Here is a 57,427-nt window from a genome sequence, read left to right as displayed (position 1 = left end):
GGCCGTGCGGACGAGGAAGTCCGCCCGGGCGCTGCGCAGCAGGGCGCGGCGGCGTTCCACGGGGTCGTCGGGGCGCAGCGCGATGATCCAGCCGCCGAGCCGCCAGACCGCCAGGGCCAGCGCCGGGTAGTCGGCGCCCGCCGGTACGTCCAGGGCCACCGCCGAGCCGGGGCCGACCCCGGCCAGGGCGAGGTGGGCCGCCGCGCGCTCGGTACGCTCGTGCAGCGCCCGGTAGGTGAGGTGACCGCCGGCGGTGTCCCAGACGGCGAAGGCCTCGGGGGTGCGCCGCGCCCAGTCCGCGAAGGCGTCGTAGGGCAGGCGGGCCCCGGCCGCGGGCGGCGCCGTGGAGGCGGCCGCGATGGTCTCGCGCTCGGCCGGGTCGCGTGCGTCGAGCGCGGCCAGCGGCGCGTCGGGGGCGGCGAGCACGGAGGCGAGGCAGCGTCCGTAGGCCCGCCCGAGCCGGGCGAGGGCCGCGTCGGTGTAGTGCTGCGGGGAGCCGGTCAGCCGGACGGCGGCGGTGTCGGCGTGTTCCGTGAGCTGCACGGTCAGCGCGCCCTGGTCGCCCTGGACGCGCACCGGCAGGGGGGTGACCGTGAGGGGGCCGGCCGGGCGCGGCCGGTTGTCCTCGTGGGTCAGGACGAAGGCGGCGGCGGGTACGGGCACGGCGGTGTCGTCGGAGGTCAGGGGGAGGGTCGGGTGTCGGGAACCGGTCAGGAGCTGCTCGCCGGTCCGCCGGGCCAGCGCGGCGAAGCCCAGCGCGGGGGGCAGGGGCAAGGCGAGGGGCATCGCGGAGACGAAGGCGCCCACGGTGAGGTCGTAGCGCTCCGCCGCCCGGTTGGCGGTGGGAACGCTCACGGAGGCCGTCCGGGCGCCGGTGACCGCGCTCCAGGTGGCCGCGAACGCGGCGAGCCACACCGCGTGCGCCGTGCAGGCGTACCGCCGGGCGAACGCGTGGACCTGCCGGGTGAGGTCCGGGGGCAGCGCCAGCTCGGCGTGCGGCATCCGGGCGGCCTGCTGCGAGGCGGTCTGCTGTGTGGCGGCCTGTTCCGCGGTGGCCTGCTGCGGGGCGGCCTGTTCCGCGGTGGCCTGCTCCGTGGCGGCCTGCTGCGTGGCGGTCGGGTCGACGGCGAAGGGGAGTTCGGCCCCGTCGTCGGCGCTGCCGCTGGAGCGGGCCCAGTGGGCGGCGTGGGCGGCCAGCGCGGCCCGCCCGTCCGGCGACTGCTCCCAGTGGACGTAGTCGAGGTGCTGGGCGGCCGGCGCGGGACGGGCGGAACCGGGGCCGCCCCCGGCGGCGTACGCGTCCAGCAGGTCGTCGATCAGCACCCCCAACGACCATCCGTCGCAGACGGCGTGGTGGAAGGTCAGGAGGAGGGTGTGCTGCTGCGGCCCCTGGGCCAGCAGGACGGCACGGACGTACGGGGGCCGGTCCAGGCGGAACGGGCGCGCCGCCTCGGCGTCGAGGGCCCGGTCCCGCTCCGGCGCTCCCGGGGGCACCGGCCGCACCTCCAGCGGGATGCGGGCGGGCAGGTCGAAGCGCTGCCGGGGCACCCCGTTCTCCTGGCCGAAACGGGTGCGCAGGGCCAGATGGCGCCCGGCGAGGGCGTCCAGGCACGCGCGGAGCCGGTCGATGTCGAGCGGGCCCGCGAGCTGGAGGGCCAGGGGCACGGTGTAGGCCGCCGACGCGGCGGGGGACGCCTGCTCGGCGAGCCACATCCGGTACTGGGTGACGGAGAGGGGGTGGCTGCCAGCCGCGGCCTCCGGGCGGGGCGCGAGCGCCGGTTCCGAATCCGCCGATGACGGTGCGGCAGCCGCCGGAGACGCGGCCGCGGGGCTGCGCCCCTGGAGCCGGGCGGCCAGTTCGGCGCGCTGCCCGGGGGTGAGCCGGTCGAGGGGTGAGGCGGTCATCCGAGCTCCTCCCCGGCCTCGTCGAGGATCTGCTGGGCGATCAACCGCTCGACCAGCGCGTACTGGAGCCCGATGGACCGGGCCCGCAGCAGCTCGCCGACGGGGACGTCGACGCCGAATCGGCGGCTCATCCCGCGCGCCAGCCGGGCCACGGTGAGCGAGTCACCGCCCAGCTGGAAGAAGTCGGCCGTGTCGGGCACGTCGGTCACCCCCAGCTGTTCGGCCCACAGGGCGCGGAGGATCGCGACGGGGGTGTCCGCGACGGGCTCGGCCGCGTCGGTGACGGGTGGTCCGGGCGGTGGTCCTGGCGGTGCTCCGGGCGCCGGGGCGGCCGACACCGGGTGGCGCGGGCCGTGGAACGGATAGGTCGGCAGGGGGACGGAGCGCCCCGGGGCCTGGAGCGGGGAGAGGTCCAGGGGGAGGCCGGAGCACCACAGCCGGCCGATCGCCGCCAGCACCGGGCGGGCGGTGGCAGCGGCCGGGGCGTGCGACGGCGCGGCGGGGGCCGGCGGCGAGGAGCCCAGCAGCGGGATCGCGGGCAGCCCGGCGGCTTCCGCGAAGCCGCTCAGCACCCGGCCGGGCCCGACCTCGACCGCGACGGCGTCGGGGAACTTCGCCCGGGCCGTCGCCAGCGCGTCCGCGAAGCGCACCGGCCGGCGGGCGGCCCGGGCGAAGTGGCCGGGGTCGGTGAGCGAGCCCTCGGGCAGCAGTTGCCCCTCCGTGTTCTCGATCCACGCCAGGGCGGCGGGGCGCACCTCATCGGCCGCCGGTGTGCCCCGCAGCGCGTCGGCCGCCGGTTCGATCAGCGGGGAGTGGAAGGCACGGGACGACCGCAGCACCTTGGCCGCGTACCGGCCGCCGATCCGCTCCCGGAAGGCCGCCACCGCCCCGGGGGACCCGGCGAGCACGGTGCTCGTGGCGGCGTTGACCGCCGCGACGCTCAGCTCGGCGCCGGTCTCGGCCAGCAGGGCCCGGGCCTCGGCCTCGCCGCAGGCCAGCGAGACCATCGCGCCCGGGGCGCAGTCCTGCATCAGCAGGGCCCGGCGTGCCACGAGACGGGCCGCGGCGTCGAGGGCGAGCGCGCCGGCCAGGGTCGCCGCCGTGATCTCCCCCAGGCTGTGCCCGAGCAGCGCGCAGGGGACCAGGCCCAGGGCGAGCAGCGCCGTCCCGGCGGCGTACTCGACGGCGAAGAGCGCGGGCTGGGCGAGCGCCGTCCGGGCGAGGCGTTCGGCGGGGAAGGCGGCGTCGTGCAGCGCCTCGTCCACCTCGCGGGCGAGCCCGGGGGAGAAGGCGGCCAGGCAGGCGTCCAGCGCGTCGGCGAACGGGGGCAGGGCGGCGGCGAAGGGCGCCGCCATGCCGGGGAACTGCGTCCCCTGCCCCGGGAAGAGCAGCAGCGCCGGGGCGGGGTGCGCCGCGGGCTCCGGTGTCGCCTCGGCCGGGGCCCGCAGCGCCGCCACGACCTCGGCCACGTTCGCGCCCACTGCCGAGGAGCGGTAGGGGAGTTCCGCCCGCCGGGTGAGGGTCCGGCCGACGTCCTCCAGCGAGGGGGCGGCTTCGGCGTCCTCCAGGTGCGCGGCGAGCCGCTCCCGCATGCGGGTGAGGGCCCGCGGGTCCTTCGCGGAGAGCACCACCAGCCGTTCCCGCCCGGACGGCGGGGCGGGCGGCGCGGCGGCCGGCTCCGGAGGCTGCTCCACCACCATGTGCACGTTGGTCCCGCCCACGCCGAACGAGCTCACCGCGGCCCGGCGCGGCTGCGGGCCCCGCCACGGCCCGGCCTCGGTGGGCAGGGACAGCGGCGAGTCCTCCAGCTCCAGCAGCGGATTGGCCCGGCTCAGCCCGGGAATCGCGGGCACGTACCCGTGCCGGAGCACCAGCAGCGCCTTCACCAGCCCGGCGAGCCCGGCGGCGGCGTCGAGGTGGCCGATGGTCGCCTTGAGCGCGCCGACCGGGATGCTGCCGGGAGCGGCACCCAGCGATCGGTACACCGAGGAGGCGGCGGACCACTCGATGGGGTCGCCGACGCGGGTGCCGGTGCCGTGGCTCTCCAGGTAGCCGACGGACGCGGCGTCGACGTCGGCGGCGGCGAGCGCGGCGCGGATCGCCTGCTCCTGGCCCGCCGCCGACGGCGCGAGGAAGCCCGCCTTGGCGGTGCCGTCGTTGTTGACGGCGGAGCCCAGCAGCACTCCGTGCAGGGGGAGCGGGCCGTCCGCCACGTCCTCGTAGCGGCGCAGCACGACGCCCAGCGCCCCCGAGCCGCCGAGGGTGCCGTCCGCCGAGGCGTCGAAGGGGCGGCAGTGCCCGCTGAGCGACATCACTCCGCCGGCCATGGGCAGGTGCCCCGCCTGGGGGGCGTTGGCCGACGCGGCGAGCACCAGGGCCTGGTCGCACTCCCCGTTGTTCAGCGCCTGGACGGCCAGGTGGGCCGCGACGAGCGAGGAGGAGCAGGCCGTGAGGACGGTGAGCGCGGGCCCGGTCAGCCCCAGTTTGTAGGCGATGCGCGTCGCGAGGAAATCGCGTTCGTTGACGAGGAGCGCCTCCTCGAACTCCGGGGGCGCCAGCGAGCCGGAGGCCAGGAGCGCCCGCAGGTGACCGCTGCCGCTGGCGGCCGCGTACACCGCCGTCCGCAGACCGTCGCCGGCCGTGACGCTGTGGCCGGCGTCCTCCAGGGCGGCCCAGGCGCACTCCAGCAGCAGGCGGTGCTGCGGGTCCGTCAGCCCGGCCTCGCGGGGGCTGACGCCGAAGAACGCGTGGTCGAAGCGGTCGGGATCGTCGAGCGACCCGTGGACGGGGACGTAGGCCGGATCGTCGGCGAGGGACGCGGGGACGCCGCGGGCCGACAGCTCCTCCCGGCTCAGGCGCCGGGTCAGCACCCGCCCGTCGCGCAGGGCCTGCCACAGCTGTGCCACATCGGCCGCTCCGGGGAAGCGCCCCGTCATGCCGGTGACGGCGATGTCGAGGGAACGGTCGCGGTTCATCGGTCGGCCTCCTGGGCACGGCGGTCGCGGAGCGTACGGGCCGCGTCGCCGCGTCGGCGACGGGACGACCCGGCTGAGGGCGGTGGTTCCGTCCCGGGGGCGGGCGGCGGGTCCGTTTTCGCGCGGGCCAGCCGGGCCGCGAGGTCGGCGACGGTGCTGTGGCGGAAGAGGTCGAGGATCGGCAGCCGGACGCCGGTGTGCCGGTGCAAGGCCTCCTGGAGCGCCGGCACCAGCAGCGAATGCCCCCCGAGGTCGAAGAAGTTGACGTCGCCGGGAACCTCGACGACGCCCAGGACCTCCCGCCACGCCGCGGTGACCGCCGCGTGCCCGGGCGACACGTCCCCGGCGGGCCGGGCGAGCGCCGAGGCCCGGCGCCGGGCCGCCTCCTGCTCCAGGGCCCCCCGGTCGACCTTGCCGTTGGGGGTGAGGGGCAGCCGCTCCAGCGCGTGGACCACGGCGGGGACCATGAACTCCGGCAGCAGCTCGGCGACTTCGCGCCGGATGGCCTCCGGCCGCCCGCCGCCGGTGACGAAGCCGACGAGGCGCGCGCCGCCGTCGGCGACCACGGCCGCCTCCCGGACGCCCTCGGCGCCGCGCAGCGCCGCCTCCACCTCGGCGGGCTGCACCCGGTGGCCACGGACCTTGATCTGGTGGTCCAGCCGGCCGACGAAGGCGAGCGCCTCCGGCCCCTGCCACCGCACCCGGTCGCCCGTGCGGTACATCCGGGCCCCCGGCTCGCCGCTGAACGGGTCGGGCAGGAAGGCGCCGGCCGTCTCGGCGGGCCGGCCGACGTACCCCCGGCCCACCCCCGCGCCGCCGACGTACAGTTCGCCGTCGACCCCCGGGGGGACGGGCCGCAGGGCGTGGTCCAGGACGTAGAGGCGGTACCCCGGCACCGGGCCGCCGATGTCGACGGCCTCCGGCCCGTGGTAACGGCGGTAGCTCGCCCAGACGGTGGCCTCGGTGGGCCCGTACTCGTTGACCAGCGCCACCCCGGGCAGGACGGCGAAGTGGCGCCGCAGCAGCTCGTCCGGGAGCGGCTCCCCGGCCGTGACGACCTCGCGCAGGCTCCGCACCGCGTCGGGGCCGGCCCGGTCGGCGGCGGTGAGCAGCAGGGCGTGGAGCGAGGGCACGCACAGCAGCCGGGTGACCTGGTGCCGGGCGATCAGGGCGACCAGGGCCTCGGGGTCGCGGACCTCGTCGTCGCTCGCGACGACCAGGTGGCCACCGGCCGACAGCGTTCCCCAGATCCCGGCCGCGGCCGAGTCGAACGCCGCGGGCGAGAGCAGCAGGAAGACCGGCCGCCCCGGATAGACGGTGCGGCGGGCGGCCGTGGAGGCGGCCAGCGTGCCGTGCTCGATCACCACGCCCTTGGGCCGCCCGGTCGTCCCGGAGGTGTAGATGACGTACGCGGGATCGTGCGGTCCGGGCGGGAGGGGGACGGCGGGCTCGGCGCTCCGGTCGGCCGCCGGCCCGGGTGTCGGCTCGGCACTCCGGTCGGCCGCCGGCCCGGCCGTCGGCGCGGCACTCCGGTCGGCCGCCGGCCCGGCCGTCGGGCGCAGGGGGACCACGGGGACCAGCGGGACCAGCGGCAGCCCGAAGGACGCCGCCCGCCCGGCCATGGCCGCGTCGGCGACGACGGCGCAGGCCCCGCAGTCGGTCAGGCACGCCGTCATGCGGGAGTCGGGGTGCCGGGGATCGAGCGGGACGTACGCGGCACCGGCGAAGTGCACACCGAGCAGCGCGGTCATCTGGCCCGCGGACCGCTCGGTCAGCACCGCCACCCGGGCGCCCCGGCCCGCGCCCCGGGCCGTCAGCCGGGCGGCGAGGTCCAGGGCGTCGGCCCGCAGCCGCCCGTACGTGAGCTGCTCGCCCCCGGCGACCACGGCGGTCCGCTCCGGTGCCTCCCGGGCGATCCGGGCGATGAGCTCGCTCACCGGGACCACCGGCGCGAACGGCTCCGGGCCCCGCCCCCACTCCAGGGGGAGGCGCCCCGGGTCCAGCGCCACGGGGAGCGCGGCCGGTGCGGAGGGCTCGGCCGCCAGCGCGAGCAGCGCCCCGCGGATCCGCTCGGCCAGCTGCCAGGCCTGGTCCGTGGTCCACCGGTCGGTGCGGTGGAGCACGTCCAGCCGGGCGCCGTCAGGGGTCTCCCGGAGCAGGATCTCGACGTCGTACTTCGCGATGGCCGCCGGGATCTCCACCGGGCGGGCGCGGACGCCGGGCGGCGCGGCCGTCGCCGGGGCCGGCTGCTCATGGTCGACCAGCACCTGGAACAGGGGGGCCTGCCCCGGACCGGCCCGCAGACCGAGCTCCCGGACGAGTTCGTCGAAGGGGTGCGCGCGGTGTGCGTGCGCCCGCAGGAGGGCCGCGTGCGCCTGGGCGACCGCCTCGCCGGCGGTGCCGCCGGGGCGGGGGCGCAGCCGTACCGGGACGGGGTTGACGAAGAGGCCGACGGCCTCGTTGAAGCCGGGCGGTCGGACGTCCATGGTGGTACCGACGAGGACGTCGCCCGCCGCGCCGTACCGGTCGGCCGTCACCGCGAACGCCGACAGGACGAGGACGAGGGCAGTGGTGCGATGCGTACGCGCCGCCTCGGCCACGCGCTGCCACTGCGCCGCATCCAGCGGGACGCCGACCGTCGCCGCGGTGCGCCGGTGCGGGCCCGGCCGGGGCCCGCCGAGGGCGACCGGCGAGTGGGCGGAGACGCCGGCGAGCTCCTCGGCCCAGAAGCGGCGCAGCCGTTCGGCCTCGGCGGGCGACGGTCCGGGGACGGCGCCCGCCGGGGCGGGCGGGAGCGCCGGGCCGCCGGCCAGCCGGCTCAGCAGCTGCTCGGTGATCAGCTCCGTGGAGCGGCGGTCGAGCACGAGGTGGTGGCCGACGAAGACCAGCACGTGGTCCCCGGGGCCGGTCCTGAGCACCCGCAGCTCGACCAAGGGCTCCTCGAACAGGTCGAAGGGCCGGTGGGCCACGCGCCGCAGGTGCTCCGCCAGGGCGTGCCCGGGCACGTCCCGCACGCTCACGGTGAACGCCGTCAGGGGCCACTGCCCGCGCCCGGGGGCCACGTCGTCGTCGATGACCCGCAGCCGAGTCTCGGGGTGGGCGGTGAGCACGTCGTGCCAGGCCGCCTCCAGGCGCCCGGGATCCAGCGGACCGCTCAGCCGCAGCGCCCAGTACACGGTGAACTCATGGCTGTCCGGCTCCGCCCGGTGCAGCAGCCACAGCCGCCGCTGGGCGGCCGACAGACCGGCGGGCGCAGCCGTGGACGGGCCCTCCTCGCCGCCGGCGGGCGCGGCCCGCGCGATCAGGTGCCGCAACCCTTCCGGTGTCGGGTCGCCGAAGAACGAGGCGAGGTCGACGCGCACCCCGCACTCCTGGTTGACCTCGGCGACGAGCCGGGCCGCGTCCAGTGAACTCCCGCCGCAGGAGAAGAAGTTGTCCCCGTTCGAGGCGGGCGGGCGGCCGAGCGTCAGCGCCCAGAGCCGGACGACGGGGTCCGCGCCGCCATCCGGCGGCTGCACGGGCACGGGCACGGGCAGGGCACGCTCGTCGACCTTTCCGCTGAGCGTGAGCGGGAACGCGTCGACCACCTCGATGTGCGCGGGCACCGCGGCGGGCGCCAGCCGCCGGGCCGCGAGGCTGCGCAGTTCCCCCGGCACCGGAACCGGCCCGGGGCGGCGGGGGGTGACCCAGGCGAGGAGCCCCGCCGTCCCGATCGGACCCCGGCGTGCCACGTGGGCGTCCTGGACGCCCGGCGTGCCGCGCAGCACCTCCTCCACCTCGTACGGGTCGACCCGCTGGCCGCGCACCTTCAGCTGGTGGTCGGTCCGGCCGTGGTAGATCAGGTGTCCGTCGGAACCGAGGGTGACGCGGTCCCCCGTGCGGTACATCCGGGCGCCGGGTGCCGGGGCGAAGGGGTCCGGGAGGTAGCGCTCGGCCGTGAGCGCGGGGGCGTTGAGGTAGCCGCGGGTGACCAGCGGCCCCGCGAGGTACAGCTCGCCGCGGGAACCGACCGGCACGGGGCGGAGGTCGGCGCCCAGGACGTAGGCCGAGGTGCCGTCGAGGGGCCGGCCGATGCTGGGGGTCCCGTACTCGTCGAAACCGCACCACGTGGTCTGGATCGTGACCTCGGTCGGACCGTAGCCGTTGGATCCCCTGACACCCAGCTCGCGCAGCCTGCGCCAGGTCGTGGCGTCGACCGCCTCGCCCCCGAAGTCCAGCTCCAGGCCCGTGCGTTGGAACATCTCCTCCACGCCGAAGGGGCGCATGGCGGCGAACATCGACGGCGAGGTGCTGAGCAGGCGCACGTCGTTGCGCTCGACCCACTGCACCAGCGCCTGCGGATCGCGGTACGTGGCCTGGTCGGCCACCACCAGGCAGCTGCCCCGGAAGAGGTAGAGGAGCTGCTGGAAGAAGACGTCGAAGGAGACGGCGGCGGTGACGCCGACCCGGGCGGCCCCGGCTCCCGCCGGCTGCGCGTCGACGAGGACGGCGAGACCCCGGTGCTCGACCATGACGCCCTTGGGGCGGCCGGTGGTGCCCGAGGTGTGCAGGACGTACGCCAGATCGTGGGGGCGGGCGCCTTCGGCGTGCGCGTTCTCGGCGTCCGGGGCCTCGGTGTGCGCGTTCTCGGCGTCCGGGGCCTCGGTGTGCGCGTTCTCGTCGACGATCGTGAGCGAGGCGTCGAGCCGGTGGCGCGACGCGGGGTCGCACAGCACGAGACGGGTACCGGTGTCCGCCACGACGTAGGCGAGACGGGAGTCGGGCTGGGAGGGGTCGAGGGCGACGACGTGGGCCCGCACCCGCCACGCCGCCAGCACGGACGCGACCAGGGCGACGCCCCGCTCGCGCAGGACGCCCACCGCGGTGCCCGGGCCCGCGCCGTGGCGGCGCAGGGCGGCGGCGAGCCGGGCGACCTCGCGGTCCAGGCCGGCGAAGGTGAGGAGGTCGTCGCCGCACCGCACCGCCGGCCGCCGGGGCTGTGCGCGCACCCAGGCGTCGAACCGGTCCATGAGGGGCTGTGCGTGCTCCGACGGATCGGCCGGTGCGACGATCAGGGACGGCGTCGCCGCGCTCGTCGAGCGGGGCAGCGGTGCCCCCGGGTCGCGGGCGAGGGCGAGCAGGACCCGGCGGTAGACGGCGAGCAGTTCGGCGGCGGCCGCGTGGGTCGTGCCGCCGCGCACCCGGCGCGTCACCGTCACCGAGGCGTCGTCCGCCCGTAAGCAGAGGTCGAATTCGAGGTCGAAACGAGTGAGGCCGTTCGTCTCGCCGGGGTGCCCGGCCGGGGGAGCGGCTTCGGGAGCTTCAGGGGCTCCGGGGGTTTCAGTCGCTTCAGTCGCTCCGGGCGCTTCCGGTGCGCCTGCGACGGGTGTCGCCGCCGGCTCTCGCACCGCTTCCATCGCACGGACGGTGAGCCCGCCGAGTGCCGGCCCCGGGAGGGGGTCCCGCAGCTGGAAACTGACGGTGAGTCCGGGCGCCGCGGCGTCGAAGAGGTCCGCGCTCTCGTGGATCGGCTCGCGGGCGTGGGACAGCGCCTCGGCGACGGTCCGCCGCACACCCTCGCAGAGCTCGGTGCCGGAGGCTCCCGAGGGCCACCGCTGGCGCAGCGGGACCATCCGCGCGAAGCAGCCGACCAGCGACACGGTGGCCGGTGTCCGGGAGGCGAACGGTGTGGCGACCATGACGTCGGGGGCGTCGCCCTGCGTGGCGAACGCCGCGTAGAGGGCGGCGAGTCCCATGAGGTACGGGGTGACGCGCAGGCGGCGGGCCGCCGCGCGCACCGCGTCGGCCTCGGCCGGGGGCAGCGGGAGCACCAGGACGTCGGCTTCGGCCGTCCGGGGGCCCGGGGTGCGCGGCAGGGCCTCCGGCCACTGGGCGTCCGCCAGTTCGAGGGGCCAGAAGCGGGAGGGCTCCGCCGGCGCGGGCGGGTCGGATACCGCGGGCGGTGCCGGTGGCGGTGTGAAGGGGGGCCCGCCGCCGGTGCGTGCGTTGTACGCGGCACCGATGTCCGCCAGCACGTTCTCCAGCGACGCCCCGTCGCACGCGATGTGGTGCACCAGGAGGGAGAGCACATGGTGGTCCGGTCGGTGCCGGAACAGGTCGACGCGGACGGGGCAGTCTCGTCTCAGGTCGAACCGGTGGCGCCCGACGGGCGCCCAGGGCGTGGCGTCGACCGCCGCGGCCGTGTCCACCGCGGTCCATCGCGGCTGCGGCGCGCCGGGAACCCAGGAGGGCACGCCGTCCTCGTCGACGAGCCGGCGGGCGAACACGGGGTGCCGGGCGACGGTCTCCTCGACGGCGCCCTTCAGGGCCTGCTCGTCGAGCTGCCCGCGCAGTTCCCAGACGCGGTGGATGTTGAAGGACTCCGGCTGGTCCCGACAGGTGAGCCAGATACCGAACTCCGGGGCCGAGAGCGGGAATGCGAATTCGGCATCCGACGCCGGACCCGAATCCGAAACCAGGTCGCTCCTGTTCACTTCGGTTGCCCCTTCCGTACGTGCTGGCGGCACTCGGCCGGTGGTCCGAGCGCGGGGTGTCGAGAGGAAGAATGAAGCTGTGCGGCCATCCGGGCATGGGGCTCTGCAAACTCGAAGAGTTCGCCCGTGAGCGGGCGGATGCCGGCGACGGCGAATCGATAGGGGAACCGGGGGCGCGTACGTGAAGGTGCGGTCGGCGCCCTCGGGGATCGGTGCCCCGGGTCGGACCTCCGGCATGCCGGGGTCCGTTCACGAAACGAGTCTGTATGTACCCTGGGAATTTTTCAAGAACGAGCAAACGGAATGTCTCATTCTCGAAGGTGCGGGGAAGGCGACTTTCTGGACATAGGGCTGCGCCCGCCTCTCCCGACACCGGATCCAGTGTTTCCGCCGACGCTCCTGCCGTCCTGGGACCCGCGCAAGAGCGCACTTTGGGGCGAATCACACCGTTGGTTTGAGTGAAACCTGTGGACCTTGCGAAGGTTGGTTAAAGGATGTTATATGGCTCGGTAAATGAGCTCCGGGCCTGGATTGGCGCACTTCTCGAAGTCTTGACCCCTGTGGTACGTTCCAGGCGAAGGTGTATCTGATCCGCTTCGTCGGCTGCGCGCGGTGAGCGGAGACCCCTTATTTCGACAGGGTTCGAAAGGGTTCGACAGGAGCGGAAAATCCTGTGGATCGCGGACCTGAAGTCGGTATTCATCTGGCTCCCGCCAATTCATCGACCGCCCGCCTGGCAGGCGGCCGTGCCCCGCAGGCAATATCTCGACAGGGAGGTCTCATGGGTCTGCAATTCGGCTTCTGTTTCGGTACCTCGTTGCGTCATGACGTGACGCGGGACCACTTGTGGAAATTGCTCGACGCGGTGGAGCAGCACGGATTCGATTCGTTCTGGTTCTACAACAACAACGGGGACGACATGCCCCCGCCGCTTGAGCTGGCACGGGAAGTGGCCCACCGGACATCTGCCTTGGTATTCGGTCCGCACGTCCTGGTCGCCGCCGGCCTGGAACCCTCCGCCGTGGTCCGCGAACTGACCGACCTGTACCGGCGGTCCAACGGCCGGTTCGTCGCCCAGCTCGGCATCGGCGGCCCCCGCGAGGCCCTCATCCTGGACCCCGCCGAAGCGGCCGCCGCCCTGGAGGACATCCTGCGCCGCCTGCGCCGCCTCGTCGGGGAGTCCGCCGGGGAATCCAGCGGCAGCGGCCCGACCGGGGTGCCGCCCGTGTGGCTGGGCGGAGGCAGGGAGAGGACCGTACGGCGCGTCGCCGCCCTCGCGGACGGCTGGGTCCCCGCGTTCATCACCCCCGCCGAGTACCGCCGGCGCCTGAAGGTCCTCGACGAGGAGCGCCAGCACCTCGGCCGTACCGAGCACATCACCCGCGCGGTGCAGCTCGTCTACGTGCCGCCCGCCATCGACACCCCCGAGCTCCGGCGCGAGCTGGACGCCGAGGTCTCGGCCCACAAGCAGGGCTGCACCAGCCGCGACGTCTATGCCGTCGGCGGCGACCGGGCGTTGCGCGAGCGCCTGGCCGAGTTCGCGGCCGTCGGCGTCGAACACGTCATCCTGGTCCCCGCCCGCGCGGTCCCCGACTGGGAGGACGAGATCGCCCGGGTCCACCGCACCGTCACCACGTCGTTGGGGTAGCACTTCCGTGGCTGCGTGGCTGCGTGGTTCTCCCTCGCCGGAGCGGTGCTTCACCGGTGGCGGGCCCTGCCACGGGTCCGCCATCACGTCCGCAGTCGGAGTCGTCGGCCGGTTCGACGTCCTTCTTGGTCTATCGGGAAGTGCCCTGCAATGAAAGATAGTTGAGCAACCTGGCGGCAGTAGTGGCTCGCGCTGGGGCCGAGGCAACCGACGATGTAACCCACGGCTGAACGCCGAGAAGGTCAGCGGCTGGGTGATCGCGGCCGCTGTCGCTTGAATCCGGTTGCGGGGCACCTCATCGCTTCGGGAGTGCGCCCTTGCCCTTTGTCGCCACCAGCGACACAGGGGCGCGTCTTTCTCGCGGATTGTCTGGGTTGATCACGTGATGCCCAGGGTGGTGAGCGGTCGATTGGCGTCGCGCGCGTGGTGGCGGAGTCCAGCGGCGATGTTGTCGCAGCCCGTCAGCCGGAGGGCACCGATGGCCAGGTTCCGCAGTGCGGCCATCGCGCGGGGAGCGTTGCCGGTGCGAACACGGGAGGCGTCCTCGGTAAAGGTGACGTCCCTGACATAGTGGACCTTGTTCTCGATGCCCCAGTGTTCCCGCACGCGACGGGCGACTCGGGCACCGTGGCCTGCTGCATGGTCAGGCTGGTGACCGCGTAGAGGCGTTCAATGGTGACCTTTCCGGTGCGCACGAGCCGTCGACGGCGGACGATCTGCACCGCCTGCTCGGCGTGGGGGAAGGGGAGCCGGGTGACGGTGGCCGCCTTCATTCCGGATCTCGTCTCGGCCGTGTGAGGTGGCGCGGGTCTTGTCCATCAGCGGCACGTTCTTCCAGGGCAGGCTCTTGAGCTGGGCGTGCAGGGTGGGGTGGTTGCCCTTGACCAGGGCGATGTAGTGGGCGCGCTTGTCCTCGACGAGGAAGCGGGCGTGCTCGACCTGGGTGTGCATCGCATCGAACGTGACCACCGCGTCGAGCGGGGCGAGCAGGGGCCGGAAGGCGGTGATCTCGTTGCTCTTTACATCCACCTCACGCTGGGCGAGGACCAGGCCCTGGCTGTTCATCGCGGCCAGGATGTGGACCTGGGTGCCATCGGCGCGTTGGGCTCCGCGCACGGTCTTGCCGTCCACGGCCACGGCCGCTCGCCGGCTGGAGGCGTCGGTCCGGTCGGCTGTGCGGCCAGGCTCGGCGAGCCAGGCGCCGATGGCCGCGTCCAGCGCGTCGCCGTCGACGCGCTGGAGCACCCGGCGCGTTGTGGCCTCGGTCGGAGCGATCGGCCCGGTGTCCGGGTTCCGGCAGGTGCCGCCGAGCCGGAACAGTACCGTGGGCGGGGCATCGGCGGCCCACTCCGCGATCGCCGCCAGCGACTTGGCCCCGGCGAGGACCGCGCAGGTGGCCAGGGCCAGGACGAAGACCAGTGGGTGGCGCCGGCCCCGGGGACCGCGCGGATCGGGAACGGCAGCCAGGCGGGCCAGCAGCCCGGGGCGCTCGTCCGGCGTGGGCGGTGCGGCATCGGCGAGTTGACTCAAGCTGGCGGGGATGGGCGATGATGAGCAGGCAGGCACGGTCTTCCGTCGTGGTGATCAGGGATTCGACACCTCATGATCACTGGAAACCGTGCCCGCCTGCGTCCCGGACCCGGGTAACCACCGCTGCTACCTGATCACTCATCAACCTGGGTGCTTGACGAGAACGACGCCACCCTGCTCTCGCGGCGCCAGCTGACACCCCACAAGGTGTCATCGCCTGGCGTGTCGGGCGACGTTCACGGGTAAGCCGTGAGTGTCAGCCCCGGCAGCTATAAGTGGGCCATGGCATTGCACTGGAAGCTGGTCATCGACGCCCATGACGCACCGGCACTCGCGGACTTCTGGGCCGCAGCCCTGGAATATGAGGTAGAGGACCCCAGCAAGCTCATCGAGCGTCTACTGGCCGCCGGACAGATCGGCGAGGACGCGGTGGCCGAGCACCGCGGCCGCCGGATCTTCCGTGGCTACGCCGCCGTCCGGCACCCGGAGGACCCGTTTGACGAGCTCAGCGGCACCGGACACGGCCGAAGGCTGTTGTTCCAGGACGTGCCCGAGGGCAAGGACGCCAAGAACCGCCTGCACCTCGACGTCCACAGCGAGCCCGGCGGGCTCGAAGACCTGGTGGCGCGACTGGAGTCCCTGGGAGCCGCCAGGGTTCGCGAGGTCGACATGGGCCCGGCGGGACGCTGGTGGGTCATGCTGGACCCGAACACTCCGGATTCATGGTTCTGGAGTGAGCCCCGGTGTCGACCGTCACCCTGACCCGCGACCAGCAGGGATCGCCCCACTCCCAAGGGAGTATGACCACTGCCGACCCTGCCCGGGACCGAGGGCACCGTGTTCTCCGGGCGCCTGCGGGGCGTCTCGGCTATCCGACTGTCCGTCCTAACGGACGAGACCACCAGCCCCGAACGGCAGCGCGAGGCCAACGACCGCGCCGCCGAGATGAACAACATTGACTTCGGCGAGGATGACCAGCGCCGGGAAGCTGTCGACCTTGACGTGTCGGCGAGCAAGCGCTCCGTGGGAACGTCCGGAGCTTGGCAAGTGGCTCGCGGACCCCGACAGCTTCGACGTGATCGTGTGGTGGCGCTTTGACCGCGCCGTCCGATCGCAGCAGGACATGCACAACCTTGCTGAGTGGGCGAGCAAGCACCGAAAGATGATCATCTTCGCCGAGGGCGTCGGCGGAGGGATGCAGCAATTCGACTTCCGTAACCCGCTCGACCCGATCACGCGCATGATGCTCAATCAGTTTGCTTTCGCTGCCGAGATGGAAGCGTGGTCCATCAAAGAGCGCGTCATGGGTGCGCAGGCTGCCATGCGCAAGATGCCGTTCCGGTTCAAGGGCGGTCGCCCGTCCTACGGGTACAAGATCGTTCCCATGCCCGCGGAACACGGCGGGGTCGGCAAGACGCTCGCGCAGGACGAGAGCGCCGTCAAGATCATCATTCGCATCATCCGGGACATGCTGAACGGCAAGACCATCACGCGGATTTGCCAGGAACTGGGGCGCGACAAGGTTCCGACCCCGCGGGACCACTGGTCGGTGAGCCAGGGCCGGAAGACCGGAGGCAGGACCGGCGGCGCGAAGGGCGAGAGCAACACCCGGGACGTGTTCAAGTGGGTGCCCACGGTCCTTAAGGAGATCCTCACGAACCCTGCGCTACTGGGCTGGAAGATGCACAACGGCGACCCGATCCGGGATGCCGACGGTGCCCCGATCCTGTCGACCGAGGACCCGATCCTGACGCGCGAAGAGTTCGACGTGATCGGGAAGCTGTTCGACGACCGGAAGCGGACCGAGCCCCGAGCCATCCCCTTGGACGCTTCCAAGTTGCTCCGGGTCATCCACTGTGGGACGTGCGGGTCACGCATGTACCACCAGACCAACAAGAAGCAGCAGCGCGCGTACACGTGCGGCGGGCACCTCACGCGGGTCAAGTGCACCGCCCCAATGACGATCCGGGCTGACTGGGTCGAAGACTACGTGGAGCGGGAGTTCCTGGCCCTGACCGGCCGTATCCGGATTCAGCGGACCATCATCACGCCCGGGTACGACCCGGCGCAGGAACTCGCGCACGTCCTCGCCGAGTATGAAGCCCACCAGAAGCAGCAGGGCAAGCAGAAGTCTCGTTCGGCACAGACGTCTTGGCAGGCACGGGCCGATGCGCTCGATAACCGCATGGCAGAGCTGGAGAACACCCCTGCCCGTCCCGAGAAGCGCGAGAAGGTCGCCACGGATGAGACGTTCGCCGATCTGTGGGCCGTGTCCGATGACGACGCCCGCCGGCTACTGCTGCTTGACGCCGGGGCACGGCTGGAGATCCGCAAGGGGGTACGCGGCGGGTGGCGGACGCTCGACCCGCGCCGTGTGGCGTTCGCAGTGACCGGCGACCTTGACCCCGCGGTGGAGGAGTGGGCCGGACTCCGGGAAGAACTGACCATGACCCCCGAGACTGCTCCCGCGGTCGGTGCCCGGATGCGCATCGCCGAGCCCGTCGGGGCAGCCGCGTAGGGCACCAGCGTCCCGGGTGGTGACGGGTGACGCAGATGACGGAGAAATCAGTTTTCTTTAGACAGCGGGTGTCTAAGTAAAACCAGAAATTGCCGCACCTGCGTCACCTCATCACCCCGGGAGATCGCCCCACTCTCCATAGCGGTAGAGGGAGGACGGTCGACCGCGCGGCGGGAGATCGTCCCCCTCTCCACCACAGTAGGGGGCCGTACCGCGCACCCCACCGACGGAACCGACAGGCCGAGCCTTCACATCAGGGGCGACGCTCTGTGCCCCTATGGTCCGCCCGTTCGCTCCCTGCAAAGACCAGCGTCACTGCCCCTTCCCGAATCCGCGGGCAGGGGCCTCTTTATGCCGCTGACAGGCGGCCCACCGGAGATAGCACCGTGAGTAACCCTGGCCGTTCCGCCTACACCTACGAAGCCCGGGCGACCGCAAAGCTCCGTCTACGCGCTGATTCGTTTCAGTACAGCGCCGCCATGGAGCACCTTGCCGAGCTGAAGCGCGACCGTCCCGAGCAGTACGACCAGATGAACCCGCTCTCTCGAATTTCGCTCGGCCACTACGAGATCGCAAAGGCTGCCGCTGTGCAGCTCGGCCGCAGTGTTTCCGCTCCCACCGATCGTGAGGCCTGACCATGAACCCCGACGTCTCCAAGGCTGCCGACAAGCTCGCCAAGCTGCGTGCCCAGGCCGACAAGTTCACGGCTCCGCTTGCCGAGGCCGTAGCCGCCCTAGCAGTCGCCGAGGAGGCCGAACAGGCCCGCCGTGCCGAGCGAGCCGCCGAGTACGACCGCGCGTTCGCCGCTTCGTGGCGTGAGCGCGCACAGCAGGCCAGCGACGCTGACAAGGCCCACCGGGAACGGTTCGCCGAACTGCTGGCCAAGGAACCGTGGTTCATGGCATACACGGCGTCCCGGGCCGAGCGATACAAGCGAGAGAAGATCATGCACGCTGCCCAGCGCGCCCAGTCCGCCACCGGCCAGCCGGGCACCGTGCCGGAGCCACGCATATATGACCTGCGCCTGATGGAGGACCTGATCGAAACCACCGAGCGCATGGCCACCGCGATTGCCGAGGACTACGCCGAGGAACTGGACGCCAAGCGGACCGCCTACATAGCAGCGACGGACTGACATGGCCGTTGACGCACTCGACCCCGGCCCGGACGGCACCTATCCGCATTTTCCCCGGGACGCGCAGGGACGGCCCGTCTGGTCGGACGCTCCAACTGGCCTGCCAGTAACCAACGGTGGGGCGCCGATGCCGCGCGGTGTCCAACCGATGAGCGACCCCCACGACCCCGGCCGACTGCTGGCCGTCGACGTGACACCGAGGAAGCCGGACGGTCGACCGATTGACCCGCCGGTGATTCCTCCGCGGGCTCCGGCATGAGGCACACGTCCGACGTATGACCGACCGACACAGGGTCGCAGCCCCGGGCCTACCCTACCCGGGGGCCTCCCCTCTCCTGGCCAGAAGCACGGCAGGGAGGCAAAAAACTCGCATGGCTCATTAGACCATTCTTGCGGACCGTTACGGCCCCACTTCGATTCCCTATTCGGATTCGAAGTGGGGCCATTTTGTGTTCCGCCGATCAATCCGCAGACTCTATCTGGAGTCGCATTTCTTCATATGCTTCTCGGAGGTCGCGTGCATCGGAAATCTTGCCGGTCTCAACGGCATTTACCACTTCTAGGGCACGCCAGTGATTTGACGGTGCCACTCGCCCTGAGAGCATTGCGCGCTGCGCCGCATAGCATGCTTCATCAAGGCGATTGGTGGTTACCAAAGAGAGCGCGAGATCAATATTTGCCGAGGCCACTCGGCGAGGCCACTTGGTCAGGTCGTCCGGCGGCGAAAGCCGCGAGATAACCTCTCTTGCATAGGTTTCTGCCGCCGGATCTCCGAGCCATGCCAGAGTGGTTGCGGCGTATGCAACAGCTTTTGCAGGGTCGTACTGAAAATGATGCTCTGGCTGATCCGGCGTGCCGATGGAAGAGGAAAGGGCTTGCACTCGATCTATTGCCGAATATGTTTCATTCGAATATCCAAGCCGCGCGAACGCCCGCCCTTGCTGAGCGATGGCTTGAATTTCAACTGAGCTTCCGGCCGGAGCCAACTGCTGGGCTGTGGCGCTAAGTTCCGCCGCCCGCGAATAGTGGCCATCGGTTAGCACCCGCCAGGCGTCGGTCTCAAAGCACCAAGCTTGAATTTCCGAATGCCCGGCATGCTGCGCCAAGGTCATTGCCGTCCGCAGCCTGGCTGTTGCAGCATCTTGCTGGTTCAAATCAATGTGCAGCGTGGCGCCGAGCAGTGAAAACCATCCGCCTATGACCAGCAGTTGCCGGTGTTCCTCCAGAGTCTTTCTTGCATCCATCAAGCCAGTCACATACGACGAATACTTTCGCACCTGGCCCAATAGCTCATGCGGAGCCACGGTCGGGTACTTTACGGCCAGGTCGTGAAAGGTCAGTTCTAGCCGTTCAATAGTTTCTTTTCCAACATCGCTGGCTGAAACTCTGCGCGCCAGCTCCAAGGTTTCGATTTCGTCGTCATAGGCCGGCGGTGCGGTTGCGGTAGCCCGCATAACCTGCGAACGCCCCTGATCCACGCCACCGTACAGAATGGCGTCAAGCTCGGCCAGCGTCACCCTCAACACCTTGACAAGAGTGGGGCGCTGCCAATCCTGCGGATCGACTTTTCCGCTTTCCCATCTCGCCACCGTCGAGCGGTCGACACCCACGCTCTGAGCCAAGGAATCCTGAGTGAAACCAAGGGCCTTGCGCCTTTCGATAAAGGCCCTGCGCCGAGCTGCCATGTCGCCTCCCTGTCTCTGAGTAACTGTTCTAGCAGGTCAGGGCACTCGATGCAGTAACTATGAGACAGGGATGCCACAAGAGTGCGTCATCCATGCTCTGTTCACGCGGGGCCTTTGGCCCTGAACTGGTGCCTCGCCCAACGTCCGGCAGTGATCGGAGGGATTGTGATGCGGCGCAAAGCAACTGTGATCAGCGCTGCCCTGGCAGCCGTGGTCGGACTCGGACCCACCGTCCTGGTGCTCGCCCTCGGCAACCTCGACCCGCAGGCCGGGCGCCGGTGGGTGTGGGCGTTCTTCGCCCTGGCGGTTGCCATGCTCGGCATCGTGTACGGCGGAGACTGGGAGAACTGGTTCCGACGCCGAAGACAGGCGAGGGCGCGCGTCCGCAGGGCGCTGCACCACGGCTCGGCGCTCTGCCGCGAGGCTCGGCGAGGACGTACCGGATCGTGATCCTAGAGACCGGGATTCTCCCGCGCGTACCTGACGGGCTGGGGTGGTCACCGGGCTGGTGCTTCCCCTGCGGCACGAACCGGGACGTGGTGCCGATACCGGCGATAGGGCTCCGCACGGTCATGACGGTCTGTCGGTGGCACTACGGCCGGTACTCGGCTCGGTTCGTCCGGACGGTTCAACTCAGGTCCTGGTATGGGCTGTTGCGCCGTCCACGTCTCCGCCCCGAGCGGCCCAAGTCTCCCGGAGTGATTCCCCCGCGCTCCGGGTCACCCGCCGGTCCCACCCGGCGGAAGGGCGCGTGCGGCGGCGCGCGTCGGTGGTCCTGGTTCAGCCCTCCGGCGCGGACCAGGACCACTACCCGCTAGACCCCCCGGCGGTGCCTGTGCCCGCCCGGGTAGCACATCCCCCGCCCCGGTGACGGGACTTGGACGGCTCGGACGACCGGGGCGGGGTTCGGCCTCAGAACTTAGCGACGGAGAGCAGCGGATGTACGAGTGCCCCGAGGGCGTCGGACACACGGTCGAGCGGACCGAGGAATCCGGCGCCGTACAGAGCGGCCCGGGTGGGCCGGTCTGGCGGTGCACGACGTGCGGCCGGTGGGGCGCATTCCTCGCCGGCGCGTGGGCCGCACTGTTCCCGGGTGAGCTGGAGTTGTTCCCCCTCGGCTGGATGAAGCCCGGCGAGCCGGCTCCGATCCGCAGGACGCACCCGCTCGGGCGCGGAAGCTAGCGCCCCCTTGATCACCCGTCCTGGCGGACGAAAAGGGAATCACCCGCCAGGACGGGGCACCACGCCTGCCACACGGCAGGTGGCTCGCTGCACACCGACGTGAGGTGAGTCGTTGTTCCCCGGCGAGGAGTTCAGTCCGGTGCACGGCCGTCCGTCAGACGTGACGGCGCACCGGCACCGGCCCGTACTCTCGCCCGTCCGACGGGATACCCCGCAAGGGGTGAGGAACAGCACCGCCCGCCCCGGCCGCCTTACGTGCGTAGGTCGGGGTGGGCTTGTCCCGAACCCTGCTCTCCCGCAGGGTGGTTGAACCTACTTGGCACCGCCACGACAAGGAGGAACAGCACAGATGACAACAACACCCGCACCGTGGGGCACGGGTCGAATGGCGCCGTACGCGCCCACCCCCGCGGTTCCGCAGTACACGCCCGTGATCGACCCCGAGACACAGATTGCCGTGATCGTGGACGAGCACGGCCGCACGGTCGAGATGGGTGCTCACGGCACCAGTACCAACCAGACCGGTCCCACCACCACGGGCGGCGGCGACGGGCAGAGCGGCGGGCAGAACACGCCGTCCGACGTGGACACCATGCAGTCGAACGACCAGGACCAGGGCACGGGCTGACATGACACCGGATCGGAACGGGGCCGTACTGGTCCTCACCAACCCGTACGACGTGACGGCGGACCTGGTGCTACGCCGCTTGGCTGACCGCCGAGTACCGGTCGTCCGTGTCGACCCCGGCACCGATCTGCACGCAGGTGCCTCGCTGTCCGCCCGCTACGGGACAGGTGGACAGCGAGGCTCCCTCCGCACCGCAAGCCGGACGCTCGACCTGTCCAACGTCCGTGCCGTGTGGTTCCGCAGGCCGTCGCCCTACGACCCCCCTCCCGGCATGGCGGAGCAAGATGGCAAGTTCGCTGCCGCACAGGGGTTCTGGGGCACCGGGGGCATCCTCGCGTCACTTCCCGGGGCGCACTACGTGAACCACCCTTGGCGCATCCGCAATGCGGAGTACAAGCCGGCTCAGCTCTCGGCGGCGAGCCGGAACGGGTTCCTGGTGCCAGACACGATCATCACAGCGAACCCGGACGAAGCTCGGGAGTTCTGCACGTCCCAATCTGGCGGCGCGGTCTACAAGCCGTTGTGGGACAGCCGGTACCGGGATGCCGAGGGCGCCCTACAACAGGTGTGGGTGCGCGGGGTCGACCCGTCCGAGATCACCGATGCCGTGTCCCTGTGCCCGCACCTGTTCCAAGCCAAGGTGTCGAAGGTGTTCGACGTACGGGTGACTGCCGTAGGCGACCGCCTGTTCGGGGTCCGCGTGGACAGCCCCGATCTTGACTGGCGCTACCGACAAGACCTGATGACGTGCGCACCGATCGAGATCCCCGAGGCGGTCGCACGTTCGGTTGCGGCTTACCTTGACGAACTCGGTTTGGTGTACGGCGCGTTCGACTTCGCCGTGACCTCTGACGGTTCCTGGTACTTCTTTGAGTGCAACGCAAACGGCCAATGGGCATGGCAGCCGACGGAGACAACTGCCGCTATCGCCGACGCCCTCGCCGACCAACTACAGAAAGGCCCCGACACGTGAGCACATCGGCCGAACTCCGCGCCGCCCTGGTGGACGGGTTCACTGGTGACGACATGGTCACCGATCCGGCGTGGAACCGCGCCGCCAAGTCCGTCCCCCGGGAACTGTTCGTCGGGTCTTACTTCCTGCCCGTGGAGGGGACCGCCCCCACCGAGTACCGGCCCGTCCAAGAGGGCGAACCCGGTTGGCTGGCGGGCGTCTACACGAATCAGACCCTGATCACCCAACTCGACGGCCGTATCAGGCCCGAGGACGGTACGGCGAGCGGTTCGCCGTCTTCGTCGTCCACCCTGCCGTCACTGGTGCTGCGAATGTGGCACCAGCTCGACACCGAGGCCGGGCACCAGGTGTTGGAGATCGGTACCGGCACCGGCTACTCGACCGCTCTTGGTGCGTACCGCCTCGGGGACGCCAACATCACCAGCATTGAGTACGACCAGGTCGTGGGAGAAGCGGCTGCTGCGGCACTCAAGTCCGCCGGACACGCACCCCGGCTGATCATCGGTGACGGGCTGCTCGGCGACCCGGACGGGGGCGAGTATGACCGCCTCATTGCCACCTGTTCGGTTCGGTACATCCCGCAACCGTGGCTCTACCAGGTCAAGCCGGGCGGAAAGATCCTTGTCACCCTCTCCGGCTGGTCGTATGGGTTCGGCCTCGCGCTGCTCACCGTGACCGAGCCCGGAGAGGCCACGGGCCGCTTCCTGCCCGGGTGGACGAGTTTCATGATCGCCCGTCCGCACGACCGGCCGCCCCGTCAGAGTCTCGCGCTGCTGCCTGGCGACGAACGCCCGAGCCGGATCGATCCCGAGATCATCAGCACGTGGACCGGTGGTTGGGTGGCTCAGCTCGCGGCACCCTCGGCCGAGCGGATGGGCGCGGGCGGGCAACAGATCCTCTCGGACGTGGCCACGGGATCGCAGGCCCGGACCATGCCCAACCCCGACGGAGGGTGGACCGTGATTCAGCGCGGACCGCTCCGACTCTGGGACCAAGTGGAGAGCGCCATCGAAGCCTGGCAGGCCGCCGGCGAGCCCCACCAGGACGGTTTCGGCATCACGGTCTCGCCCCTCGGCCAGCGCGTGTGGATCGGCAGCGAGGCCGGTCCAGGTTGGAACCTGCCGATCTGAGCCGGATACCCGGAGCCGGGACGCAGGGGTGCCAATGAAAGAACCACCCGTGCCGACTCTCGCGCCCAACTCGGCCCCGTCCCGCTGGTCTCCGGCAGGGCGGGGCCTTCTACTTTTCGGGGGTCCGCTCGGCCACGTACGTCCCGCGCTGCGGCACGGTGTAGACGTACCCGCCTTCGCGCAGATGCCGGACCGCTCGACGGGCCGTGTCCCGAGCCACGCCCCACCGCTGGATCAGTGCCGACTCGGACGGGATCGGACGGTTCACCGCGAGAGCCCCGGACTCAATGTCGCGGATGATCTCCGCCGCAATCTGCTGGTACGGCGGGGTGGGTGCGTCGTAGTCGATTTCCGAGGCCATGGGCCAAGGGTAGACAACTGGCCACATCCCGAGCTATGTGCCTACGTAGGTAGACGAGGGTATAGGAGTTGCCTTACCTTCGAAGCCGAAAGAACCCCCGGCGCCGCTTAGGACCGGCTCCGGGGGTCGAGTGTCCGACAGCTAATTGGGAGCTGAACGAACATGCGACACCTTATCGCCCTCGCCCTGCGCACCGCCCTGCGCCTGGTCCTGCCGGCTCGGGGGCAGCACTGTGCTGTCTCGGCCGAGCCGAGGCCGGTCCTCGCGGCGGTGGCTGCCCCGATCACCGCCCGGCGAGCCGACTACGAGACCCCGTATGTAAGCGCCCTGGTGCGCCCCTACGTCGACCGCAACGCCTGGTTGGCCGAGCTGGACGCCATGCAACGCGAGTTCGAGGAACGGGAGCAGCAGCGCGCGCGGCGCGAGGCACTGCGGGCAGTCGTAGCGGGGCAGCCGGACCCCGGATACACGTTTCCCGGTGCGCACACCCTCGCCGGGGCGGTGGCGTGATGACCCTCGCTGCCATGGAGAAGTCCACATGCGGCGACCCCCGCCCCGGGAAGACCGACGGAGCCCCGTGCAACCGTAAGCCGTTCCACGGGGGCGACCACTCGAACCGACTCCGCGAGACCTGGCCCCGCCTCGCTCCCGTGCGCTGTGTCCGCTGCAAGGGGCCCGCCCCGAAGCCGGTCCCCGTGGGCCACCAAGAAGCCGCGAGCGGGCCCGGGTACACCGTGTGGGCTTGCTCGCTGTCCTGCCCCGAGTAGAACCCCCTCGCCCCGTCCGGAGCCGATCCGGGCGGGGCACTCTCGGCCCTGCCGTAGAACCCCTAAGACCGCCTCTCCGGAGACCCGGAGGGCAACGAGTTCTGCGCCGCCGGTTGATCGGGACAGCCGTTGTCATGGAGTGCTTCGGTTGCCGTCCGACCTACCTGCGGCGCTTCCTGGGCCGCGCCGTATCCAGGTCGGTCTGAGGCTCCCCGCTGTACGGGAGGTGCTGGCTACCTGGCGGAACCTCGCCATCGGTGCCCTTCGGCTGACGGGCTACGACAACATCGCCGCCGGACTCCGCCACCACGCACGTGACGCCAATCGACCGCTCACCACCCTGGGCATCACGTGATCAACCCAGACAATCCGCGAGAAAGACGCGCCCCTGAGATCTGCGCGAGGTCGAGCGGGTCGACAATCCAGCCCTCGGCCTGTAGCTGGCGCACGACGTCGGCGATATCCAGGGTGTTGTGGAAGATCACCAGGTTGGCCAGCAGAGAGGTGAACTTCACGTCCTTCTCCTGCTCGACCGGATCGTTCGCCGCCACCGTGCCGTGCTGACCGAAGCACACCCAGTCGGAGAAGCCGTTGAACGCCTCGACCTTGTTCGTCGCCGCCGTCACCCGCACCCGCAGCGGCGCGTCCGAGAGGTACCGCGGCATTCTGTGGAATCTGATTTGTCAACATCATGCCTATTTGAGCAGTTCCATCGTCCACTCTCGCTGCTCGGCGGTGTCTGGGACGGCGAGCCCGCGAGCTCGTTCGATCTGGTGCCAGGAGGTGTCGGGATCGACGCCGTTGAGGATGAGGAGTGCGGCGGCGAGGAGGGACGAGCGTCCGATGCCGGCTCGGCAGTGGGTGACGACGTGTGCGCCTTCGTGTAGCTGTTCAGCGAGTCTGTGCAGGGTGGGCAGGATCGTGGTGAGGTCGGGGACGGTGCGGTCGGGGATGGGTATGGCGACGAACTGCAGCCCGGCTGTAACGGCTCTCCAGGGTTCGTCTGCGAGGCCGAGGTCGTCGAGTTCGGGTCCGGTGAGCGCGCAGACCAGGATGTCGACGCCGCAGTTCTTCAGCGCGGTCATCTCGTCTTCGAGCCAGTCATTGCCACGGGGTCTGGCCATGGTGCTCAGTCGTCCCGGGCCGGGGAGGTCGACGGTGAAGAGGGTGGGTCGCATGTCAGCAGCACTTTCGGTCGGTGGGGTCAGGTGATGATCGGACGGTCAGCGGCAGGGGTCGGCCGGGTTCGACGCGGAGCTCGTTCGGGGTCGGGCCAGCTGGGGTGGCCACCTCGGCGAGGCGCTCGAGAAGGCGGTCGAGGGCGCTCTGGCCGTCGTCGACGGCGGCGCGTTCCTCTTCGGTGAGCGGAATGCTCACGAGCATGCGCTGCAAGTTGGCCTTGGCTTCGACGAGTTGAGATCTCGTCGATTCCTTGGGGGTGTAGAAGTCGCAGCGGGCGCAGGCCATCCGGTGCTGGCACTGTTCGAAGAACGAGTAGGAACACAGCCCGTGACCGAGATCGTAGTACTGCCATGGTTCACCGTTGGCCGCGGCCCCGGAGGTGATGGCGTCCCGGTCGAGAAGGACCTCGACCGTGCGGACATTGCGGGCGAAGTAGCCGGCCTCGGTGTATGCCTTCGTGAGGGTGCTGGGGGTGATCTTGGCGTAGTGCTGGGTGGACTCCGGACTCCGGACTCCGGACTCCGGTGACCAAGCCAGGCTTGCAGCTCGAAGAGCGTCATCGGCTCCTTGGCGTTGTAGAGCTGGCTGGCGATCGTGGAGCGGGCCCGGTGGCTGGTGATGTTGCCCCGGACATCGGCGGTCGGGACGCCGGCCTTGCGACACAGCGATGGGATGACCGCGGTGTTGATGTAGGTCTTCGCGAGGCGTTTCGCCCGGTGCGCGAACAGGAAGTCCACCTGCTCGCCGGTCTTGCGGTCCAGCATCTTCGGCTGCTGCGGCCGGAGTTCCTGCCATGCCTCGATCGCCTTGCCCAGCAGAGGGTCAACTGGCTTGGTGAACGAGGTGCCGGTCTTGTGGGTGGGGACGTCCAGCAAGCAGACGGCGTCCCGCGCCAGCACCTCGTCGGAGTCGCCGGGGATGGGGAAACCGTCGTGCTGCCAGCGGATGCACTCCATGCGGAGGCGGGCTATCTCGTCGCTGCGCAGGCCTCGGGTGCACCCACTACCCACTGCTGGCGGAGGTGATCGCGGACGAGATGGGCGAGGGGGTGTCCCTCATCTCCAGCGCGGAGGAGTCCGCCAAGGACGTCGCCTGGCAACTAGGGAAGCTCGGCCTGGCCCGCGCGCGGTCCGTGCCGCGGCACGTCTTCATGACGACCGGAGACCCCCGCCAGTTCCAGCGGATCGGACGTCGCTTCCTGGGCCCGGTACTGACGGACGTGGCCGCAGCAGTGCGCTGACGAGGCGCTGCCGGTCCTCCGGGTGGTCGGCCAGCCAGGCCCCGAGCCGGTGGTCGGCCCCCGCGAGGCGCAGCTCGGAGAAGTCGGCCTTCGTGGCCAGCGACGTGCGGACCAGGTCGGTGACGCCGGGCGGGATGACGGCGTCCTGCTCCGGGACCACCAGCAGGGCCCGGCCGTTGAACCGCGCGAAGGTGCCGGGCGCGGAGCTGGTCCGCCAGCTGTCGGGCCTGCGGATCAGTTCGGTGAACCCGGAGCCGAAGGGCACGTCCCAGGCCTCCGTGCCGTAGATTCCGGGGGCGCAGGCGGCGAGCGCCGCGACCCGGCCGCCGTACAGCGCGACCAGGTCGGCGAGGGTCTGACCGCTCATACTGAAGCCGACCAGGGCGAGCGGCAGGTCGGCGCCGAACACCTTCTCGATCACGGCCGCGGCCTGGTGCCGGCGCCGGCGGAGGCTGAGGTCGCGCAGCTCGCCGGTGCTCTCCCCGTGGCCGGAGAAGTCCAGGGCGACGGCCGGGTGCCCGAGTGCGGCGAAGTCCTCGGCGAGCGGCAGGTTGCGCTCCTTGCTGCCGTTGCCCGCGCCGTGCATGACGACGACGCCGATGCGGTCCGCGACGGTGCCGGGCCCCGGGTCCACGGTGTACACGCTCAGTTGCTCGCCGTCGATTGGGTGAACGGTCTTGTGTACGACGCCCATGACGCCCCTTCGGAGAGGGAGTTGACTTTCGATCAGCAGAAAAATGTCACACTGCAATCGTGTGCCACCAGTATACTGACCGGACGTACGGGGGTTCGTGGCACGGCTGTTGACGAGAGGGCCGGAGCAAACCGGGCGCGGGGAGGAAGACGGCCGGCCGGTGACGGGGGTGTGTTGCGCGTGACCCGTGTTCCCGCCCGGGGCCCGCCGGAGCCGTCCGGCCCGTTCCGCTCCGCTTCCCTTCGATTCGTCGTGTCCTTTCACCCCCGGCCTCGACTCGACGGAAGGTGGGGGGATGGATTCCCTGCTCAGGGAACGCACCCGGCCCGGTCTCCGACCGGTGCAGTTGACGCTGACGGAGCTGGCTTCGTACCGGCGCATCGTGAACGACGGGCCCATGCGCCCGGAGGAGCTGTCCTCCGGGGAGGGCCGGGCGGCGTCCGCCTCCACGGTGGAGCGGCTCGTCAAGGCGGGCCTGGTCCGCCGGCTGGAGGCCGGCCGGCTGGCCGCCGTCGACCCGGCGCACGTCTCCGACCGGCTCCTCGAGGGTTGGGAGGAGCGTCTGCAGGGTGCCCAATCGGACCTGATGGTCGCCCGGGAGCAGCTCGCCGAACTGGGCCTCATCTACGCGGCCCGGCAGAGCGGCTTCCAGGGGCCCCAGTTCGAGCGGATCGAATCGGCGGACAAGGCGCTCCGCACGGTGGAGCGGTACGCGGGCGAGAGCCGCCACGAGGTCCTGGTCGCGCTGCCCGGAGGGCCCCGCCCGGCCGCTGAGCTGCCCGGATCCCGCAACTGGGAGGGCGAGTTGCTCCACCGCGGCGTGCGGCTGCGGACCCTCTACCAGCACGCGGCCCGGTTCCACCCCCCGACGGTGGCCTACGCCGAGGAGGTCGCCGGACTGGGCGCGGAGGTCAGGACGGTGACCGGGAGCCTGGCCCGGTTCCTGGTCTTCGACCGGAAGGCGTTCCTGGTGCCGCTGCGCGAGGTGCCCGGCGGTGCCCTGATCGTGCGCAACGAGGACCTCGTGGCCTTGGCGGTGGAGATGTTCAACCGCTTCTGGACGGCGGGCGAGCCCATCGGGAAGCCCCGGGAGAAGGCCTTCATCCAGGGCCTGACCGACCAGACCCAGCGCTCCATCCTGCAACACCTCGTCGACGGCGCCGACGACCGTGCCACGGCCCGGGCCCTGGGCATCTCGGTGCGGACGTGCCAGCGGCACGTCTCGGAGATCATGCGGGAGCTCGGGGCCACCAGCCGCCTCCAGCTGGGCTACCTGCTGCGGAAGAACAGCCTGCTGGAGAGCGGGGACGAGGGCTGAAGGGCCCCTCCGGCGGCGCGTCCGGACCCGGCCGGGTGCCACCGGACGGTCCGGGGCGGCGAACTCATGCCCGTCCTGGAGAGCGACGCGATCTGCCAGGAGCTGATCGAGGACTGGTCCGGCACGGTCGCGGAGGTCCGGGCCACGGTGGACGGCGAAGTTCCTGAGGAGGCCGTCGTGCTCGTTGTCCAGTCCCGTCGCCGGATCGGCTGGCCAAGGTTCCGGCCTCCCGACAACATGCGTATTCCTGGAGGGAGATGAGCAAGAGGTCCCCTGTTATGGTGCGCTTATGTCATCGATCAAGAAGTTCCAAGTCACCTTCGACTGCGCGGAACCCCAGCGCGTCGCCCGCTTCTGGTGCGAGGTGCTGGGGTACGAATCGCCGCCGCCGAACGGGTTCGCCACCTGGGACGAGTACGACCGCTCCCAGCCCGCTGAGGACCGGGGTTCGTGGTCCGCCTGCAGTGACCCCACAGGCGAGGGCCCGCGACTGTTCTTCCAGCGCGTTCCCGAAGGCAAGGTCGTCAAGAACCGGGTGCACCTCGACGTGCGGGTCGGCACCGGGCTCGTGGGCGAGGAGCGCCTCGCCACGCTCGAAGCCGAGTGCACCCGGCTGGTCGCGCTCGGCGCGGTACGCGTGCAACTGCTCTACGACGGCCACGATTCGTGCATCGTGATGCAGGACCCCAACACACGTGACTACCAGTTCTGTGCAGCTTAGCCGCAGGTCAGCACCAACGACAGAGCCCCGCCCGGCGCTTGGCCGGACGGGGCGTTTTGCTGTCTGGCGAGACCTACTCAGTGCGAACGGCTCGATGGTGCGGGACGGCCCAGCACTCACGCGACCAGCCAGGGCGGGGTCTGGCGGGTGCAGGTCAGGCTCGGACGAGTTCGGCGGCGCGCTGCCCGAGGTCTGCGGCGCCGGGAATGCCACGCCGGGCCCAACTCGTCATCGTGGTACGGACTTTGTGAAGGTCCTTCTTGTGTCGGTCCGAGACGACTCCATCCATGAAGTCCAGGGACTGACCCCAAATCCCCACGGCTTCGTCGTGGCGGCGCTGAGCGGCGACCGACCGGGCCAGGTTCCCGAGCGTCAGGGCGTGAATGCGCCGGAACGCCTCGGGGTCACGACCGGCGAGGGCTGCGCGGTGGTGACGTTCGGCCGCCTGGTGGTCTTTCAGCTCGGCCAGCGTCTTGGCGGTGTGAGAGGCGACAGTTGCCGCTACCGGCCCAGTAGCCGCCGTGAAGGACGCGGGCGGCGTCGCGGTGTCAAGCATGGCGTCCTCGGCCGCCAGTAGCGCCGCTGCGGCCTTTTGCCCGCTCCCCACAGCTCCGTACGCCCTGGCGCTCGTGATCAGCAGCAGGGCCTCGGTCTGTGGGTCCACCTTCCCACGCGCTCGCCGCAGGGACTCCTCCGCCAGTTCAACGCAGAACTCCGGCTGCTTGAGGTTGAGGGCCTGATGAGCGAGGGCACGCATCATCCAGGCTCCGTGTCCCGTCGGATCGCTCTCGCAGGCGAGTTGGTAGCCGAGGAGGTAGTACCGCTGTGCGGCGCCCTCCCGGCCCAGGTCGTGGTACTTCCACGCGGCGAGGTACGACAGTTCGGCAGCCACGCCGTAGGCGTCCCGGCGAATCGCCTCGGAGGGGTACACGGCCTGGAGCATCGGCACCACCGTGTCGGTCAGGTAGGTGGTCACCGCGCTCAGCCCGTGCCCACCGCCAAGACGCTCGTCAGCGGCAGTGAACACGCCGGTGATGTGCCGGACGGTGGCCACCTCGCCGACGCCCACCCGGCCGCCGGACCTTCCCGCTCGCAGGGTCGCTGCGACCGCATGGTGATCGTAGGTCAGCGGCAGCGCCACGGCGGCGGTGGCGAACGCACTGGCGAGGAAGTCACGGCGGGACTGCATCACGGCTCTCCCGAGGTCGGCGGCGGTGGCCAGCGGGTCGGCACTCATAACCTCCCCGATCGCTTCCGACCCTAATCCGATCTCCGCCACGGTTACCTTGCGGCGCGTCTTCCGGGTAAGGGCCTCGGCAAGATACTGCGGCGTGCGCCCGGTGGGGGTACCGCCGGCCACCCAGTGAGCGACGGCCGATGGAACCGTGGCCAAGTGCTCCCCCGCCTCCGAAGCGACCGTGCGCACTGTCGTCGCCAGGGCCTGGTACGTGCATCCGGCCTCCGCGATCACCCGGGCCAGTGCTTCGTTCGGCGCCTTAGTGTCCGTCAACTGTCGCCCCCAATTGCGATCTTGAACGGGTTGAACGGGATCGGTGTGCTCACACCGTACCGCCGGAGCGTGACTGACTGTTCACTGATTGCACCGACAGGCCAGGGGGTTCCCGCCGACTGGCACGGCAATGACGACACCTGCCGCAAGCCACGCGGTGAACCCGCCACCGGTCGGCAAGCTCCTCCCCGAACCTCGGGGAGGAGCACCAATCCGCAGCAGTACCTATGGAGGGAGCACAACCATGTCCGACAGCACCCAGGTCAGCAACCTGACGCGGCGCCTGGACCACTCGGTGCCGGACGGCGACTTCGCGCCGGTGGGCGTCGAGTCCCTGACGCGGCGGCTGGACCACTCGGTCCCGGACGGCGACTTCGCGCCCGTGGCCACCGAGGTCTGACAGCAACTCCGAACTGATGCCGTGTAGTTGACGGCATGGCGGGTCGGCTCGGACGACCACCCGGGCCGGCCCGCCGCGCGGCATCGCCACACAGCCCCAAGCAAGGAGAGACCATAGTGAACACCACCATCGCCACCAGCGTCCCGGCTGGCTCCTTCTTCGATCTCGGCCGGAAGGACCCGGACCTGCTCCGCCTGCGCGAGGAGGGCGCGGAGAGCACTCTGCCGTTCGCCTTGATGGAACGCCTCATCAAGTCCGGCACCCCCTACGCGCAGCACGCCCGTTCCCTGCGCAGCGAGAGCGTGACCGTGGCCGGAGTGACCTTCGACTGGTTCGACGCCCAGCTTCCCGGCGAGATCGCCAACGAGATCAACCTGACGAGCTACGAGATCGCCGAGCACACCGATGACCGCCGCGCAGCACTGTCCGAGGCGCTGGACCGCCTGTCGCTGGTCCACCCCGAGGGATTCGCCCGCGTGCGCGAGTTCGTCCGTGGGATGTTGTGGGTCGGGCTCAAGCCCGGGGTCCGCGCTTCTTCGCTGACCAGTTCCAGTGACCCGGCGCTCCCGTACATCGTCGTGTTTTCCGACAAGGCCCGACACCACATCCCGCCGAACACGGTCAGCCCGGAGCCGTCCCCCCGGTTCCTGGCGGAGAACCTGCTCCACGAGGGAACGCACCAGTCGATCAGCTTCCACGTCCTTCAGCACCAGGTCTTCGCCGACGGGTACTCGTCGAAGGAGTCCCCGAAGATCGAGATCAAGTGGCGAGCGGGTCAGGGCGTCGCGCGCAACCAGTACTGGGAGGTGGACCGGTCCTTCCACGCGACCTGTGTCTACAACCAGTTGCTGAGGTTCCGCCGCACCGAGCTGGACCGCGACGACCTGACCGCCACCGAACGCACGTGCTTCCAGGCCGCCTACGACGAGGGCCTGCCCGCCGTCCGCTACCTCATGCGCGAACTCGAACTCCTGAGTGAGAACTTCACCCCGCACGGGGTGGAGCTGCTGGCCGACCTGCGCCGGCAGACCGACCAGCTGTAGTGCCACCCTGAGCAGAACCGAACGAGGAGGGTCCGGTGCTCCAGCACCTCATCACACAAGACGCCGGCCTGCGGATGGTCCCGACCGACCGGAGCAAGTTGGCCACCGCGGTCGGCCAACTCCACGACGACCTAAGGGCTTTGCCCGAGGGGACCGACCTTGCCCGCACCCGGGTCCTGACCAGATGGATCGGTGTCGGCCAGATGTGCTTGGGCCACCACGAGGAGGCCCTTTCGTTCCTGCGTCAGTCGCTCGACTTGGCCGCAGCGAGCGGCAACACCCGAGCGGTCGTAGCCACGGGGCTCAACCTCGGCGACGCCCACCGCTACGCTGGCGACATGCGGACTGCGGATGCGCTCTACCGCAGCGCCCTGGGCACCGCGCGGAGCCAACACCCGGAGCTGGTGGACTTCGCGCTCCAGCACACCGGTAAGTACCTGATGGAGCGCGGTGACCTCGCGGGGGCAGAGGCTCACCTCCGGGAAGCGCTGCGGCTGCGGATCGCCAAGGGCGACACCGAGCTGATCGAGTCCACACAGGCAGCACTCTCGCGGGTGGAACTGCTGATCGCCCGCGCCGCCGCACCGGGAGCGGACGACACTGCGCCTCGCCGGTGGAACGGTCAGTGGACCACGTGGCTCCAGTCCCACACCACGGCCCGCAGCCCGGACCGGTGGGCAGAGGACTTCCCCGCTATTCGGGGCGCCGTACGTGGGCTGACCGCGCATCAGCGGGTCCACCCGCGACACCTGCGCGACCAGCCGTTCCCCACCGAGCTGATCACCGCGATGGCGCAGGAGGCCGAGGAGGCCCTGGCCATCAACGGCTACCTTCACAACGGCAAGTGGAACGCAGCCGTGGGCGATGCCGCGAACCGGTTCGCTGGGCAAGTCGATCTCGCCGCAGTCGTCACGGAGTCCACAGGCCTGGAAGTCGAGCAGCCGCACAACGGCGTCTATATCGCCTATCTGGAGGAGGGGCAGTTCCTCGACTTCCACGTTGACGAGTTCGGGTTCGGCGAGGCCAACCTGATCCTGTGCCTCAAGCACGAGCGTTCCGCGGCGGCTCCCACCGTGAGCACTACCGTGTTCATCGGCGCCGACGGCTACCGTGCTTGCGATCTCGCGGCGGGCGAGTGCGTCGTGTTCGATGGGGCGATCACCCCGCACGGTAGGACGCCCCTTGGCGCCGGAGAACGCGTGACCCTCATCAGCTTCGGATTCCGGGCGCGCGATGTGGCCAAGCGTTCGGCCGCTCACCTCCCGGCCGCTCCGCGCTGAGTACGGGAGGTTCTTCACAAACGCAGAAAGGCCCCGCCTCGCTCCCCTGAGGGAGAACAAGGCGGGGCCTTTGCGACTCTCTTGATCTGTGACTCTCCGCGCAAACGGGTCTAGTTGCGGCGAGGGTTTTTTCCCTCCCTGCCGCGCTTTGGGCCCTGGGAGGGGAGTCACCCCCCTGGGCAAACCCGCAGGTCAGGGGCTTTGCATGGGCTTTTGGCGCTCCGAGGCCCATCCTCCGGGCTGGTGAACGGCCGTCTCGCGGCTGTGACAGGACGTGCACAGCGGGCGGAGCCGTGACCAAGCGTCAGGATCGGGCACGCCTCGGGCGACCAGTGAGCGGCGCGACTCGGGGAAGTGGTCAGCGACCACCGCGAGGCGAGCGCAGAGCACGCACCACGGATGGGCGTAGAGGTAGGCCCGACGGATGCGGGGCCAGCGAGGACCGTACGCGCTGCCACCTGGTGTGCCTCGCTGTGCGTCCGCCTCGGCCTGGTGCTCGGGGCAGCGACCACCACGGGCGGTCAGCTCGGGGCACCCGGGGACAGAGCACGGGGGGCGGGGTCGTCGCGGCATGGGATACCTCGGATCTACTCGACCAGCAGGGGGGTTAGCTCTAGTTCGCTCGTTCGAGTGATTGATGTGTTCCGGACGATCACGGTGGGCAGTGCTCCGGGCGACAAGAAGCCGCAGAGAGATGAGATGACCATGGATGTAAGCACTGTCACGCTGAAGCAGTTCCAGCGGTGGCTCCAGATGGCCGACCTGACCGGGGACGGGGACGGGGACGGCATGGTCAGCAAGGAGGAGTGGCTCGCCTACGCCCGGAGTGACCGGGGCATGTTCGAGGGACTGTGGAACGAGCAGGAAGCCGCCAAGCTCTTCGATGACCTCGACTCGGACAACTCCGGCTTCCTCGACCGGGAGGACGCCATGGCCGTGGCGAAGCGCGAGTGGGCCGCACGCGAGGCGTCCACCCTCAGGGTCAACAAGCTCAAGGAGCCCTATCCCGCCGGAGAGGTGCGGATCATCAACACCAAGCTGGAACAGTCCACCGGCGGCCAGTATCAAGACGGAGTCATCAAGAAGGTTTGGCACGGCAACGGTGGCGATGACGACTACGGGGTCACGCTGTACCAGCCCGCTTACGGCCGAGAGGTGAACGTCTACCCCCGGGGCTCGGATGTCGTCGTCGAGGCCACGCGGAACGCCGGCTACGCCAGCGAGGCCAAGGACAACCAGCGTGAAAAGGAACGCAACTCCTGGACAAGCGGGCAGTAGCCTCCCGATCTGACGCATTCCACCAGGGCCCTACCGCCCCGGCATGGACCTCTCAGAGCCCGCGCCGGGGCGGAGCCATGTCCGGGCGTGACCCGAACGGCTCAAGATCGTTGGCAGCGTATGAACAACACCAAGCGCGTACTTGCTGCCCTCGCTCTCGCCGGGGCTGCACTGACGATCACGGGCACGGCCCATGCATCCGGCATCCTGGGTCTTGGGGACACGGGGTCCTCGAACAACGACTCATCACTGAACCAGAACCTCGGCATCTTCGGGGACAGCATCATGGACGGCACACACAACACCTTCGGCCCCTCAGCACTTATCAAGGGCGTCGATGGCATCGGCACCTCGCACGTACGGTAGTTAGAACGGCGCTGGTGCTCCGAAGTCTCTTGCTGTCTTGGCCTGATGGCAAGTGCGGCACAGAGCTTGAACGTTGTCGTCGGTGTCCTCGCCGCCGAGGGCGAGCGGGGTCCGGTGGTCAACGTCGACCAGCTCGGCGGGGAAGTCCTCGCCGCACAGTCCGCAGACCGCGGAGCCTGCTCGGTCGATCTGCCGGCGAAGCCGCTCGGCGCCGCTGTAGTGCCGACGAGTCCCCTGTATCAGCCATTCCGTAGAGTTCCTGATACAGGGGACTTGCGACTCGTGCAGCCGGTCTACGGGCCCGGCGGAATGACCGGCGGATCGATCGGGCTGCCGTCCGGACGTCTAGGCGTCACGTCGACGGCTAGCAGCCGGCCAGGGTGCCTGGGGTCGCTCATCTGCTGGGTTCCTCGCGGCATTGGCGCCCCACCACTGCGTACTGGCAAGCCAATTGGCGCATCCGACCACACAGGCCGCCCCTGCGCATCCCGGGGAAAGTGTGGATAGGTACCGTCCGGGCCGGGTTCGAGCGCGTCAACGGCCATGTCAGTCGGTCGCCTCGATGTAGGCGTCCCTGGCGGCGTCCAGGTCCTCTGAGAAGGCCGCACCGATGGCCTCGGCAGCCTTCTCCACCGCACTGGTGATGTCCTCGATAATCCGCAGGTCGTACCGGCGCGGCTCTGGAACGGTCAGCGGGTCACCGAGGTGGGACTGTGCGTTCTGTGCGGCGGTCAGGATCTTCTCGCGCTTGTACCGTTCGGCACGGTGTGCGACATATACCTTGAACCACGGCTCAGCGGAAAGGAGTTCGAGGAACTCCGCATGCAGCTCGTTGCCCCGCGTGGATCGACCCTCGGCCTGCGCCATCCAAGTGTTGACGAACGCGCGGTCGTACTCGGTGGCACGCTCGGCACGGCGAGCCTGCTCGACCGCCTCGGCGCCCGCCAAAGCTGCCTCGGCCTCCGCAAGTGGTGCGGCGAGCTTGTCCGCCTGGGCACGCAGCTTGGCGAGCTTGTCGGCCGCCTTGGAAACGTCAGGGTTCACTTTCAGACCTCGCGATCGGTGGGGGCGGAAACGTTGCGGCCGAGCTGCATGGCGGAAGCCTTCGCGATCTCGTAGTGGCCGAGCGAGATGCGACTGATCGGGTTGACCTGGTCGTACTGTTCGGGGCGGTCGCGCCTCAGTTTGGCAAGGTGCTCCATGTCGGCGCTGTACCGGAAAGCGTCGGCGCTCCTGTGGAGCTTTGCGATCTCCCGGTCTTCGTAGGAGTACTTGGGCGTTTCAGGGTTGGTCACGGTGTTGCCTCCGGTTGGTTGGCTGTCGGCGAAATGGAAACGTCTCTGAGGGTCAGCGGGTGTGGCGCACGGGCAGAGCAGCAAAAGAGGTACGGATACTCGGTCCTTTGGGCCCGTCAGTGGGGCGCACGCTAGACCTGCACTCTCGGAGGTAGAAGAGGGGGACGAATTCCCATGGTCGTCGGCAGTGGGCTTTCCCTCCCTACTGTTGTGGAGAGCGCAGACCTTTCCCGCGCCCGCGAACCGGTGACGGGGTGACGCTGGTGAGGCAAATTTCTGTTTCTCTTAGACACTCAACATCTAGAGAAAACTGAAATCACCGTCATCAGCGTCACCCCATCACCACCCCCGCTGGCTGCGCCGCGACGGGCTCGGCGAGGCGGACCCGACTGCCTGCCGCGGGGGCGGTCTGCGGCGACGCACTCAGCTCGGTGCGGAGCCCCGCCGTCTCCTCGATCGCCGGGTCCAGCTCACCCGCGATGGTGAACGTGACCCGCCGCGTGTCCAGCTTCCGCCACCCGCCGCGGACACCCCGCCGCACGTCGAGCCGGACCCCGGCGTCTACCAACATCCGTCGCCGGCCAGCAACGTCCGCGGTCGCCCAGTCGTCCGCGTAGGTCCGCCCGGTCTCCGTGACCACCCGCGTGGGCTCGGTCTTCTCCCGGGACTCCAACTCAGCTATGCGGCTGTCCAGCGCGTTATGTCGCTTCTGCCACTCCTGCGCAGCGTGCCGAGACTTCTGCTGCCCTTGAATTTTGAGGTGCGCCGTGTACTCCGCCACGGTGGCGTTCAGCTCCGGCTCGGGGTCGTACCCGGGCACCTCTACGACGGTCTTCGTCCGGATGGGGCCGACCAGCCGCAGAAACTCCTCTTCCACGTGGTCATCTGCCCAGTCTCCCCGGACGTTCGACGGTGCCTCGCACTTGTCGCCGCGGGCGTGGTGGTTGCACTTGTACGTAGCGGTCCTGCCTTCCTGCGCGTTCAAGTACATGCGCCCGCCGCACGAATCGCAGTGGATGACCCGCAGCAGCAGGGCATCCGTGTCGGACCGGTCGCTGTTCTCGATGCTGCGTTCGTCAAGGATGGCGCCGATCTGGTCGAATTCCTCGCGGGTGAGGATCGGGTCCATGGTGCACATGATCGGGTTGCCGTGGTCGTCGCGCACGGGCACGCCGTTGTGCATCTTCCAGCCGATCAGCGTCTCACTGCGGAGCATCCGGGTAATGACCGCCGGAGTCCACTTGAACACGTCCACCACGACGTGGGAGCCCTTCGCCCCGCCGGTCTTTCCGCCCCGCTTTCGCCCGTTCTTGACGGACCAGTAGTCGCGCGGGCTGAGTACGTCGTCGGTGTTGAGCCCCACTGCGATGGCGGACACCGTGGCACCCTCCAGCAGCTCCCGGACGATGCGCTCAATGACTTTGACCGCGTCGGGGTCGGGCGCCAGGGTCCAACCCTTGCCGCCGAACTCCTCGGGCATCGGGGCGGGCAGGTAGCCGTACGGCGGACGACCACCGCCACGCCACCGAAGCGGCATCTTGCGCATGGCAGCCATGGCGCCGGTCACGCGGTCGCTGATGCTCTGCGACTCGACCTGTGCGGCAAACGCCAGCATGAGCATCTGGAGCTCTGCCATGGGGTCCATGGGGTTGCGGAAGTCGAACACCAGGCGCCCGCCACCGATGCCTTCGGCGAAGACCAGCACCTTGCGGTTTTCCCTCGCCCACTTGGCGAGGTCGTGCATGTGCCCCATGGACCGGATGGCGCGGTCGAAGCGCCACCACACCAGGGCGTCGAAGCTGTCCGGGTTGCTCAGCCACTGGCCGAGCTGCGGGCGGTCGAACGGACTCGTTTTCGACGCGCTGACGTCGAGGTCCACCGCCTCCCGGAGTGCGGCACCCTGCCCGAAGTCGATGTGCAGCGCTGCGGCTGCCTGATCGTCCGCCTCGCGCTGCCGCTCGGGGCTGGTGGTCTCGTCCGTCAGTACGGACAGGCGGACGCAACGAACACCCCGAAGGGTCTCGTTGAACACTGTGCCGGACAACGGATTGCGGGAGTCTTCCATACTGCGTGGGGAGGGGGAAGATTTCCCAGTACCGCACTCCGAGCCCCTGACCTGCACAGATGCCGCTGCCATCTCTCACACTCCAGAACATCCAGTTCTGTGTGTCGGGAGACGTCGAGGGCAACGAGTTCTGCGTCGATTGAGCATGTCCCGAGCCGGTGGGTCGAGCCGGTGGGCCGGGCTGAGGAGCGGCGGTACGGGGCTGGCGGAGTGGAATTCCAGGACGCGTGGTGGGAATGCGCGCGACCCTCCAGGGCGGGGCGGCACGCTTCCTGGTGACCCACAGCAGGTCTGTGGCCGATCACTCAGGAGGAATCCGCCCATGAGCAGTCACGGACACCCGGATGGGGTGCGAGGCACCTCTCCCGCGGCGAAGACGTCGGCGACCCGCCACGTCGTCGCGTTCTACCAGACCGGCACGACCACGGGTGACCCGGACAGCCACTACGTCTCCCCGGTGCCCCTGATCGGTCACGCGGACGTGGTGGAGGTGGCCGCGTTCCACCTCAACGATCCCGCCCAGTACCCGATCCTCACCCTGAACGACGACCCGCCCTCCGCGCCCAAGTACGTTCCGATGTGGCGTGACATCGCCTCGGTGCAGGCGAAGGGCGTCAAGGTCACCGCTCTCCTCGGCGGCGCCGCGCAGGGGACGTACGGGCTGCTCGACAAGGACTTCGGCACGTACTACCCGCCCGTCCGCGACGCCCTCAGGACGTACCGGCTGGACGGCATCGACCTCGACGTCGAGGAAGCGTTCCGCGAGGCGACCGCCGAGCGGCTCATCCGTCAGCTGCGCTCCGACTTCGGGCCGGACTTCCTGATCACTCTCGCCCCGGGGCCCGGCGAGCTCACCATGCCCGAGGGCAGCAACCTCCCCTTCCTCGACTACCGCACGCTCGAAAAGCAGGTCGGCCCCCTGATCCGCTGGTACAACACCCAGTTCTACTGCGGCAACGGCAGCCTCGCCGACACCACCGACTACGACGCGGTCATCCGGAACCAGTTCCCCGCGTCCAAGGTCGTCGCCGCCGGCATCACCAACGACAACCTGGACTGCGAGGGCTACGTCGACATGCCGGCCCTCCAGCGGACCCTGCGCGCTCTCGCCGACAAGTACCCGGACTTCGCCGGTGCCGCGGGCTGGGAGTACGCGCTCTCCCGCGCCGTCGACGGTCCCAACTGCCCCACCGGACCCGCCAGCTGGTACTGCGCCGTCCGTCAGGCGCTCGTCGCCCCGGCGGCCAGGGCCTGACGGTGTAGCTCCGCGGAGGACTCCGGCTTCGGGGAGTCCGATCACGGAGCCCCCGCGTCGGCCAGCAGAGCCGCCGTGCATTCCTCGGTGAGGTCTTCTGCGTGCTGCGGCAGCGGCTGCCCGGCGCGCAGATGGCGGCGGACCACGGACAACGGCAGGTCGATCAGGGCCAGGGTGATGCGCTCGTGGTCCCGGGGGCCCGCCGCGCCGAGGGCTTCGGCGAGGGAGGCGATGGAGTCGAGGACGCGTCGGCTGCCGAGGTCCGCGCGCTCCTGGTGTTCCTCGGACCAGTCGGCGCGGCCGAACTCCTCGGCGCCGTAGAGGAGGAGCGAGGCTTCCTGCGGGTGGGCGCGGCTCCAGGAGATGACGTGCCGGGCGGCCGCGCGGGCGGCCGGGTGGGGGTCGGGCGCGCTGCCGAGCGCGGCGAAGTACCCCTCCTGGAAGCGCTCCACGGTGCGCAGCCACACCTCGGCGAGCAGTGCCGTACGGCCGGGGAAGCGGTGGTACATGGACCCGCTCGGCGCGCCGATCGCCTGGGCGACGGCGGACATGGTCACGCCGGCCGGCCCGGCGGAGGCGGCCAGCCGGACGGCGGCGTCGAGGATCTGGTCAGTGTCGAAGCGGGGTGGTCTCGCCATGAATCAGAGGGTACCCTCCAGATTATTAGAGGATGGTCTCTAATAATCTGAAGGGGAGGACGCATGGGCGTCTACAACGTGCACGAGCGCCTGCTGGCCGCCAAGGCGAGCGAGGTGGGCGCGCTCGTCGACAACCTGTCAGGCGGCCCGGCGGACCGGCTCTGGCCGCACTCGGACTGGCCCGCGATGGAGTTCGACCGCCCGCTGGCGGTCGGCGCGACCGGCGGCCACGGCCCGGTCCGCTACACGGTCACCGCCTACGTGCCCGGGGTCTGGATCCGCTTCACCTTCAGCGGGCCGCGCGGATTCCACGGCTTCCACGAGTTCACGGTGCTGCCCGTCGGCGAGGAACGCACCGTGCTGCGGCACACCCTCGCGATGAAGGCCGGCGGCCTGGCGCGCCTGACCTGGCCGGCGGCCTGGCGCCCGATGCACGACGCCTGCCTGGAGGACGGCCTGGACCGCGCCGAGCTCGCCTGCACGGGCACGGTGGCCCGCCCGGCCCGCTGGGCCCCGTACGTACGCCTGCTCCGCGCGTTCGCCCACAGGTGAACAACGACGCGGGGCCGCCTACCAGCGGTTTCGGGCACGGCCGTCCGGCTGATGATCTCGTCTGATGCCGTTGTCCTCGTCCGGCAGGCGTACGTGCCCCGGAACAGTTGGTCAGCCGCTGTTGTCCGGGCGGTGGACGGTGAGGTTGCCGTAGGCCGGCAGAACGCCGGCCAGGTCGCCGGGTTTGCCTCGCAGAGTGGCGTCCAGGAAGGCGAGGGTGGCCGCGGCGACGACGCGCGGGCTCTCCGTGCGGCCCAGGGAGCCGACTATCGAGGGCACGGGCGGCAGGTACAGGGGGCCGTCCATGAACGTGAGATGCGCGGCGCCGGGGATGGTGAGCCGGTAGCTCGTCGCGGTGCTGGACTTGAGCGCCTCGGTGAGGCGGGGCAGGTAGCGCGGGTCGGTTGCCGGGGTGGCGGCCTGGGTGAGCGCGAGCGTCGGCTGGTCGAGGGAGGGGGAGGCGGGGCCGTGGGGGTAGCCGTCCAGATCGATGACGGCGTGGAAGCGGCGGTCCTGCCGGGCTGCCTGGAGGGCGGCGGCGCCGCCCATGGAGTGTCCGGCCACCGCGACCCGGCCGGTGTCCAGGTGTCCGCTCAGCGGGTCGGCGGTCTCACCCCGGTCCAGGCCGTCCAGCTGGGTGAGGACGAAGCCGAGGTCGGCGGCCCGAATCGCCGTCCAGTCGGCCGCCAGTTTCTCGTCCTGGTCAGGGTCGCCGGTGGAGGTGGTCTCGGTGGTGATCGTCCGGCCGTCGGAGAGGACGACGGCGGCGGAGTCGTACGGGTGGTCGAGGGCGGCGACCACGTAGCCGTGGCTGGCCAGTTCCTCCGCCCAGGCGGTGTTCTGGGTGCGCACTCCGCCCGACCCGGGAGAGAACAGGACGACGGGGAACCGCCCCCGCCCGCCGTCCACCGGGGCGTCGAAGACCGCATGGGTGTGGGCACGCGGAACACCGTCGACCAGGAAACCCGGCAGGCCGACCTGGTGGGCGAGGGCGTCGGAGACGGTGCGCGCCTCGTGCTCCGTACGTCCGAGGTACTGGGCCCGCTGCGCGCCGGCGGGGCTCTTCTGCGCGGGGTACCAGAGCTGGACCACGACCGTGCGCCGGTCGTCCGGATCGGCGGTGAAGGTCTCGGGGCGGTGCGGGTCGGTCCACTGGACCACGCGGGTGCCGACCGCGAACTCGCCTGTCGGGGTGGGGAATTCGGGTACGGGAAGGGCCCAGGCGGCCACCGGGCCCGTGGCGATCAGGCCGACGCAGGCCACCGATCCCGGCAACGCCAGCCACCATCGGGCCCGCCACGCCGGCCGGACGGGACGGCGTCGAAGCGGTCGCAGCAGGGGGGAGAGGGCGAACGGCGACGCGAAGGCGGCGCCTGCCAGTACCGGCAGCATCTGCCAGCGGATCCCCGCCACGCTCAGCAGGATCGCGGACAGCACGAGAACCGCCCCCGCCGCGATCGTGACGCGTGGGCGGGCGGAGGGGGGAAGCCAGCGCGCCACCACCAGTGCGACGGCGCCCAGCAGGACAAGGATTTCCAGGGGGGACATGTACAGCCCCGTGATGATCTCGGTCACCAGGCCATGTTCGGCGCCGGGCAGGCGCTGCCACATCGATCCCGGGTCGCCGTCGGGTGCCACCGGGGTCGCAATCCGCGGCAGGTCCCGGTGCGACCGGAGTGGCAATCGGGCACGCCGGATCGGCGGCCGCCCTACGACCACGGGAGGTAGCCGGACTCCTCCTGCGGTCGTACCCGGGCACGGTGCCATCAGACGGTGGACTCATGTGCTCCGTGGGGGCCGCCGCCTACCGTGACAGGGCCGCGGGAGTGCCGGGCAGCGCGAGGCGTACGTTCCCCGTACGCCACTCGGATCCGGCCGCACGCGGTGGCAGCCCCGGCCGGGGCCACCATGACGCTGAACCGACAGGGACGTGCGATGACCGAGGCGGCCGCGGAACCCGGCGATGCCCACCGGGGCCGGGTCCGGGTCCGGGGCAGGGTGTGGGTGCTGGCACGGGTGCGGTGGGCGGGGACGACCTCACGGCTGACGAGGTACGCCGACCTGGCCTCCGCACGAGCGGCGCGACTGGTGACAGCCGCCGGGCGCCGGTCCTCCCGGCTGCCGCCCGTGGTGTGGGACTCGCTGCTGCCGACGCTTCTCCTGCTCAACATCATCACCACCCGGGCACCGCACGAGCTGCCGGTGGCCGTCGCCCTCACCGCCGCCCTCGCGCTTCCCCTGGTGTGGCGGCGCAGGGCCCCGCTCACGGTGTTCGGCGTCGTGGCAGCCGCGGCCTTCGTCCAGTGGCTGGCGGGCGTCCAACTTCCGGCGGACGTATGCCTGTTGGTGGCCCTCTACACGGCAGCCGCGAACTCGGGCCGGCGCGGCACGCTCGTCACCGGTGCCGTCGTGGAGGCGGGGGCCCTGCTGGCCTGCCTGCGCTGGGCGACGGAAGGCGCGTTCCTGACCCCCTTCGTCGCGGTCACCGCGATGGTCGTCGCCGCCGCCGTCCTGGGTGTGAACGTGCGGACCACGCGCGCCTACCTCGCGGCCCTGGAGGAACGGGCCGCACGCCTGGAGCAGCAACAGGAACAGCAGGCGCGACTGGCCGTCGCCGAGGAGAGGACACGTATCACCCGGGAGATGCACGACATCGTCACCCACAACCTGTCCGTCATGGTCGCGCTCACCGACGCCGCCGTCTACGCGCAGCACCGGTCGCCCGACAAGGCGACCACCGCGATGCTCCAGATCTCCGAGACGGGCCGGCAGGCCCTGACCGACATGCGGCGCTCGTTGGGCATCCTGCGGACCGACGAACCGGACGCGGAACGCCACCCGTTGCCCGGCATCGCCCAACTGGAGGCCCTCGCCGACCAGATGTGCGCCGCCGGGCTGCCGACCCGCATCGAGGTCCAGGGCGTCCACACCCACATACCCACCACCGCACAACTGACCGTCTACCGCCTGGTACAGGAAGCCTTGACCAACACCCTCAAGCACACACCCGCCGGCACACGCGCGAAGGTCCGGATACGGTGCTCGACCGGGACCGTCACCGTGGACGTCACCGACAGCGGCCCCCGCCCGCCGCTTCCCGGCGCCACACCGTCCGGCCACGGCATCCCCGGCATGCGCGAGCGCGCGGCCGCCTACGGGGGGACGTTGCGGGCCGGACCGCTTCCGGGTGGCGGCTGGGGAGTCCACACCCGCCTCCTCCTCGACAGCGGCGGAGCGGCGTCCGCATGACGATCCGCATCCTGATCGCCGACGACGAAGCACTGCTCCGGATGGCCTTCAGCACGGTCCTGGAGGGCCAGCCCGACATGACACCGGTCGGCGAAGCCGCGGACGGCGCCCAGGCCATCCGCCTCGCCCGGGAGCTGCGCCCCGATGTCGTCCTCATGGACGTCCGGATGCCCGGCATCGACGGGATCGAGGCGACCCGGCAGGTCATCCGGGCCTCCCCGCACAGCAGAGTGCTGATCCTCACCACCTTCGACCTGGATGAATACGCCTTCGCCGGACTCAGCGCCGGAGCCTCGGGCTTCCTGCCGAAGAACACCAGGCCCGAGGAACTGCTCACCGCGATACGCAGCGTCGCCGCGGGCGACGCGGTGGTGTCCCCGCGGATCACCCGCCTCCTGCTGGAGCACCTGCGCCCGCACATCCCCGACGGCGGCAGCGCCGGCCCCGACCACCGGCTGAGCCGGCTCAGCGCCCGTGAACGCGAGGTGCTCGTCCAGGTGGGCTGCGGCCTGTCCAACACCGAGATCGCGGCCGCCCTGTACCTCGCGGAGGCGACCGTGAAATCCCATCTGGGGCGAATCCTGCACAAGCTCGAACTCCGCGACCGGATACAGGCCGTGGTCTTCGCCTACGAGAGCCGCCTCATCCACCCGGCATGACGCCGCAGGAGCCGACGGCGATGTCCTCAGGCCGGGTCCGGTGTCGGGTCCGGGTCCAGGTCCGGATCCGGTGTCGGGTCCGGGTCGGGACGGGAACCGTGACGTCGTCGTCGGCGTCCCCGTTCAAACCAAGTCGTCTACGACCAGGGCTCGCGGTTCCCAGAGCTGCGAGCAGAAAGACAGTGATGACTCAGCAAGATCACCCGGCCCTGTCCGCACCCGGGCCGGACGCTCCCGGCCGGGCCCCGGGGACCCCGGCCGGAGGGGGCCCTTCGCGGTCGATACGGCCGTGGCTGCCGGCTCTGCTGTGCGCTCCGGGGTTCGTGGCGGTCTACCTGCTCGCCGTCTGGACCCCGTTCGGGCAGCGGGGGGAGAACTCCCTGATGAACGGGAACGGCGGCGAACCGGCGTGGATCTACGACTGGTCGGGGTCGGTCTACGACTCGGCGGCCATGCCGCCGCTGGAGTTCACGGCCCTTCCCACCCTGGTCGTGGGGATGGCCGTGATCGTGGTCGTCGCGCTGGTGCGGCGGTGCTGGTGGCAGGGCTGCGCGGCGATCGGGGTCGTCCTGGGCACGTTCGGGGGCACCGAGGTGTGCAGCAAGATGCTCCTGCCCCGCCCCGACCTGGTGAACGCGCCCGACATGCTCACCGAGGTGAGCTTCCCCAGCGGGCACGCGGCCGTCCCCATCGGGCTGGTCCTCGGCGCCGCCCTCGTCGCCTCCCCGCGCCTGCGCCCCTACGTCACCGCGGTCGGCATGCTGTGGCTCACCGTCACCGCCGCTGCCGTGCAGGCGCTCTACCACCACCGGCCCAGCGACGTGCTGGGGGCCGCGCTGCTGGGCTGCGCCTGTTACGGTCTCGCGCTCTGGCTGCTGCCGTCCTCCGCCGCACCGGGGGTCGCGCGCAGCCCTCGTGCGCTGGCGGCCGTCGCCCTCGTCCTGTCGGCGGCGGCCGCGCTCGCCGCCGGCGCGCGGGACGACTCCGTCCCGGGACCGCTGTTCTTCGCCGCGGCGGCCTTCCTGTGCGCGGTCCTGGTCTGGTTCACCGTGGTGGAGGTGCCTGCCCGCGCCGCGCGCCGTACGCGGCCTGTGGTCGGCTGACCGTCCGGTGAGCATTTCCCGGTCGGCGGCAGGGCGGAGTGAATCCGGTCGGATGCGGCTGTGGACCAGGCACGGAACAGGCCGACCCGCCGGTGGCACCGGCGGGTCGGCCTGTTGCAGGGTGTGCGTTCGCCTAGCGGCGGCTGGTCCGCGCCCGCCGGCGGCGGGCCACGAGGGTGGCCGCGGCACGCAGGGCCAGGCCGATCACCGGTGCGAGGAGCAGGGTGCACCAGGTGCGGGCGGTGGCGTCGGCGGTGAGGCGGTCGGCGAGCAGGTAGGCGGCGAGGAAGGACGGGGCGAGCCAGGCCCCGTTGGTCGCGGCGAGGCGCAGCGGGCTCGCCCGGCGCGCTGCCGGTTCCTCCGCCGACTCCGCAGACTCCGCCGACTCCGTGGATGTCACACGAACCTCCTGACCACGCCGATCACCTTGTCGACGATCCGCTGGGAGACGCCGCGGTCGAAGACGAAACCCGCGAGGCAGCCGGCGACGGCCCAGACGATGCGCTGCTTCCAGCCGCCGCTCCCGAACAGTACACCGGCGCAGGCGCCGCCGGCGCAGTTGCCGATGTGGAGCGCCCAGGGCGCCAGGAAGGGGATCCAGGCGGCCACGGCCGCGGTGACGGACAGTTGGACGGCGCGGGCGACGGCGGCCTTGAGCGCGGCCTTCAGCCAGCCGGGCATCCGGCCGTTGAGGTCGGTGCAGTTGACCGGGTCGGCGTTGCAGTAGTCGTAGGCGTTGGCGCTCGCTCCCTGGACCGGGTCGGGGGAGAGGAAGCGGCCGGTGGCCGGGTTGTAGAGGCGCGCTCCCATGAGGGTGAGGGCGCTCGGGGTCTCGTCGGAGCGCTGCTTGTCGCCGAGCCAGGCGTAGCGGGTGCCGGGCTGGCCGGTGCGCGGCTGGCCGTACTCGTCGTAGTCGAGGACGGTGGGCGCGACGGCGGTGTCCAGCGGCAGCCGCAGGGTGATGTCGCCGTGCAGGTTGGCGAGTTGCAGGACGGTGCCGCCGGTCTTCGCGGTGGTGGCGGCGAGGGTGCCGGCGGGGCCGGTGACGTTGCGGGTCAGGGTGCCCGCGGTGTCCTCGGTGATCCAGCGGGGGCTGTCGGTGTCGGAGCCGTAGTGGTTGGTCCGCAGACCGGTCTGGGCCCAGGCGCCGGCGGTGTTGGTCTCGGTGGTCCAGGCGCGGAAGCGCTGGGCCGAGTCGAGGGTCCAGCTCTGCCGGTTGGTGCCGCTGGTCTGCTGCTGCACCAGGTCGGTGTTGTAGTACGCGACGGTGCTGCCGGGCAGTGCGGTGGTGCGGCCGAACGCGTCGTAGGTGTAGCCGGGGTTCACCAGGCGGTCGGCGGTGTCGTACGCGCTGGTCTGGCCGGTGCCCCCGGTGGTGGTGCAGGTCTGGCCGCGGGCGGCGTCGGCGGTGGCCAGCGCGGTGCGGTTGGTGTTGCGGTCGAAGGTGTAGGTGCGGGTGGTGCAGACGGCGTCGGTCGAGGTGTCCTGGACCTGGAGGAGCCGGCCGGCCCGGTCGTAGGCGTAGGTCTGGGCCGCGGTGACGCCGGGGGTGCCGGTGTGGGTGGCCCGCTGGCCGTGGATGGTCTCGGTGATGCCGTCGGAGACCAGCACGAGGCCGTCGCTGTCGCGGGTGTAGGTGCGGCCGGTGGTGGTGCCGGCCGGGTCCTTGTCGTCGGTCCGGGTGTAGCCGCCGGGCAGGCCCTGGGTGAGCGGCGTGCCGTCGGCGTCGTAGCGGGCGGTGAGGGTGCCGGCGACGGAGTCCGTCACCGAGGTCGCCAGGCCGCGCGGGTCGACGGCGGTGTCGTAGGTGTAGGTGGTGGTGGAGGGGGAGGTGTCGGTGACCTTGGTGGGGCGGTTGAGGGCGTCGTACTCCGTGGTGGTGACGGCGCCGTCGGCGTCGGTGTAGGAGATCAGGCGGCCGAGTTCGTCGTAGCCCTTGGCGATGGTGCCGCCGGTGGCGGAGGTCTGGCGGGTGACGGCGCCGGTGCCCGGGTGGTACGTGGTGGTGGCGGCGGGGGCCGGGGTACCGAGGCCGTCGGTGACGGTGACGGTGGTGGGACGCCCCGCCGTGTCGGTGTCGGTCACGGTGGTGCGGGTGACGCCGTTGGCCGTCTCGGTGGTGCGGGTGACCTGGCCGAACTGCCCGTACTGGGTTGTCCTGGTGGGCAGTTGTGCGGGGTTGGCGCCGCCGCCGGTGATGGCCGCGGCGGGCCCGGTCTGGCAGACGAGGTCGGCCCACTCGGGGCGGTTGCCACAGGTGCCGGTGCCGCCGGCGGTGTAGTAGGTGGTCCAGCCGGCCGCCGCGTCGGAGCCGGTGGAGGCCGGCTGCTGGGTCGAGACGACCCGGCCCTGGCCGTCGTAGCCGGTGGTGGTGGTCAGGGCGAGGCCGCCGCTGTCCTTGATCTGCGCGGTGGGCACGCCGAGCGCCCAGTTGTACGTGGTCCGGTCCTGGCGGGCGTCGACCAGCAGGTCGGGCCAGGCGCGGAGCCGGGCGCCGGTGGTGGTGAGGGTGATCTGGTTCTTGATCTTGGCGGTGCCGTCGGTCGGCCGGCCCTCGTCGTAGGTCTTCACGGTGTGCTGGCGGGCGGGCAGTTGGGTGCCGGCCTTCGCCAGGACCGTCGCACCGGAGGTGGCGTCGGCGGCGAGGGTGATGCGGTGGAGCGGGTCGTAGACGTCGGTCTCCTGCTGGCCGTCCGCGCTGTAGGCGCTGCTGCTCGACAGGAGCCGGGCGCGTTCGGCGGAGGGCAGGGTGTCGATGCCGAGGTCGGCCAGTTCGGACTTGGCCGCGGGGGTGGCCCCGAGGGCGAGCTCGCGGTTGCCCGCGGTCAGGCTGCGGACCTGGTGGCCCTGGTTGTCGTACTCGGTGGTGGTGACGTGGTGGCCCGGGGTGGCCTGGTTGACCTGGCGGCCGGAGGCGTTCAGGTAGGTGACGCTCGCCCTGGTGTAGTCGCCGGCGCCGAGGTCGGTGCCGTTGTTGGAGGCGGGGGCCTGGTCCGGCGGGAACACCGCGGTGGCGTCGGTCGGCAGGTCGCTCTGGCCCCACGCGGAGGCGGCGGGCGCGGAGAGGTCCTCCGGTGCCTTCGCGCCGGAGAGCGGGACGCCGTAGACGACGGTGGTGGTGGCGGTGCCGTTCACGGTGCCCGTGGTGCCGGGGGCGAGGGTGTCGTGCCAGGCCTTCGTCAGCATGCCCGGGCCCGCGGCCGGGTTGGCGGTGACGGTGCCGTACGCCAGCGAGGTGGCGAGGGTGCCGCCGAGCTGGACGGAGGAGAGCAGGCCGTCGTCGGCGCCCTGGGTGTAGTAGGCGTACTGGTTCTGGCTGCTCTGGCCGAGCCGCGGGTCCCAGGTCTGGCGCAGCCGCCCGGCCGAGTCGTAGCGGTAGACGGCGACGTCGGTGGCGGTGGCCGCGGCGGCCCCGGGCGCGGTGCTCCAGAGCCTGATCGCGCTGACCTGCCCGGCGACGTCACCGAACTCGGTGCCGGTGGTGACGCCGGTGGCGGTGGTCGCGGTGGCGTAGACGAACTGCAGGACGCGGCAGCCCTTGGCGGCGACGTTCGCCGCGCACACCGCCGGGGTGGCCGCGGAGGTCGGCGCGATGACGAGCTTCGGCCGGGCCAGCGTCTTGCCGCCGACCACGGTCGTCTCCGACACCACGCTGGTGGTGGTGTTGGCCAGCCCGCCCTGGAGCGTGGAGGTCACCGTCCAGGTGGCGGCGGCCGGATCGGCCTTGGCGAAGGTGGTGACGGTGCCCTCGGTGCCGGAGAGCGTGAAGTCGGCGCCGAAGGAGCCGCTCAGGGTGAGGTCCTCGCTGCCCGGCTCGGGCGCCCAGCCGTTGCCGGCCGCGTTCGAGGTGAAGGAGACGGCGGAGCCGTCGGCGGCCATCACGCTGAGCGAGGTGCCGGAGGTCCTGCGGATCTCCGTGTACTCCGAGGCGGACAGGCTCGACGACACGCTGGACACCCAGTTGGGGCCGAAGACCGCCGCCTGGCCGTCCTGGCCGGCGGCGGCCCGCGGGTCACGCGAGGAGTGCGTGCGGCCGACCGTCATGCCGAACAGCGACACGTCGGTGGCCGGGACCCTGAGGTCGCCGGTGAGCAGGTTCAGCGCACCCGGGCCGACGTTCTCCGTCGCCGCGCCGTCGGCCTTGCGGTCGACGACGACCCGCACCGGCTCGGAGGAGACGGCCGCGGCGCCGGGCCCGGTGAAGTCCGCGCGGAGCTGGACGGTGCCGTCCGGGGTCACCGTGGAGGTGGCGTTCCAGGTGAGCGCCGGGCTCTTGCCCGCGGCGAGGGGCACGGGCCAGGCCGCCAGTGCGGCACCGCCGTTGGTGATGTCGCCGGCGGGGATCCGCGTCCAGGCGTCGGCGTCGGAGCGCCGCCAGGAGAAGGCCACCTGGTCGTACCGGGCGGCGTCGGCCTCGGCGGTGAGCGGCAGGCGCGCCGCGGTGCGGGTGCCGTCGTTCGGGGAGGTGACACCGCCCGCGCCGACCTGGAAGGTGTGGGTACGGGCCTCGGACTTGTTCTCCGCCCGGTCCACCGCCCGCACCTGGAGGGTGTTGGTGCCGGCCTTGGCCGGGGTCACGGTGAAGGTCACCGGCGCGGCGGAGCCGTTCGTCGCGACCTTGGTCCAGGTCGCGCCGTCGAGCGTCCACTCCAGGGCGTTCTGGTCACCGGCCGGCGGGGTCGCGGTGAAGGAACCGGCCTGGCCGGGGCCCTTGACCCACTGGCCCGAGGGGTAGTCGGAGGAGGAGAGCGCGGCGGGCGCCGAGGGGGCGGAGGTGTCGACCGTGAAGGTGGCCCACGCCGACCAGTTGTTGTTGTAGTGCAGCCCGTCGTACGGGGAGGTGCGGAACTTGTACGTCCTGCCGTTGGCCAGCACACCAGCCGGGACCTTGACGGAGGCCGGGGCCCCGCTCGGCACGTACGGGGAGACCAGGACGTTGCCCACCTGGGTGTCGGTGGCGGCGTCGAAGATCTGGAAGGTGCCGTCGACCTTGTCGTTGTTCGGGTCGACGAAGGTGTCGCGCAGCGTCGGGGTGGTGGAGTTGACCCACCAGGTGCCGGCGGCGTCCTTGTAGAACGGGGAGCCGGCCTGCTGGTCCGTCCCGGTCCGGGGGCGGTAGTTGTACGTCACCGTCAGCTTCGGGACGTTGGTCGCGGCGTTGGCGGAGTTCACCTCCTTCCAGTACTTGGTGTTGGTCTCGTCCGGGGCGCGCAGCCCCATGCCCGAGGTGGTGTTCTTCGCCGACGTCCAGGTCTGCACCAGGTTGGTGACGTCCGCGGTGATCCAGCCGTCGCCGCCGCAGGCGTCCCGGCCCTTGGTCTCGGTGCCGGTGGCCTTCTTGGCGTTCCAGGAGGGCTGCGCCGTCCAGCGCGAGGCGGTCGAGGCGAGGCCGGTGTCCCAGATGTCCCACGCGTAGGGCTGGCAGTCGCTGTTGCCGGAGTGGAAGTTGTACAGCGACAGGCTGGCGTTGGTGATCAGCGCGTCCGCGATCGGCGCGGTGTTCCAGTTGATGAACGACCGGGCCTGGCGGGAGGATCCGTCCGCGTTCTTGGTGCCGGAGTTGCCCCAGTAGATCTCGGTGTCGGCCGACCAGTCGACCGTCTCGCCCTGCTGCACCCGGGTGTCGAAGACGTTGCCGAGGGCCGTGGTGGAAGGGTCGACCGTCACCGGGTACTGCGTCCTCGGGTCCGCGAGGAACGCGGCGTCCGGCGTGAACACCAGGTCGATGCCGTCGCCGCGCTGGACGACCTTCAGACCGACCTTCGCCTGCCGGGCGTGCTCGCCGGAGCCCTCGGCGGCGGCCGTCGCGTCCCACATCACCGGCGCCGGGAGCACGGCCCGCCGCTCGCCGGTGCGCTTGTCGGTGAACAGCACGCCGCCGTCCGGCTGGACCTCGGCCTTCAGGCCGTCGGCCTTCAGCGGCATCGTGTACGAGAACCCGGCGGCGCTCGGGCGCTGCTTGAGCACCGTGTACTGCTCGAAGCCGGTCCGGGTGGCCTCCACGACCAGGTCGGCCGCGCCGTCCGCGATCGCGTCCCGGTAGGTGGCCTTCGTGCCGTCCAGGGCGGGCTTGGGCAGGCCGCCGCGCCACTGGAGTTCGACCTGCTGGTCGCCCTGTCCGAGGGTCACCAGGGTGCGGGCGTCGTCCGCGGTCGCCGCCTGCGCGTGGAGCAGCGACTTCGCCCGGGTGCCGCCGGCACCGGCGAGCCGCAGCGCGTTCGGGTGGGCCTTCGGCGCCACCGACCCGTCCGCGCCGGCCTGGAGGCCGAGGTCGACGTCCACCCACTGGCCGTCACGCTGGAAGCGGACCGGGCCCGCGAACAGCTCGGTGGTGAGCGAACCGTCCTTGTTCACCCACGTCGTCGACGTCTCCGTACGCTCGGAGAGCGCCTCCACCCGCTGCCCGGACAGCCGGGCGGCGACCCTCGCCGACGGCACGTCGGCGGCGGACGTGGCCCACTGCCCGGCTCCCCTGCCCGCCTTCGCCGCCGCGCTCGGTGACGCGGCGAGGGCCGTCTCGGACCCGGCCAGCAGCGACACCGCCACGGCGAGGGCCAGCGACCCGCTCACCGCCCGCATGCCAACAGGCCTGCCGGGTCTGCGTCGTGTGGTCATCCGTCTGTTCATATCGACTCCTTGAGACACCGTCGCTCGACGGCGCTCTCGGAGCATAGGAGTGGGCGGCAAGATCAAAGATGGGGTCAAATGACGCCAAAGGATCATCAAATAATGATCTTGTTTCGACAAGATTCACGTGATCGTGATCATGGCGTAGGCAACCGCGCCCGCGCCCCGCGCGTTACGTCAGCGGCGCCGACCGCGCCGACCGCGCCGACCACTTACCGGCCGCCACCGCCGGTAGGGCGGGGCCGTTCCGTACCCCGGCCTCCTGCGGGGGACGGGTTCAGCTGTCGTGGCGCCGCTCACCGGTGGCGAAATGGCGGGGTGAGACGGGTGTCGGCGAGGATCCGCTCGACGGTCTCGTCGAGGGTGCTGTGCTGCGGAACGACGCGTTCGAGGCCGCCGGGCAGGAGGTCGTGGGGCTGGTACCAGCCGGCCATGTCCTCGGGGGAGAACTCGGCGGCCTGGGGGCGGGTGGCGTGGCGGCGCACGGTCTCGTCGAAGTCGGCGTCGAGGTAGTACAGGTGGCTGCGGCCGCGGTGGTCGGCGGCGAGCCGGGCGAGCATCGGGCCGTAGCGCTCGGCGGCGAGGATGCCCTCGACGACGGTGTGGAAGCCGTGGTCGAGGGCGTGCCGGGCGACCAGGTCGATGAGGCCGATGTTCGCTCCGCCCGGGAGGTCGCGTTCGCGCAGGACGGTGCGCCGGAGCACGTCCTGGGCGACGACGGCCACGCCCCGTCCGTACGCGGCGCGCAGCCGCGCGGCGACGCTCGACTTGCCCGCCCCGCTCGGACCGCGGACCACCACCAGCACGGTGTCCTGAGTTCCCGTCACGCCGGTACCGTACCGGCAGTCGGGGGGCCGCCCGGCCGGCACGCGCCGAGGGCCATGACGGCGCCGGCCGCCACCGGACGGCTCACCGGCCGCGAGTGTCGGAGGTGCGCGGTACCGTCGCGGCATCCGACCGGAGGAGGACCGCATGGCGACCAGGTGGAGCTTGACGATCGACTGCGCGCACCCGGCGAAGCTGGCTGAGTTCTGGGCACTGGCGCTGGGCTATGCGGAGAAGCCCGCACCTGTGGGATTCGGGAGTTGGGAGGAATGGCTCTCCCACTACGGGATCCCGAAGGACGAGTGGGATGACGGCGCGTACCTCTGTGATCCAGAGGGGGTGGGCCCCACCATGTCCTTCCTGAAGGTGCCGGAGCCGAAGGCGGTGAAGAACCGGGTGCACGTGGACGTCCAGGTCGGTGGCGGCCGTGAGACACCGTGGGAGGTGCGATGGCCGCGCGTGGTCGAGGCGGTGGAGCGGTTGACCGCTGCGGGCGCGACCGTGGTCAGCGAGGAGGAGTTGGACGGCAGGCCCGATCACGTGGTGATGGCCGACCCGGAAGGAAACGAGTTCTGCCTGGTCTGACAGTCGAACTCCGCTCCGGGAGGGCGCCGTACCGCATGGTGGGCGTCGCCTCCCGCCTCCCCGGGGCCGGGGCGGCGGGAGGCCGGTGGTGGTGTCAGGAGCCGAAGGAGACCTGGTCGACCGTCCAGAAGGCGCTGTTGGTGCCCGTGTAGCGGAACTGCAGGCGCGCGGTGGTGGCGCCGGCCGGCACGGTGACGGGCAGGTGCTCGACGGTGTTCAGGTCGGCGCGGTAGGACTTCACCAGCTGCGGGGCGCCGTCGTCGAAGACCACGTACACGTCGCCGGTCTGCGGGCCGTCGACCTTGTAGTTCGTCGCGAAGGACAGCACGGCCCGGCCGAGGCCGGTGACCGGGTAGGCCGGGCTGACCAGGGTGGAGTCGAACTGGCCGGCGCCGTGCGCCTTGTCGTCCCACTCGTCGGAGTCGGCGACCGCGAAGACGTTGCGGGCCCGTACGTTGGTCTCCCGGCCCTGCCCGAGCTGGGTGGCGCTCCAGAACTCGTCGGTGGCGAAGGCCCAGCCGCGCCACTCCGTCACCCCGCCGCCGGGCATCCGGGAGTTGTCGATGCTCCAGCCGCTGGGCGGCGTGTGCGTCCAGCCCCGGACCGCGGCCGGGATGCCCGTCTCGTCCGCCCGGCCCTGTAGGGCGGGGCGCAGCGCGTCGAAGGCGTCCGGGGCGATCTCGTCGATCGGCTGCCCGTCCAGGCGCCAGGAGGGGTCGATCGCCGCGCCCTCGTGCTTGAGGACGGTGGGCGCGATGTCCACGGGCTTGACGTCGTAGCGCCGGGAGCCGGCCGGGTAGCCGGCGCCGTCGGCGATCACGAAGGTCTGCCGCTCGTTGGCGCTGTTGCCGCCGTGCCCGCCGGCGTCGGTGTGTCCGTGGTCGGTGGTGACGACGATCAGCCAGTCCTCCGAGCCGTACGTGGGACGGGACTTGACGGCTTGCACGACCTGGCCGACGAGCGCGTCGACGGTGTGGATGGCGGCCGCGTACTGGGCGCTGGCGCCGCCGGAGGCGTGCCCGGCCTCGTCGATCCCGTCGAAGTGCAGGAAGGCGGCGTCCGGGTTGCCGTGGGCGAGGTAGTCGGCGGCGTCGGAGGCGGTCTTGGCGTCGTTCTCGTTCTCGGCGATCCGCAGGTCCGCCTTGCCGTTGAAGACGTTGCCGGTGATCGGGTTCCACGAGCCGATCACCAGCGTGGAGGCGGCCGGGTCGGCGGTCTCCAGGCGGCTGGCGAAGTCCGGGTACTGGTCGAACCGGGCGCCGGTGAACGCGTTGTCCTTGACCTGGTGCTTGTCGGGCCACACGCCGGTGGCGATGGTCGACCAGCCCGGCCCGGACAGGGTCGGCGCCAGCGGGTTGGCGTACAGGTTGCTGGTGGCGGTCATGCCGCCGGCCATCAGCGCCTTGAGGTTGGGCGCGTCGGCGGCCGCCAGCTTGTCGTAGCGGGTGCCGTCGACGCCGATGACCAGGGTCTTGGTCTGCTTGGTGCCGTCCGGCAGGCCCTTGTAGGCGGGGGCGGCCAGGACGGCGGGGACGGCTGCGATGGGGGCGGCGGTTGCGGCGGCTGCGACGGGGGAGGCGTCGGCAGGCGCCGACGGCAGCAGCACGGCGGCTACGGCTGTGGCCGCGGTGACGGTCCGGATGGAGCGGGGGATGCGCACGGGGGCTCCCAACTAGGGGGCGACGCGGTGCGGTTGCACCGGCACCGAGGATGGGGCGCCCGTACGAGGAGGAGCCTTCCCCGGATCCACGGTTGTATGAACAACCGCCGAAATTCAGTCCAGACCGGTTACCATTTCGTGACCTCGGGGGCGCCGAACCGTCACTCGATGGCGCCGGACCACCGCTCGATAAGGTGGCGCGGTGAACCACGGCACCCCCCGGCCCCCCGTCGCCCCCGCCCGCTCCGGCGTCCCCGACCACGGCCGGGTGCCCAAGTACTACCTGGTCAAGGCCCAACTCGAAGACCTCATCGCCGAATTGGGTCCCGGCGGGCGCCTGCCCACCGAAGCCGACCTCGCCGAACGCCACCACGTCGCCCGCGCCACCGTCCGGCAGGCCCTGCGCGACCTCCTCCTCGAAGGCCGCCTGCGCCGCCAGGGCCGCGGCACCGTCGTCGCCGGCCCCAAGATCGAACAGCCGCTCTCCCTCGCCAGCTACACCGAAGGCGTCACCCGCCAGGGCCTGCGCCCCGGCCGCACCCTCATCACCCTCGACCGCCTCCCCGCCGACCCGCCCATGGCCCAGCGCCTCGCCGTCCCCGAAGGCGAACCGCTCTGGCACCTGGAACGCGTCCTGCGCGCCGACGAGGAACGCGTCGGCCTGGAGTCCACCTACGTCCCCGTCGCCCGAGTTCCGCGCCTGGAGCGGGAGTTCGACCCCGAAGGCTCCTTCTACGGGTACCTGCGCGAGTGCGGCGTGCGGCTCGGCGGCGCCGACGAACGCATCGAGACGGTCCTCGCCACCCCCCGCGAAGCCCTGCTCATCGGCACCCCGCCCGCCCTGCCCATGCTGCTGCTCCACCGCCGCAGCCGCGACGCCGAGAGCCACCCCCTCGAACAGGTCCGCACCCTCTACCGCGGCGACCGCTTCAGCTTCACCCTCGCCCTGCACGCCCCCGACAGGGACTGAAG

The 57,427-nt window shown here is 71.1% G+C and carries 48 protein-coding genes (1 of these 48 only partly in view); 25 read left to right on the top strand and 23 right to left on the bottom strand.

Annotated elements, in window-relative coordinates:
- The 3 genes in view from ACIO9K_RS08665 to ACIO9K_RS08655 are tightly spaced (each overlapping or abutting the next) and all read right to left on the bottom strand, a layout consistent with a single transcriptional unit that may run on beyond the window.
- Positions 1-1,905, bottom strand: the 5' end (the start) of a protein-coding gene (locus ACIO9K_RS08665) for an amino acid adenylation domain-containing protein (protein WP_400328017.1). It extends 2,733 nt beyond the left edge of the window; 1,905 of the gene's 4,638 nt are visible here — the first part of the coding sequence; the start codon lies at positions 1,903-1,905; its stop codon lies beyond the left edge, outside the window.
- Positions 1,902-4,880, bottom strand: coding sequence for a type I polyketide synthase (locus ACIO9K_RS08660; RefSeq protein ID WP_400328015.1), 2,979 nt, complete (start codon positions 4,878-4,880; stop codon positions 1,902-1,904). Before ACIO9K_RS08660 ends, ACIO9K_RS08665 begins: the two co-directional genes overlap by 4 nt.
- Positions 4,877-11,353 carry an amino acid adenylation domain-containing protein gene (locus ACIO9K_RS08655; protein ID WP_400328013.1) on the bottom strand — a complete coding sequence of 2,159 codons (6,477 nt, stop codon included), beginning with the start codon at positions 11,351-11,353 and terminating at the stop codon, positions 4,877-4,879. The genes ACIO9K_RS08660 and ACIO9K_RS08655 overlap by 4 nt, the downstream gene beginning before the upstream one ends.
- Before the next feature lie 781 nt (positions 11,354-12,134).
- Between ACIO9K_RS08655 and ACIO9K_RS08650 the strand changes: the two genes are divergently transcribed.
- Positions 12,135-13,001, top strand: a complete 867-nt coding sequence (locus ACIO9K_RS08650; protein WP_400328011.1) for an LLM class flavin-dependent oxidoreductase — start codon at positions 12,135-12,137, stop codon at positions 12,999-13,001.
- 378 nt (positions 13,002-13,379) lie between these two features.
- Here the strand turns inward: ACIO9K_RS08650 and ACIO9K_RS08645 are convergent, their stop codons facing one another.
- Both ACIO9K_RS08645 and ACIO9K_RS08640 read right to left on the bottom strand, forming a co-directional pair.
- Positions 13,380-13,607 carry a transposase gene (locus tag ACIO9K_RS08645; RefSeq protein WP_400328009.1) on the bottom strand — a complete coding sequence of 76 codons (228 nt, stop codon included), beginning with the start codon at positions 13,605-13,607 and terminating at the stop codon, positions 13,380-13,382.
- 63 nt (positions 13,608-13,670) lie between these two features.
- Positions 13,671-14,531, bottom strand: coding sequence for an ISAs1 family transposase (locus ACIO9K_RS08640; protein WP_400328007.1), 861 nt, complete (start codon positions 14,529-14,531; stop codon positions 13,671-13,673).
- A gap of 282 nt (positions 14,532-14,813) precedes the next feature.
- Between ACIO9K_RS08640 and ACIO9K_RS08635 the strand changes: the two genes are divergently transcribed.
- The 4 genes from ACIO9K_RS08635 (at position 14,814) to ACIO9K_RS08620 (ending at position 18,184) form a co-directional block, all read left to right on the top strand.
- Positions 14,814-15,293, top strand: coding sequence for a VOC family protein (locus ACIO9K_RS08635; protein ID WP_400328005.1), 480 nt, complete (start codon positions 14,814-14,816; stop codon positions 15,291-15,293).
- Between the two features lie 208 nt (positions 15,294-15,501).
- Positions 15,502-17,049 carry a recombinase family protein gene (locus tag ACIO9K_RS08630; RefSeq protein WP_400328003.1) on the top strand — a complete coding sequence of 516 codons (1,548 nt, stop codon included), beginning with the start codon at positions 15,502-15,504 and terminating at the stop codon, positions 17,047-17,049.
- 479 nt (positions 17,050-17,528) lie between these two features.
- On the top strand, positions 17,529-17,684 hold the full coding sequence (locus ACIO9K_RS08625) for a hypothetical protein (protein ID WP_400328001.1): 156 nt from the start codon (positions 17,529-17,531) through the stop codon (positions 17,682-17,684).
- A gap of 2 nt (positions 17,685-17,686) precedes the next feature.
- The gene (locus tag ACIO9K_RS08620) at positions 17,687-18,184 is read left to right on the top strand and encodes a hypothetical protein (RefSeq protein WP_400327999.1); all 498 of its coding nucleotides are present in this window, start codon (positions 17,687-17,689) and stop codon (positions 18,182-18,184) included.
- A 461-nt stretch (positions 18,185-18,645) separates the two neighbouring features.
- Here the strand turns inward: ACIO9K_RS08620 and ACIO9K_RS08615 are convergent, their stop codons facing one another.
- Positions 18,646-19,869: a helix-turn-helix transcriptional regulator gene (locus ACIO9K_RS08615; protein WP_400327997.1), complete on the bottom strand. Its 1,224-nt coding sequence runs from the start codon at positions 19,867-19,869 to the stop codon at positions 18,646-18,648.
- 210 nt (positions 19,870-20,079) lie between these two features.
- Here ACIO9K_RS08615 and ACIO9K_RS08610 point away from each other — a divergent pair, with 210 nt between their 5' ends.
- From ACIO9K_RS08610 to tgmC, 4 genes are all read left to right on the top strand, one after another.
- Entirely contained in the window at positions 20,080-20,319 is a 240-nt protein-coding gene (locus tag ACIO9K_RS08610; RefSeq protein WP_400327995.1) for a hypothetical protein, read from the top strand.
- A gap of 1,081 nt (positions 20,320-21,400) precedes the next feature.
- Positions 21,401-21,679, top strand: a complete 279-nt coding sequence (gene tgmA / locus ACIO9K_RS08605) for a putative ATP-grasp-modified RiPP (RefSeq protein ID WP_400327993.1) — start codon at positions 21,401-21,403, stop codon at positions 21,677-21,679.
- A gap of 1 nt (position 21,680) precedes the next feature.
- Entirely contained in the window at positions 21,681-22,652 is a 972-nt protein-coding gene (tgmB, locus tag ACIO9K_RS08600; protein ID WP_400327991.1) for an ATP-grasp ribosomal peptide maturase, read from the top strand.
- Positions 22,649-23,782, top strand: coding sequence for an ATP-grasp peptide maturase system methyltransferase (gene tgmC / locus ACIO9K_RS08595; protein ID WP_400327989.1), 1,134 nt, complete (start codon positions 22,649-22,651; stop codon positions 23,780-23,782). The genes tgmB and tgmC overlap by 4 nt, the downstream gene beginning before the upstream one ends.
- 109 nt (positions 23,783-23,891) lie before the next feature.
- Here the strand turns inward: tgmC and ACIO9K_RS08590 are convergent, their stop codons facing one another.
- Positions 23,892-24,143 carry a GntR family transcriptional regulator gene (locus ACIO9K_RS08590; RefSeq protein ID WP_266272921.1) on the bottom strand — a complete coding sequence of 84 codons (252 nt, stop codon included), beginning with the start codon at positions 24,141-24,143 and terminating at the stop codon, positions 23,892-23,894.
- Positions 24,144-24,305: 162 nt separating this feature from the next.
- On the opposite strand from ACIO9K_RS08590, the gene ACIO9K_RS08585 reads away from it, so the two are divergent.
- Positions 24,306-24,653, top strand: coding sequence for a hypothetical protein (locus tag ACIO9K_RS08585; RefSeq protein WP_400327987.1), 348 nt, complete (start codon positions 24,306-24,308; stop codon positions 24,651-24,653).
- A 604-nt stretch (positions 24,654-25,257) separates the two neighbouring features.
- Here ACIO9K_RS08585 and ACIO9K_RS08580 read toward each other — a convergent pair.
- The 5 genes from ACIO9K_RS08580 to ACIO9K_RS08560 all read right to left on the bottom strand — a co-directional run bounded on the left by ACIO9K_RS08580 (position 25,258) and on the right by ACIO9K_RS08560 (position 28,026).
- Positions 25,258-25,575, bottom strand: a complete 318-nt coding sequence (locus ACIO9K_RS08580; RefSeq protein ID WP_400327985.1) for a Tn3 family transposase — start codon at positions 25,573-25,575, stop codon at positions 25,258-25,260.
- A 30-nt stretch (positions 25,576-25,605) separates the two neighbouring features.
- A complete protein-coding gene (locus tag ACIO9K_RS08575; RefSeq protein WP_400327983.1) occupies positions 25,606-26,088 on the bottom strand; it encodes a tyrosine protein phosphatase in 483 nt (160 codons plus the stop codon).
- A 1-nt stretch (position 26,089) separates the two neighbouring features.
- Positions 26,090-26,293, bottom strand: a complete 204-nt coding sequence (locus tag ACIO9K_RS08570; RefSeq protein WP_400327981.1) for a hypothetical protein — start codon at positions 26,291-26,293, stop codon at positions 26,090-26,092.
- Positions 26,284-27,048: a tyrosine-type recombinase/integrase gene (locus tag ACIO9K_RS08565; protein WP_400327979.1), complete on the bottom strand. Its 765-nt coding sequence runs from the start codon at positions 27,046-27,048 to the stop codon at positions 26,284-26,286. Before ACIO9K_RS08565 ends, ACIO9K_RS08570 begins: the two co-directional genes overlap by 10 nt.
- A 192-nt stretch (positions 27,049-27,240) precedes the next feature.
- Complete coding sequence (locus tag ACIO9K_RS08560) at positions 27,241-28,026, bottom strand: alpha/beta hydrolase (protein ID WP_400327978.1); 786 nt, start codon at positions 28,024-28,026, stop codon at positions 27,241-27,243.
- A 295-nt stretch (positions 28,027-28,321) separates the two neighbouring features.
- Here ACIO9K_RS08560 and ACIO9K_RS08555 point away from each other — a divergent pair, with 295 nt between their 5' ends.
- From ACIO9K_RS08555 to ACIO9K_RS08545, 3 genes are all read left to right on the top strand, one after another.
- Positions 28,322-29,344 (top strand): LuxR C-terminal-related transcriptional regulator, encoded by a 1,023-nt coding sequence (locus ACIO9K_RS08555; protein ID WP_400327976.1) that lies wholly within the window; start codon positions 28,322-28,324, stop codon positions 29,342-29,344.
- Between the two features lie 66 nt (positions 29,345-29,410).
- Entirely contained in the window at positions 29,411-29,605 is a 195-nt protein-coding gene (locus ACIO9K_RS08550) for a hypothetical protein (RefSeq protein WP_400327974.1), read from the top strand.
- A 28-nt stretch (positions 29,606-29,633) separates the two neighbouring features.
- On the top strand, positions 29,634-30,065 hold the full coding sequence (locus tag ACIO9K_RS08545; protein ID WP_363619770.1) for a VOC family protein: 432 nt from the start codon (positions 29,634-29,636) through the stop codon (positions 30,063-30,065).
- Between the two features lie 154 nt (positions 30,066-30,219).
- On the opposite strand, the gene ACIO9K_RS08540 is transcribed toward ACIO9K_RS08545, so the two are convergent.
- Entirely contained in the window at positions 30,220-31,575 is a 1,356-nt protein-coding gene (locus ACIO9K_RS08540) for a tetratricopeptide repeat protein (protein ID WP_400327972.1), read from the bottom strand.
- Between the two features lie 244 nt (positions 31,576-31,819).
- Between ACIO9K_RS08540 and ACIO9K_RS08535 the strand changes: the two genes are divergently transcribed.
- The 5 genes from ACIO9K_RS08535 (at position 31,820) to ACIO9K_RS08515 (ending at position 35,942) form a co-directional block, all read left to right on the top strand.
- On the top strand, positions 31,820-31,975 hold the full coding sequence (locus ACIO9K_RS08535; RefSeq protein ID WP_209414820.1) for a hypothetical protein: 156 nt from the start codon (positions 31,820-31,822) through the stop codon (positions 31,973-31,975).
- Positions 31,976-32,091: 116 nt separating this feature from the next.
- Entirely contained in the window at positions 32,092-33,018 is a 927-nt protein-coding gene (locus ACIO9K_RS08530; RefSeq protein WP_363619772.1) for a hypothetical protein, read from the top strand.
- Between the two features lie 35 nt (positions 33,019-33,053).
- Positions 33,054-34,298: a hypothetical protein gene (locus ACIO9K_RS08525; protein WP_363619774.1), complete on the top strand. Its 1,245-nt coding sequence runs from the start codon at positions 33,054-33,056 to the stop codon at positions 34,296-34,298.
- Positions 34,299-34,928: 630 nt separating this feature from the next.
- Positions 34,929-35,576, top strand: coding sequence for a hypothetical protein (locus ACIO9K_RS08520; protein WP_363619776.1), 648 nt, complete (start codon positions 34,929-34,931; stop codon positions 35,574-35,576).
- A 120-nt stretch (positions 35,577-35,696) separates the two neighbouring features.
- Positions 35,697-35,942, top strand: a complete 246-nt coding sequence (locus tag ACIO9K_RS08515; protein WP_363619778.1) for a hypothetical protein — start codon at positions 35,697-35,699, stop codon at positions 35,940-35,942.
- On the opposite strand, the gene ACIO9K_RS08510 is transcribed toward ACIO9K_RS08515, so the two are convergent.
- From ACIO9K_RS08510 to ACIO9K_RS08495, 4 genes are all read right to left on the bottom strand, one after another.
- On the bottom strand, positions 35,943-36,101 hold the full coding sequence (locus ACIO9K_RS08510) for an HNH endonuclease (RefSeq protein WP_400328063.1): 159 nt from the start codon (positions 36,099-36,101) through the stop codon (positions 35,943-35,945).
- Between the two features lie 387 nt (positions 36,102-36,488).
- Positions 36,489-36,986, bottom strand: coding sequence for a hypothetical protein (locus tag ACIO9K_RS08505; protein WP_363619780.1), 498 nt, complete (start codon positions 36,984-36,986; stop codon positions 36,489-36,491).
- A 2-nt stretch (positions 36,987-36,988) separates the two neighbouring features.
- Positions 36,989-37,237, bottom strand: coding sequence for a hypothetical protein (locus ACIO9K_RS08500; protein ID WP_363619782.1), 249 nt, complete (start codon positions 37,235-37,237; stop codon positions 36,989-36,991).
- A 331-nt stretch (positions 37,238-37,568) separates the two neighbouring features.
- Positions 37,569-39,302 carry a recombinase family protein gene (locus ACIO9K_RS08495; RefSeq protein ID WP_363619783.1) on the bottom strand — a complete coding sequence of 578 codons (1,734 nt, stop codon included), beginning with the start codon at positions 39,300-39,302 and terminating at the stop codon, positions 37,569-37,571.
- A 322-nt stretch (positions 39,303-39,624) separates the two neighbouring features.
- Here ACIO9K_RS08495 and ACIO9K_RS08490 point away from each other — a divergent pair, with 322 nt between their 5' ends.
- Positions 39,625-40,557, top strand: a complete 933-nt coding sequence (locus tag ACIO9K_RS08490; protein WP_363619785.1) for a glycosyl hydrolase family 18 protein — start codon at positions 39,625-39,627, stop codon at positions 40,555-40,557.
- 41 nt (positions 40,558-40,598) lie between these two features.
- Here the strand turns inward: ACIO9K_RS08490 and ACIO9K_RS08485 are convergent, their stop codons facing one another.
- Positions 40,599-41,195 (bottom strand): TetR/AcrR family transcriptional regulator, encoded by a 597-nt coding sequence (locus tag ACIO9K_RS08485; protein ID WP_400327968.1) that lies wholly within the window; start codon positions 41,193-41,195, stop codon positions 40,599-40,601.
- 63 nt (positions 41,196-41,258) lie between these two features.
- On the opposite strand from ACIO9K_RS08485, the gene ACIO9K_RS08480 reads away from it, so the two are divergent.
- Positions 41,259-41,747 (top strand): SRPBCC family protein, encoded by a 489-nt coding sequence (locus ACIO9K_RS08480; RefSeq protein WP_400327966.1) that lies wholly within the window; start codon positions 41,259-41,261, stop codon positions 41,745-41,747.
- 111 nt (positions 41,748-41,858) lie between these two features.
- Here the strand turns inward: ACIO9K_RS08480 and ACIO9K_RS08475 are convergent, their stop codons facing one another.
- Positions 41,859-43,358: an alpha/beta hydrolase family protein gene (locus tag ACIO9K_RS08475; RefSeq protein ID WP_400328061.1), complete on the bottom strand. Its 1,500-nt coding sequence runs from the start codon at positions 43,356-43,358 to the stop codon at positions 41,859-41,861.
- 324 nt (positions 43,359-43,682) lie between these two features.
- Between ACIO9K_RS08475 and ACIO9K_RS08470 the strand changes: the two genes are divergently transcribed.
- The 3 genes from ACIO9K_RS08470 to ACIO9K_RS08460 all read left to right on the top strand — a co-directional run bounded on the left by ACIO9K_RS08470 (position 43,683) and on the right by ACIO9K_RS08460 (position 46,758).
- On the top strand, positions 43,683-44,996 hold the full coding sequence (locus tag ACIO9K_RS08470) for a sensor histidine kinase (RefSeq protein WP_400327964.1): 1,314 nt from the start codon (positions 43,683-43,685) through the stop codon (positions 44,994-44,996).
- The gene (locus ACIO9K_RS08465; protein WP_363619795.1) at positions 44,993-45,655 is read left to right on the top strand and encodes a response regulator transcription factor; all 663 of its coding nucleotides are present in this window, start codon (positions 44,993-44,995) and stop codon (positions 45,653-45,655) included. The genes ACIO9K_RS08470 and ACIO9K_RS08465 overlap by 4 nt, the downstream gene beginning before the upstream one ends.
- A gap of 185 nt (positions 45,656-45,840) precedes the next feature.
- The gene (locus ACIO9K_RS08460; protein WP_400327962.1) at positions 45,841-46,758 is read left to right on the top strand and encodes a phosphatase PAP2 family protein; all 918 of its coding nucleotides are present in this window, start codon (positions 45,841-45,843) and stop codon (positions 46,756-46,758) included.
- 133 nt (positions 46,759-46,891) lie between these two features.
- On the opposite strand, the gene ACIO9K_RS08455 is transcribed toward ACIO9K_RS08460, so the two are convergent.
- From ACIO9K_RS08455 to ACIO9K_RS08445, 3 genes are all read right to left on the bottom strand, one after another.
- Positions 46,892-47,158: a hypothetical protein gene (locus ACIO9K_RS08455; RefSeq protein ID WP_363619799.1), complete on the bottom strand. Its 267-nt coding sequence runs from the start codon at positions 47,156-47,158 to the stop codon at positions 46,892-46,894.
- Entirely contained in the window at positions 47,155-53,373 is a 6,219-nt protein-coding gene (locus ACIO9K_RS08450; protein ID WP_400327960.1) for a DNRLRE domain-containing protein, read from the bottom strand. The genes ACIO9K_RS08455 and ACIO9K_RS08450 overlap by 4 nt, the downstream gene beginning before the upstream one ends.
- Before the next feature lie 308 nt (positions 53,374-53,681).
- Positions 53,682-54,212: an AAA family ATPase gene (locus ACIO9K_RS08445; protein WP_363619803.1), complete on the bottom strand. Its 531-nt coding sequence runs from the start codon at positions 54,210-54,212 to the stop codon at positions 53,682-53,684.
- 145 nt (positions 54,213-54,357) lie between these two features.
- Here ACIO9K_RS08445 and ACIO9K_RS08440 point away from each other — a divergent pair, with 145 nt between their 5' ends.
- The gene (locus ACIO9K_RS08440; RefSeq protein ID WP_400327957.1) at positions 54,358-54,795 is read left to right on the top strand and encodes a VOC family protein; all 438 of its coding nucleotides are present in this window, start codon (positions 54,358-54,360) and stop codon (positions 54,793-54,795) included.
- Between the two features lie 94 nt (positions 54,796-54,889).
- Here the strand turns inward: ACIO9K_RS08440 and ACIO9K_RS08435 are convergent, their stop codons facing one another.
- Positions 54,890-56,455: an alkaline phosphatase family protein gene (locus tag ACIO9K_RS08435; RefSeq protein ID WP_400327955.1), complete on the bottom strand. Its 1,566-nt coding sequence runs from the start codon at positions 56,453-56,455 to the stop codon at positions 54,890-54,892.
- Positions 56,456-56,657: 202 nt separating this feature from the next.
- Between ACIO9K_RS08435 and ACIO9K_RS08430 the strand changes: the two genes are divergently transcribed.
- Positions 56,658-57,425, top strand: coding sequence for a GntR family transcriptional regulator (locus ACIO9K_RS08430; RefSeq protein ID WP_400327953.1), 768 nt, complete (start codon positions 56,658-56,660; stop codon positions 57,423-57,425).
- The last annotated feature ends 2 nt before the right edge of the window (positions 57,426-57,427 follow it).

The organism is Kitasatospora sp. NPDC087271, assembly GCF_044744605.1.
In the GTDB taxonomy this organism is placed as follows: domain Bacteria; phylum Actinomycetota; class Actinomycetes; order Streptomycetales; family Streptomycetaceae; genus Kitasatospora.
Note: the sequence above shows the minus strand (reverse complement) of the source record. Positions and strands in the feature narration are given on the sequence as shown.

Coding starts and splice junctions, on each gene's coding strand:
- ACIO9K_RS08660 (WP_400328015.1), bottom strand. CDS start 4,880: ATGAACCGCGACCGTTCCCTCGACATCGCCGTCACCGGCATGACGGGG.
- ACIO9K_RS08650 (WP_400328011.1), top strand. CDS start 12,135: ATGGGTCTGCAATTCGGCTTCTGTTTCGGTACCTCGTTGCGTCATGAC.
- ACIO9K_RS08635 (WP_400328005.1), top strand. CDS start 14,814: ATGGCATTGCACTGGAAGCTGGTCATCGACGCCCATGACGCACCGGCA.
- ACIO9K_RS08630 (WP_400328003.1), top strand. CDS start 15,502: ATGACCAGCGCCGGGAAGCTGTCGACCTTGACGTGTCGGCGAGCAAGC.
- ACIO9K_RS08625 (WP_400328001.1), top strand. CDS start 17,529: ATGGAGCACCTTGCCGAGCTGAAGCGCGACCGTCCCGAGCAGTACGAC.
- ACIO9K_RS08620 (WP_400327999.1), top strand. CDS start 17,687: ATGAACCCCGACGTCTCCAAGGCTGCCGACAAGCTCGCCAAGCTGCGT.
- ACIO9K_RS08615 (WP_400327997.1), bottom strand. CDS start 19,869: ATGGCAGCTCGGCGCAGGGCCTTTATCGAAAGGCGCAAGGCCCTTGGT.
- tgmA (WP_400327993.1), top strand. CDS start 21,401: ATGACAACAACACCCGCACCGTGGGGCACGGGTCGAATGGCGCCGTAC.
- tgmB (WP_400327991.1), top strand. CDS start 21,681: ATGACACCGGATCGGAACGGGGCCGTACTGGTCCTCACCAACCCGTAC.
- ACIO9K_RS08590 (WP_266272921.1), bottom strand. CDS start 24,143: ATGGCCTCGGAAATCGACTACGACGCACCCACCCCGCCGTACCAGCAG.
- ACIO9K_RS08585 (WP_400327987.1), top strand. CDS start 24,306: ATGCGACACCTTATCGCCCTCGCCCTGCGCACCGCCCTGCGCCTGGTC.
- ACIO9K_RS08580 (WP_400327985.1), bottom strand. CDS start 25,575: ATGCCGCGGTACCTCTCGGACGCGCCGCTGCGGGTGCGGGTGACGGCG.
- ACIO9K_RS08575 (WP_400327983.1), bottom strand. CDS start 26,088: ATGCGACCCACCCTCTTCACCGTCGACCTCCCCGGCCCGGGACGACTG.
- ACIO9K_RS08570 (WP_400327981.1), bottom strand. CDS start 26,293: ATGCTCGTGAGCATTCCGCTCACCGAAGAGGAACGCGCCGCCGTCGAC.
- ACIO9K_RS08565 (WP_400327979.1), bottom strand. CDS start 27,048: ATGGAGTGCATCCGCTGGCAGCACGACGGTTTCCCCATCCCCGGCGAC.
- ACIO9K_RS08560 (WP_400327978.1), bottom strand. CDS start 28,026: ATGGGCGTCGTACACAAGACCGTTCACCCAATCGACGGCGAGCAACTG.
- ACIO9K_RS08555 (WP_400327976.1), top strand. CDS start 28,322: ATGGATTCCCTGCTCAGGGAACGCACCCGGCCCGGTCTCCGACCGGTG.
- ACIO9K_RS08550 (WP_400327974.1), top strand. CDS start 29,411: ATGCCCGTCCTGGAGAGCGACGCGATCTGCCAGGAGCTGATCGAGGAC.
- ACIO9K_RS08545 (WP_363619770.1), top strand. CDS start 29,634: ATGTCATCGATCAAGAAGTTCCAAGTCACCTTCGACTGCGCGGAACCC.
- ACIO9K_RS08535 (WP_209414820.1), top strand. CDS start 31,820: ATGTCCGACAGCACCCAGGTCAGCAACCTGACGCGGCGCCTGGACCAC.
- ACIO9K_RS08515 (WP_363619778.1), top strand. CDS start 35,697: ATGAACAACACCAAGCGCGTACTTGCTGCCCTCGCTCTCGCCGGGGCT.
- ACIO9K_RS08495 (WP_363619783.1), bottom strand. CDS start 39,302: ATGGAAGACTCCCGCAATCCGTTGTCCGGCACAGTGTTCAACGAGACC.
- ACIO9K_RS08490 (WP_363619785.1), top strand. CDS start 39,625: ATGAGCAGTCACGGACACCCGGATGGGGTGCGAGGCACCTCTCCCGCG.
- ACIO9K_RS08485 (WP_400327968.1), bottom strand. CDS start 41,195: ATGGCGAGACCACCCCGCTTCGACACTGACCAGATCCTCGACGCCGCC.
- ACIO9K_RS08480 (WP_400327966.1), top strand. CDS start 41,259: ATGGGCGTCTACAACGTGCACGAGCGCCTGCTGGCCGCCAAGGCGAGC.
- ACIO9K_RS08475 (WP_400328061.1), bottom strand. CDS start 43,358: ATGTGGCAGCGCCTGCCCGGCGCCGAACATGGCCTGGTGACCGAGATC.
- ACIO9K_RS08470 (WP_400327964.1), top strand. CDS start 43,683: ATGACCGAGGCGGCCGCGGAACCCGGCGATGCCCACCGGGGCCGGGTC.
- ACIO9K_RS08465 (WP_363619795.1), top strand. CDS start 44,993: ATGACGATCCGCATCCTGATCGCCGACGACGAAGCACTGCTCCGGATG.
- ACIO9K_RS08460 (WP_400327962.1), top strand. CDS start 45,841: ATGACTCAGCAAGATCACCCGGCCCTGTCCGCACCCGGGCCGGACGCT.
- ACIO9K_RS08450 (WP_400327960.1), bottom strand. CDS start 53,373: ATGACCACACGACGCAGACCCGGCAGGCCTGTTGGCATGCGGGCGGTG.
- ACIO9K_RS08440 (WP_400327957.1), top strand. CDS start 54,358: ATGGCGACCAGGTGGAGCTTGACGATCGACTGCGCGCACCCGGCGAAG.